This is a genomic window from Eudoraea chungangensis (assembly GCF_029360665.1).
GTDB classification, from domain to species: domain Bacteria; phylum Bacteroidota; class Bacteroidia; order Flavobacteriales; family Flavobacteriaceae; genus Eudoraea; species Eudoraea chungangensis.
Map to the genome: position 1 here is coordinate 403,701 of NZ_JARDUB010000003.1, position 57,671 is coordinate 461,371.

Genomic DNA, 57,671 nt, shown 5'->3' on the forward strand with positions numbered 1-57,671 from the left:
TAATGGAAGTGAACTCGTCTCAAAACGACAAAGACTTTATTGCGGCTGTAAACTGGAAAAAGGTAGAAGAGTATGTAAAAAATGGAGGGGGTACTAAAATGCCTGCTGAATATGCACATAATGTTTACGATGAGCATACCCATATGGCTACCTCAACTATGAAAAAAGAAGTAATCACAGTAGACCCTACCAAAGTTCCAGGCGCAGTTTATTTCTTACCAACTCCTAAATCTCCGCACGGGTGTGATGTAGATCCTTCCGGGCAGTATATCATAGGTAACGGTAAGCTATCAGCAGATCTTACCGTACACTCTTTTGACAATATGATCGCAGCTATAGAAGGAGCGAAATTTGATGGAGAAGCATACGGTATTCCCATATTAAAATTTGAAGACGTTTTAGCAGGAACAGTAAAAAGTGGTGGCTTAGGCCCATTACATACAGAGTTCGACGGTCAGGGTAATGCATACACTACCTTCTTTATTTCTTCAGAGGTCGTAAAATGGAAGTTAGGAACCTGGGAAGTAATAGACAGACAACCTACGTATTATTCTGTTGGTCATTTAATGATTCCAGGCGGTAACTCTAGAAAACCTTTTGGCAAGTATGTGGTTGCCATGAACAAGATTACAAAAGACAGATATTTACCAACTGGTCCAGAAATGGAACATTCTGCACAGATTTATGATATTTCTGGAGACAAAATGGAGTTAATATATGATTTCCCTACGCATGGAGAGCCACATTATGCAGCTGGTTGCCCAGCAGAATTATTGGCGCCAAATTCTAAAAAAATCTATCGCCTATCTGAAAACAAGCATCCATATGCGGTATTAACACCAGATCAGGCAAAAGTGGAAAGAGATGGAAATGAAGTACATATTTATATGTCTACCATTCGTAGTCATTTTACCCCAGATAATATCGAGGGAATTAAAGTTGGAGACAAGGTATATTTCCACATAACTAACCATGAACAAGATTTTGATGTACCCCATGGTTTTGCCATGATCGGTCAGAATACCTCTGAGCTTTTAATCATGCCTGGACAAACCAAAACGTCGCTCTGGGAGCCTAAAAAACCAGGGGTATGGCCATTCTATTGCACAGATTTCTGTTCGGCCTTACACCAGGAGATGCAAGGATATGTTAGAGTTTCCCCAGCTGGATCCGATGTTCCTCTTACTTATTCATTAGGGGAATAGGGATATTTCCAAATCATTTTTTTCAAATCGAAAAGCGGGTTGTGTCTATGACCGTCCCGCTTTTTAAATGATTTTCTGAGGACAATTCCCTGTCTAGATGCAAACCACAACAACACTATTTTATGGATAAGACTAAATAAGAAATTATGAAAAAAGCAGGTTTGTTAATGATTATTGGCCCCTTATTTCTCTTGGGATTGTTTTACTTTCCTCTTTGGAATATCATGTTAGGAGCCCCTCAGTATCCGGAACCTTTAGGCATGAATATTCATATCGATGGTATTCGGGACATGAACGAATTTGATCTGCAGAATATTGATGGTTTAAACCATTATATCGGTATGCGTAAATTACCAAAACCAGAAGAGATGTGGGAATTTAGCACTTTCCCATTAGTAATTGGTGGCATGGTTGCCTTAGGAGTACTTATCGGTATTTTAGGCATTATTGGAAAACTAAACTACCAGTGGTACGCCGGTTGGTTTGTTCTGATGAGTATTTTAGGTATCCTAGGGATGTACGATTTTAATGCCTGGATGGTAGATTATGGGACTAATTTAGATCCTAATGCTATTATGAAGTTGGCCAATCCAGATGGTACCCCAATGAGTTATAAGCCACCTCTTTTTGGGCATGCTAAGATGCTAAATTTTGATGTAACCTCCCTACCCTCTTCAGGTGCCTGGATGATGTTTGTAGGTATGACGACTACCGTAATAGCATTTTTTGTTGGATGGAAGGCCACTAAAAAACCCACTTAATTACTATATCCATTGTTTATGAAAACCACCACTTATATCGTTTTATCTTTCTGTTTAGCCTTAAGTAGTTGCAATACCACTCCGAAGCCTGTAGTCTATGGAGAAGATGGTTGCCATTTTTGTAAAATGACCATCGTCGACAAACAGCATGCAACCCAATTTATAACAAAAAAAGGGAGAACCTACTCCTTTGATGCCATGGAATGTATGCTCAACCATCTAAAGGAAACTGACGTTCAATCCGTAGATAAATTCTTAACGAATGATTACAACGAACCCGGTGTCTTTATCGATGCAACCCAGGCCTCCTATTTAATAAGTGAGAATATCCCGAGTCCCATGGGAGAATTTCTCACCGCTTTTAAGGATGGTAAGGCCACAGCCAAGGCTCAGTCCGAGAATGATGGAGAAGTGCTTACTTGGAAACAATTGCGGGAACGGTTTAAATAAAACACAACAATATCACCTATGTGCGAGATAAATAATATAATAAAAATGCAGCCTTTTGATACCTTACAGATCAAGGAGCTTGCAAAAAACGAAGCCTTTCAAATCCTTAGTATTAGTTTAGAAAAAGGTGCTATTTTTCCAGAACATACCTCTCCTTCAGATGCTTATTTAATTCTGTTGGAAGGAGAAATTAATTTCACCATGAAGGATAGTTCCTTTCATCTAACAGCCCAGCAAAGTTTGCATTTTTCGAAAAAGACGGAGCACAGTGTGAAAGCATTGCAAAATTCCAAATTCTTGATTGTACGCTAAATTGCATGGAGGCTGATATAGCGGTATAGTATACTCCTAATTCTTATTAACTAATAAAAGCTTAGAAGGCCTAAGGGACATTGTGCTCAAAATTGTATTTTTAAATCCATAGCAAAACGGATATGCCAGTAACCTCCTTTTTAGTCAAACAGCTGCTCAACATAGACATCCTATATTTTTTCCAATGAAAAAAAGCGCATACCTTTTTCTTTTCTTCTTTATCTGTATGGCAACCGAGGTATTACTGGCCAAAACCATCACTATTTGTAAGGACTGCCCAATTAAGACCCTTTCCGAGGGAATAGAAACTGCTGCCGAATACGATACCCTAAGGGTTAAAAAAGGAACGTATAAAGAATATAATATTCTAGTAGATAAACCTCTCACCATAATTGGCGAAAACTTCCCTGTTATTGACGGTGAAGACAAAGGAGAAATAATCCGTATTGTTTCGGACCAAGTTACCCTAGACGGCTTGTTTTTAATCAATGTTGGTACAAGTTATACCACGGATTATGCTGCGATTAGAGTGGTAAAAAGTGAATATTTCGATATACGGAATATCGTATTGGAAAAATTATTCTTTGGAATCTATTTAGAAAAATCGAACAACGGAAGAGTATACCACAATAAAATTATTGGAGATGCCGTAGACGAATATAACTCAGGAAATGGTATTCAACTTTGGTATTGTAAGAATGTGGTAGTAGAGAGAAATATTATACAACATGTTCGCGATGGTATCTATCTGGAATTTTCGGACAACATAAGCATAAAGGATAATACAAGTACAGACAACCTGCGTTATGGTTTGCATTTTATGTTTTCTAACGATGACATCTATACCAACAATACCTTTGAGAATAATGGTGCCGGTGTTGCGGTAATGTTCTCTAAACGCATAAAAATGCTTGGCAATACCTTTCGGAAAAATTGGGGTACCGCTGCATTTGGCATGTTATTAAAAGAAATAAATGATGCCGAAATTATCGGAAACACTTTCGAAGAAAACACTATAGGCATTAATATAGAAGGCTCTAATCGCATTATGTATAAGAATAATAGTTTTATACAGAATGGATGGGCAATTAAAATCCTTGGTGCCTGTTACACTAATACTTTTACCTTAAATAATTTTCTATATAACTCCTTTGATATTTCCTATAACAGTAAGTTGAACGACAATGTCTTTAACAAGAATTATTGGAGTAGTTATACAGGGTATGACCTGGATAAAAACGGGATGGGAGATGTGCCCTACAGACCCGTAAAACTCTTTTCTTATATTGTTAACAAGACACCGGAAACAATCGTTCTTTTACGCAGTCTGTTTATGGATGTTATTGATTTCTCGGAAAAAGTATCACCTGTATTCACACCAGACAATCTTCTCGATTCTAGTCCCTTAATGAAACAAATACCATGATCATTGTAGATAATCTTTATAAAAAATTTGGTAAAAATGAGGTCCTCTCCGCCCTTAATCTAAAAATAGAAGAACCTGGAATATTTGCTATTCTTGGACCAAACGGCTCTGGTAAAACCACCCTCATTAAAAGTATTTTGGGGATGGTGGTTCCCAACAACGGTCATATTACCCTAAAAGGAATTCCTATTAAAAATAACTGGAAGTATAGACAGGAAATTGACTACCTACCTCAAATAGCCAACTTTCCCGGAAATCTAAAGGTAAAAGAGCTCATTAGAATGATTAAGGATTTACGCGATATGCCAGCGGACGAAGAACGACTGATTGCTCTTTTTAAATTGGAGCCCTTTCTAAACAAAAAGCTTTCTACCCTTTCCGGGGGTACAAAACAGAAAGTAAATCTGGTTCTAACCTTTATGTTCGACAGTCCTTTATTAATTCTGGATGAACCTACAACAGGCTTGGATCCAGCTTCTCTAATTCATCTAAAGGAGTGGGTTAATCAAGAAAAAGCCAAGGGTAAAACAATCCTTATCACTTCCCATATTATGCAATTTGTATCCGAAATAGCAGACGAAATAGTTTATCTATTAGAAGGAAAAATTTATTTTAAGGGAACCAAAGAGGCCTTAATGACTAGGACAAATCAAAAGAATCTAGAACATGCCATAGCGGCAATAGCAACTACACCAGCAAATGTTTAAAATATTAAAATATAGTTTTTATGATCTTATACGCAGTAGATGGAGCTATGTCTATTTTCTATTCTATCTGGTTTTAGGGTTTGTACTGCTCTTTTTGAATAACGATGTGTCCAAAGCGGTTATCACCTTAATGAATATTATCATTGTTCTTGTCCCTTTAATCGGAACTATTTTTGGTGTTATGTATTATTATAATTCCAAGGAATTTACTGAGCTTTTACTAGCACAACCCGTTAAACGCTCCTCAATCTTTTTAGGACAATATCTCGGGGTGGCTGGCTCCTTAACCTTGAGTCTCGTACTTGGTTTAGGCATTCCATTCGTCTTATACGGTCTCTTGCGAAGCAGTGCAATTTTTGATTTTTCCTTACTACTAGTAACAGGAGCCTTTCTAACGCTTATTTTTACTGCCCTGTCCTTTAACATAGCACTCTCCAACGAAAATAAAATAAAAGGATTCGGCTACGCCGTATTATTATGGTTGTTTCTGGCAGTAGTCTATGATGGCATATTTCTTATGTCTCTGATCCTATTCAAGGAATATCCTTTAGACAATTTTTCATTAATCGTTACTATGTTTAATCCTATTGATCTTTCCCGAACCCTCATTTTATTGAAGTTAGATATCTCTGCTCTATTGGGATATACCGGAGCAGTTTTTAAACAGTTCTTTGGAACAAGTCAGGGATTTATTATTTCGCTTTTAATGCTAATTTTGTGGACAGTAGTGCCGATTTGGCGTATGTTGTATATCTCTAAGAAAAAGGACTTTTGAGTCTAAGGAAGTGGATACAATAAATAGGACGAACTTATTGTTGTTGTAAACTAGTAATTAATATTACTATCTTTTAAAAGTACAATAGTTGTAATAAAAACAGTTGCTGTTGTACGAATACCCCTTAATTTTTAATTTGTACGTATGACTGATTTAGAAATCGCCAAAAAAGTTACCTTAAAACCTATCACAGAAATTTCAAAAAAACTGGGAATTGAGACGGAAGAAATTGAAATGTATGGGAAATATAAGGCCAAAATACCTTTGGAAGCTATTGATAAAGAAAAGATTTCTAAAAGCAAACTTATCCTTGTATCTGCAATTTCCCCTACCCCGGCAGGAGAAGGAAAGACAACCATGTCCATTGGCCTCTCGGAAGGACTAAATCGACTTAAGAAGAAGGCTACTGTGGTATTAAGAGAACCCTCTTTAGGCCCGGTATTTGGAATCAAAGGTGGCGCTACGGGGGGTGGATACTCACAGGTCTTACCCATGGAAGACATTAATCTACATTTTACCGGAGACTTTGCTGCTATAGAAAAAGCCCATAATTTACTCGCTGCCCTAATTGATAATAATATACAGAGCAAGACTGCTAGTTTACGGATAGACCCAAGGACCATAAATTGGAAAAGGGTTATGGATTTAAACGACAGAGCCCTGAGGCGGGTAATTGTTGGCCTTGGTGGCACTACTTCTGGAGTTCCAAGAGAAACGGGATTTGATATTACTGCAGCTTCTGAAATTATGGCAATATTATGTCTGGCTGAAAGTTTTGAGGATTTGAAGACAAGATTAGGAAATATTTTTATTGGCTATACTTTTGAGAAAAAGCCAATTTACGCTAAAGATTTAAAAGCAGAAGGCGCTATGACGGTACTTTTGAGAGATGCCATAAAGCCAAATTTGGTACAGACCATAGAAGGAAACCCTGCAATTATTCATGGCGGACCCTTTGCTAACATAGCCCAGGGAACTAATTCTGTACTTGCCACTAAAATGGGTATGAGTTTTTCTGAATATACTATAACGGAAGCGGGTTTTGGGTTCGATTTAGGCGCGGAAAAGTTCTTCGACATAAAATGCCAAAGTGCCGGATTAAAGCCAAATGCGGTGGTTTTAACCACAACCATACGAGCCCTGAAATACCATGGGGGTGCCGATTTAAAAAAACTTACACTTCCAGATTTGGATGTCCTTAAAAAAGGTTTACCAAACTTGGAGAAGCATCTTGAAAACATCAAAAAGTTTAAAGTACCGGCGGTTATAGCGATCAATAAGTTTACTACAGATTCAGCTGAAGAAATTAGTCTTATAAAGGACTTTGCCAATTCTCAAGGTATTAGAGTTGCACTCGCAGAAGTGTGGAAAAAAGGTGGTGAGGGAGCTTTAGCATTAGCTCAGGAAGTCATCGAAGTAGTGGAAACTAATACCTCCAATTTTGAAGCCCTATATTCTTGGAATAGCTCTGTAAAAGAGAAAATTGAAACTATTGCCCAAGAAATCTACGGGGCAAAACATGTAGATTATAATACCAAAGCAAAATCAGATTTACGTAAAATCTCGGACTTAGGATTGGACAAGTTACCTGTGTGTATTGCCAAAACACAAAAATCTTTGTCCGACAATCCTAAATTATTAGGAAGACCAAAAGACTTTATAATAACCGTAAGAGAAATTGAAATTGCCGCAGGGGCAGGCTTCTTAATTCCTATTACCGGAAATATAATGCGAATGCCTGGTCTCCCTGCACATCCGGCATCGGAAGGCATGAATGTTACGAGGGAAGGGGAGATTATTGGTCTTTTTTAACTTAGTAAACCTAAAAATAATAATATGAAGTATTTTAAACTAGCACTTATAGGCCTTCTAATAATGGCCTGTAAAGAAGAAAATAAAATCAAGAGGTACAAGACCCATTTTAAGAAATAGAGTTCCATGCAGAAGTGGTATCAATAGAAGAAATCCGCTCTGTTTTCCGGTTAGCCCTAAAAGAAAAAACGGGGATCTAAGTAATTATAGCAGTGAAGGAATGGTCGCTATTGGACCCGGAGGAAATGTATGGCAAGAATACATACTTTTGTGAGAAAAATTACTAGAGAAGTTTGCCAACGAAGAGGGCGCTTCGGTGTAAATGGAAAACTCATTTTTGGTTATTCTAAAAAAGGATAAAAAGGACCATGCATGGAAGCTTTTTAAAGAAGTAGACTCCTCCAACCTTCCAGTAATTAATTAAAAAAAGTCCACCCTAAAGTGGACTTCCTATTGGGGGAAACTAATTCTTCAGTACGTCTATTAGAACTATCAGCCTATACTGAAGCTACTCGCCCTGACCTAAAGAGAAACCTCTCCTCCCATCAAACTCATAAAGGTTCTCTGTCTTTATGACATCAAAACCAGTGTTGTTTAACTTAGAGAGTAAGGCAACAACTTGTTCAAAATTGATTGACCCATAAATTGGCATTGGCTTAAAAATATCTGCACTCTCTGAAACAAACCTGCATCTCCAATGATCAGTGCAATAGGTCTCTTTTCTACCCTCGGGAAATACTTTTACTCCCCTATTTGTAATCATTTTTAATTTTAAATTATAACTCTTTACGGCAGACAGAGTCTTACCTATAAGTTCAGGGTCATTACCCTGCCAGTCGATAAAAACGTCTACACCAACTAGTTCTTTCTTAGAAGGTAGGCGCTTATAATCCGCAATCTGAATATTCCCAGATCCCTCTCTCAAATTACTAGCAATAAAGAAGGAAGGAAATTTGCCAAGTCTTTTTATTACTTCTTCCGCAAATTGGGAAGTACCTACTTTTTCTAAACTTATTTCTTTTTGATATATGTCGGCAGTATGGTAACCATCCTCAATAGTAGCTAACCAGGCATTCTTTATTTTATCTGCAATCTCTCTCTGCCCTAGGTGGGCCAACATCATTACTGCCGCATTTAACAAACCAGATGGATTAGCAATATTCTGGCCGGCTATATCCGGAGCAGAGCCGTGAATAGCCTCAAACATTGCCACATTAGTTCCTATATTGGCCGAGCCTGCCATTCCTACAGAACCAGCAATTTCGGCGGCTATATCTGAAATAATATCGCCATAAAGATTTGTAGTAACAATAACATCGTAGTCTTCCGGATGCGCAGCTAATTTGGCTGATCCTATATCTATAATTTGTGAATTACTTTCAATCTCCGGGTATTCTGCCGCAATCTCTTTAAATACCCTATGAAATAAACCGTCTGTCAGTTTCATAATATTATCTTTCACCATGCAGGTCACCTTTCTTCTATTGTACACTCTTGCATATTCAAAGGCATAACGGACAATCTTTTCGCAACCCGGTCTGGTAATCAGCTTTAAACACTGCACTACATCTTCAGTTTGCTGGTGTTCAATACCAGCATATAGATCCTCTTCATTTTCTCTTATAATTACAACATCCATCTCAGGAAAGTGAGTATTTACATAAGGATGTAAGGCGTTAACGGGTCTTACATTAGCAAACAAGCCAAGGGATTTTCTTAGAGTTACGTTTAAACTTTTAAAGCCCTTCCCTTGTGGAGTCGTAATCGGAGCCTTAAAAATTATCTTGTTCTCATTAATTATTTTCCAAGCCTTTTTATCTATCCCAGCGCTATTACCAGATAAATATACCTGCTCTCCCAGACGGATATACTCCGGTTCAATCGGTGCATTGGCGGCTTTCAATATACTCAGAGTGGCCTTCATGATCTCAGGACCAATACCATCTCCCTGGGCAACAGCCACTTTTATAAGCCTATTTTCGGTAATCTGTTTTTTAGAACTAACTAAGACCTTGTTTTTCATATGGAAAGAGTTTTACGTTTAGTGATACAAAGATTTAATAATTATTGCATATAATTTTATTTATATTTTATATTGTATACATAAAATTTATTTATGTATACAAATTTTTGTTTTAAACACTTCCCTCGGGATCTTGCCTCTGAGGTCTTCACAGCACAACCTTCAAATGTTGATAAAAAATAAATCTCAATAATAATTGTAACAATCTTGTAAATAAAAACGTCTTTACAAAGTAAAGATTCTTCTGGAAGGTACCCGATTTAGGACTGTACAGACAACTCTTCTATCTCGAGATTTTAGTAGAAACTGCAGCTGTGATTAAGCAGATCTTTTTTTAACCGTAAATGCAACCATTCTATTTTTTACTTGTCTTTAGATATAGAGGCGCAAAAACAATGGATTAAATAGTAGATCAGCCTTAAATGGGATCCCGAAATTATAATAACGAACATAAAGAATTGTTAGAGCGCAGTATGGCAGGGGACAGTACTGCCCAGTTTAGACTATATGAACTTTATGTAGATGCTATGTATAATGTTGTCTTGAGGTTAGTAGGGCATAAAGAAGAAGCTGAAGATGTATTGCAGGATACATTTGTAGACGCCTTTAAAAATCTACATAGTTTTAAATACAAAAGTTCTTTTGGAGCTTGGATTAAAAGAATTGCAATTAATAAAAGTATAAACCATATAAAAATTAAAAGAATACAACTTGCACCTTTAGAAGATCACGCTTATTACCTAACGGAAGAGAAGGAAGACCCTATAAGTTTTAATATTGAAAAAGTTAAAAATGCCATTTCAAATTTACCGAATGGCTTTAAACAAATCTTCAGTCTATATCTGTTTGAAGGGTACACTCATAAAGAAATAGCAGAAATCCTGGATATTTCAGAGGCAACTTCTAAGTCTCAATACCACAGAGCAAAGAAAAAATTGATTGAAATAATGAAAACCTAATTATGAAAGAATTAGAAAAATTTATTCGAACTAATACATCGGAATTTAATTCGGCTATTCCGGATAAGAAAGGTCTCTGGGACAAAATAAGTGCCGAATTAAAGACAGAGGAAGAAAGAACAATTCCAATTTGGAAAAGAACTTATCGCTGGGTAGCTATATTTTTGGCTATACTTGGCCTGGGTTCCCTTTTGCAAATTGGTTACTTCTCTATGGATACCCAAGACTCTTATTCTAATACCATTACAACTGAATTAAAAGGCATCGATGCCCACTATCAGGGCTTGGTTGCTTCACAGGTAGCATTACTACTTGATCATCCAGGGCTATCCGAAAATTCCAAATCAGAATTCCTTTCGTTTTTAGACGAATTGGACGAGGAATACACGGTATTACGAAAAGAGTTAGACAAAGGTTTGGATAACGAAATAGTACTGGAGGCGATAATATCTAATTACCAAAAAAGAATAGAATTAATACAAAAACTTCTATTGCTCATAGAGGACACTAACATAAAAGAAGATGACAATGCGTATACCTTATAAATCCATACTCTTATTGGTTTGTCTTTGCTCCGTTTGTTTGTCTTTGCGAGGTCAAGAAAGAGTCGTAAAAAGTATAGAGAAAAACTACGCCCTGACCGAGGCAGGAAAACTGCAAATCCAAAATGAATATGGACATCTTGCAGTTAGTAGTTGGGAAAAAGATAGTGTTCAAATAGTTGTAGACATACGAGTATCACACAAAAAAAAGGAAAATTCTCAAAGTCTAATGGACAGAGTTGCCCCAAGTTTTGAGACGGGCAACGATTATATAAATATCAAGACCGAAATAAAAGAAAAGAGTCAGTCGTTTTTCTCCAAATATGTGATTAAGGAGACTCCTTTAGATTTTAGTAAAGGAAATCTGGAAATTAACTACACCATAAAACTACCTAAAAGAGTCTTTTTAGAGATTGATAACAAATTTGGAGATATAGTCATAGAAGGTTGGGAAGGAAACCTCAAAGCTACCATTGAACATGGCGACCTCTTTTTAAGTCAACACGTTGGGCAAGTAGATTTGTTTATGTCATATGGAAAAATTAAAGGAAGAAATATAGACTATGGTTCGGTAGAACTTAAAAATGGATCCTTAAATCTGGAAAATGCTAAAAAACTTAGATTAAATAGTAGAGGTAGTACTATTGTTTTAAATAAGGCTAGCAACTTAGATCTTTACTCCAACAAGGATGAAGTAAGATTAGATAGTATTGATGTGCTTACAGGCGAGCTTAAGTTTGCTTCATTAATACTAAATAACTTAAACGAATCCGTAGATCTCAGCATGAAAATTTCCGATTTTGAGCTAACTAATGTTAGCAATAGTGATGCTATTATCCGTATAAAACAAGAAGACTCTAAGATTAAATTAAACATATCTGGGATATCTTTTAGTTTTGATGCCCTGCTCCAAGAAGGTCTTTTAAGACTCCCGAAAACATTCCAGAATATTGAAAGTCGGGTCGTAGACAAGGTAAATAAAATAAGAGAAGTAGAAGCCTCTTATGGAATTCCTAAGAAAGGGAGAATAAGTATTCGAGGTAGTAAAGGTGTGGTTATTTTAGAAGAAACTCCATAAGCTTTTAAGGCATTGAGAGATTTGATTCTCCAAGTTAATGAAAAATAATCCTCCTAAAATGCAACCTTTCCAAAACTGCTTTGTCTTTAATAGTATCAATCAAAAATCAATAATAATGAAAAAAGTAAAACGTATCTCTGCTGCTCTATTTTTTCTAATTGGAATAATTGGCTGTGCGCAAGAATCTGGGGATTATGTAGAATTTAACGATCGAAATAATGTAGTACATGGCGTATATCTGGGTTTTGCTGGCCACTATGGTAAAATTGCCGGCAAAGACACCTATTTAGGAAGTGTGAAAATTGCGTATGTAGCCAACCAGCAATTTGAGGTAGGTTTTGTAGGAGTAGGTTTATATTCGGAGCAAAATTACGCTAGTAGTTCCTTTTCCGTAGGCGATTTTGTTGGTGGCTATGGAGGATTACATTTAGAACCCATATTTTTTGGCAAATCAAAAGTAAATCTTTCGTTACCCCTTCTGATTGGCGGAGGTGCTGTAGGTTTTCTAGATGGAGATATTAATGATCCCTTTACCGATGTTAATGACTGGGAGGCAGTTTTTGTCTTCGAACCGGGAATAAGTATTCTTTACAATATTTCTAGGTATGTACAATTAGAGACCGGGTTTAAATATAGAATCTCTAGCAACACACAATTTGTCTCTGACAAACCAAAAAATATAAATGGATATTCCGTGGGCTTAGGAATTAAAATTGGAGTGTTTAACATGGGGCGAAATCGATATAAAAAAAATATCTAAGATGAAAACCTTCCCGTCAACTAATCACAGAAATAGCGAAAAAACAATTAATACCCGCTATGTATTTAACATCGATAAGGACGTTTTTTTAACCCTGCAAGATCAAGAAGTGCTAAAAGAAGATATAGTACTTAATCCAATTCCTTTTAAATGGACCGCGCTTTAAAACCTATAAGTATGAAAACAATTACAAAAACTATTATTCCACTTTTTTTTATTCTTCTCCTACTCTCCTGTACCAAAGAAACAATTAGAGTCAGCGATGAAATTACTGAAGTAGAAGTAAATTTAGGCGATTATGAGGGCATAAAGGTTTCCGATGCTTTTACTGTTTACCTCAATCTGACTGAACAAAACAAAGGTATTGTGGTAGAGGCAAATGCTAACCTTCACGAGAAAATCATTTTAGAAAAAGAAGGCCTTTACTTAAGAATAAAAGTAAAGAGAAATACAACTATTAAGGGTGACGCAGTAATGAATATATACATAAATACTCCTGCTATAAATGAAGTTTATGCAACAGGGGCCTCCGAGGTAATTCTGAACAATGTCTGGGTTAACACTAGATCTAAGGTAGAGCTGTCTGGAGCATCTAGATTTACTGGAGAGGTTAATATCCAAGCATTGGAATTGAATCTTAGCGGCGCCTCCCATGTAGATCTATTTGGCAGTCTTACTAGTCTAAAGGCATCACTTCATGGAAGTAGTAATTTAAGAGACTACGACTTAGATACGGCATCTTTAGAATTACAACTTTCTGGTGCCAGTACTTCTTTTCTCAGTGTTTCGGATAGAATCAAAGTACAGGCTAGTGGTGCCAGCATGCTGATGTATAAAGGAGATGCAATTATAGAGGAACAGAAACTTTCAGGCTCTTCTCAGGTCAAAAAAATTAACTCTTAGAAAAGTTTCTATTAGGCAATAAAATAAAAAGGAACCTTTTTCGATCCCTTTTTATTTATTCTTTTTGTAATGGATATGTTTATTTTTAGACATAACTACAAAAAATAATCTATGTTGTTTCGGGGGCAGACAAATGAATTCTTGCAGATTGAAACAATCTGCTCATCCAACAAACCAATATTAAAAGGGTCTGATGAAAGTACATTAACCATACTATGGTTTCAGGATGATGCGTCTAAATTACTTATAGATAATATTGCCTATCACTTTAAAAAGAATCAATTGATTTTCCTCACAGAGTTTCATCAAATTGAAGTGAAGGAAATTGGGAATATAAAAATGGTAAGGTTTAACAGAGCCTTTTACTGTATTTTAGATCACGACAGTGAAGTAAGCTGTAAGGGCATTCTTTTCTTTGGGGCCTCTTCTTTACCAATAATTAATATGAAGAAAGAAGATAGTGAACAATTTTCTAATTTAATTAAAGTATTCGAAGACGAAATGGCCTCTAAAGATGCATTGCAGTTAGAAATGCTACAAATGCTTCTAAAACGCTTCCTTATTCTGTGTACTAGAATTTATAAAGAACAAAACCATCTACTTAATTTACCTTCGGATAATATAGACCTGATTAGAGAATTTAACTTTTTAGTGGAAAAGCATTTTAAGACAACTCACAATGTGAGTGGTTACGCCGAGCTATTGTTTAAATCTCCTAAAACCCTCTCTAATGTTTTTGCCAAACTGGGAAACAAAACCCCTTTACAATATATACAGGACAGAATTATGTTAGAGGCCAGGCGCCTTTTGCGCTATACAGACTCTTCAGTTAAGGAAATTGCTTATGAGCTGGGTTATGAAGACCTACAGACCTTTAGTCGCTTTTTTAAAAAAAATGAAGGAATAGCCCCCTCAGAATTCAAGAAAAAGCCCTTCTAGGAAAAATTGCCAACTCCTCGGGAAATTAGGCCTATCACATGCCTCTAATTCCGCACCATCTTTGTATCAACAAAAATAAAGGATGGTAGTCATGAAAATAATACACCGCATTAAACAGCAAATCACAAGCCTCTTAGAAAAAAACCTTCTGGATGCTAATAAGAATGTTTCCAGGAAAGAAGACAGCTATTGTGAACTCCATGTCATGTCCGATTATTATTGTGAGACAAACGACATGTTTATTTAAATTCTTAATTAATCTATTAACAAGCAAAAAATCAAATGATGAGCAAATTTAACGTACCCACAAAAGAAGAAGTTTCAGAAAACAACCAGGCCATTTTTGGTAATTTAGAAAAAGCCCTTGGCTTTGTACCTAACCTTTATGCCTTTTATGCCAAAAATGAAACTGCCCTAGGAGATTACCTTACTCTTCAAAACAGAAAATCTACACTAAAAGCAAAAGAACGGGAAATAATAAACCTTGTAACCAGTGAGGTTAATGGTTGTCGGTATTGCCAGTCGGCTCATACCGCTTTAGGAAAAATGAATGGCTTTACAGACAAACAAATTCTGGAATTAAGAAGCGGAACTGCATCCTTTGATCCTAAGTTCGATGCCTTAGTAAAATTCACTAAAGAGGTGGTGGAAAATAAAGGAAGGGCATCAGACCGAAGTAGGGATAATTTCTTTGCTGCTGGTTATACCGAGGCCAACTTAATTGATGTAGTCTTTGTAATTGGCGATAAAATCATTAGCAATTATATCCATAATCTTGCACAATTTGCTATAGACTTTCCAATTGCAGAAGAATTGGAAACGGTAACGGTATAGAATAACATTTGTAAAATAGGAAAAAGCCAACTGCAACTATAGCAGTTGGCTTTTCTTTTTCTAGAACAAAACAAGGAGACCTATGGCACTTAATAGGTTCTCACAAATGGTTAGTATTAACGAAAACGATTACCTTTATGCCACGATAAAAAACAAAATAATTTCCCTTAATTCCTAATATTCTATTATTTGGTTGTTCCACTGATTGCGATCATCAGGAAATCAACATCTTGGGAAAAACCTATTTTAGAATGTGAATATGGGCACCTACTATAGTATAAGAAATACTATTAGAGAGTTTCGCTATTCTTAGCTGAGTTTAATAAAAATTCTATTTTTAAGATAGTTTATGGTATTTTGAACGACCCTAGTAATTATTCGATTTTAAATATATCAAAGTGTAAGTTAATTTCATCATAGATTATGGAAATCCTTTTAAAACCATGGCCATGGTATATTTCTGGCCCTTTAATTGCAGTAGTAATGGCTGTTCTGATTTTATTTGGTAAAACGTTTGGGATGTCCTCCAATCTCAGAACGTTTTGTGCAATAGGTGGCGCAGGTAAATATGCCGACTTTTTTAAATTTGATTGGAGGGCATATCGCTGGAATTTATTAGTGGTTTTAGGAGCTGTGATAGGTGGATTTATGGCGGTGACCTTTCTTTCTGACGGAAGTACTATGGCCTTAAACCCGGAAACCGTTAAAGACCTTAGTGCTCTCGGATTTTCTGAGGTAGGTGAGAGTCTTTTACCCAAAGAAATTTACTCTTGGGACGCAGTATTCACAATAAAAGGTCTTGCAATTTTAATTGTAGCTGGTTTTCTTGTTGGTTTTGGTACTCGCTATGCAGGTGGCTGTACTTCCGGCCATGCTATTACTGGTCTAAGTAATCTACAGTGGCCCTCTCTAATTGCCGTAGTTGGGTTTTTTATAGGTGGTCTAATAATGACTCATTTTATACTACCCCTAATTTTTTAACTATGAAAATTTTAAAATTTATTGGAATAGGTATCTTCTTTGGGATCGTCTTAGTTAAATCTGAAGCGGTTTCATGGTACAGAATATTTGAAATGTTTAAATTTCAATCTTTCCATATGTATGGAATTATTGGGTCTGCTGTTTTTCTTGGAGCGGCTACTATTTGGATATTTAAAAAGACAAATCTTAAAGACACAGAAGGAAATAAAATCAACCTACCCCCAAAAGACAAAGGTTTTCCGCGATATATAATCGGGGGCATTATTTTTGGCCTCGGTTGGGCTCTGGCAGGGGCTTGTCCCGGACCCATGTACATTTTATTGGGAACAGGAGTTTTTAGCATGCTAATCGTAATCGCCGCTGCTGTTTTAGGAACATTTGTTTATGGTCTTTTGAGAGACAAACTACCGCACTAGCACCTTTATTCTAGCCCATTATTACATCTATTCGGTGCATTGTATCCTTGCTAAGGATAGGTACAATATTGCCTGAAATGAGTTCCCCATTAACCCTTATTTCCTGAATCCCTTTTGACACGTGATTAGGGTTGGTAATTTCAATGGCATAGCTGGCTCCTCTAAAGGTTCTATTTATGCTAAACCCATCCCAGGATGATGGAATACATGGATCAATAATTATACCCTGATAGTCTGGTCTTATCCCTAGAATATATTGGGTAATGGCATAAAAATTCCATGAGGCCGTACCGGAAAGCCAAGAGTTCTTTGCCTCCCCTGGTTTATTGGCTTCTTTTCCCGCAATCATTTGGCAATATACATAAGGTTCTACCTTGTGTAATTCTGAAAAGTTCTCCAAATAACTTGGCGCTATTTTACTGTAATAATCAAACGCCATATCCCCTCTTCCTAATTGGGTTTCGGCAATCATAATCCATGGATTGTTGTGACAAAAAATTCCTCCATTTTCTTTATACCCGGCAGGATATGTTGAAATTTCACCATACTCCATGTAATACTTCGTAAAGGCAGGATAATTTAATACAATACCATATTCGCAATCTAGGTGCTTTTTTACAGAATCTAAAGACTTCTCGACCATTCCATCTTCTAACCCAATTTCTGCCATGGAACACCAGCCCTGAGACTCAATAAATATTTTACCCTCCTCATTCTCTTTTGAACCTATTTTATTTCCAAAGAAATCATAAGCTCTTAAATACCATTCACCATCCCAGCCGTGCCTTTTAACAGCCTTTACCATATCCGTTACATGGGCTTCTGCGCGCTCTGCCTCCTCTTTATTTCCGATTTCTTCACATAGCTTTATATACTCTTTGCCATAAACAACAAATAATCCGGCAATCATTAGGGATTCTGCGGTAAGCCCTTTTCGATTTTCTGTAGTCTGAAAAGACTCGTTTGGGTCTTCAGAAAAGCAATTGAGGTTAAGGCAATCGTTCCAATCGGCTCTACCAATTAAGGGCAGACCGTGGGGACCTAGGTTATTTATCACATGGTTAAAGGAAGCTCTTAAATGCTCAAAATGTGGTTTGGCTCTGCCCGGGTCATTGTCAAAAGGGACCATTTCCTTTAAAAGACTGAAGTCTCCTGTTTCCTTAATATAAGAAGTAGTTGAAAGAATTAACCAGAGCGGATCATCGTTAAAATTTCCGCCTAGGACAGCGTTTCCCTTCTTAGTCAAGGGCTGGTACTGATGATAGCAAGACCCATCTTCAAATTGAGTAGAAGCTATATCCACAATTCGTTCCCTGGCCCGTTCCGGAATTTGATGAACAAACCCTATCAGGTCCTGATTAGAATCTCGAAAGCCCATTCCTCTTCCAATTCCAGATTCAAAAAATGAAGCAGAACGCGACATATTAAAAGTGACCATACACTGGTATTGATTCCAGATATTGACCATTCTGTCTAATCTGGCATCTCCAGACTTAACAATGATTTTACCTAATAAATTATCCCAATAGGTTCGTAATTCTTCCAGAGCCTTATTCACCTTTTCGGGAGTGTCGTAGGCCGAAATTACATCCTTGGCTGGTTCTTTATTTATAACAGATTTACCTTCCCATTTTTTATCCTTGTCTACTTCTACATAACCCAATTGAAAAATCAACTCTTTTTCCTCAGCTGCATCTAGTTCTATCTCCAAATAATGAGATGCTATTGGAGACCAGCCATGTGCCACAGAGTTTTTGGACTTCCCGTCTGATACAACCTGAGGACTATCTAAGCCATTGTACAAGCCTAGAAAGGATTCTCTATCCGTATCAAAACCATCAATTGGCTGGTTGACCGAAAAATATGCATAATGATTTCTACGTTCTTTGAACTCCGTTTTGTGATATATTACACTGTCTTTTACCTCTACTTCCCCAGTAGAAAAATTTCTTTGAAAGTTGGTCATATCATCTTCTGCATTCCATAAGCACCATTCTATAAATGAAAATATTTTGATTCGTTTTTTCGAGGATGTACTGTTTTGTAGTTTTAATTTTTGAATTTCTACCCAACTATTTAAGGGAATAAACTGCAGCACCTCAGCTCTTATACCATTCTTTTCTCCTTCAAATACAGAATAACTCATCCCATGTCTACATTTATAAGCATCCAGGTCTGTTTTAACAGGTTTCCATCCAGGACTCCAAACAGAATCACCATCCTTGATATAAAAATACTTACCGCCCGTGTCTATGGGTATATTGTTATACCTGTAGCGCGTTAACCTTCTAAATTTTGCATCTTTATAAAAGGTATAACCTCCTGCAGTATTTGAGGTAAGAGAGAAAAAATCCTTATTACCCAAATAATTTATCCATGGATATGGTGTTTTAGGATTTGTAATTACATATTCTCTTTTATCGTCATCAAAATGGCCGTATTTCATTTTGGTATGGTTTTTAACATTATTTAAAAATAGCGCATTAGCTAAGCAAACAACCATTTAAAAGTAAACAAATGTTCCGAAAATTTAAGTGCAAATATTTGCTTTTAAACACTGTATAAGATCTAACAAAAACGAATCTTTACCACCCAATACAAGCTACTTAAACCACCGTGACTTTCTTATCTAAAAAGCTGGTGACTACAACCAGATGTCTAAGTACAGGGGAGGGTTTATAGTTCTCCAACGATTCCTTAAGGCGGGTAAATTTCGTCTCCGAAATTACCCTAAGTGGTAATTTTTAAAAAAAATGGCTCTACAAACAGTTCCTAAGAGTTTTCTGGTAACAGTAATTTGTGGTATGAGGCAATAATGGCACGTAAATCTTCAGGGAAGGCAGCAAGTTTATAGTTTTCGTATTCTCTGGAGATAGTCTTCTCCTTGTAATAATTATATAGGGAGAATCCATTTCGAATACAAAATTCAATATACGCATCGTCCAATATATCCGGAATATTATGCTCCTGATGTGCAAAATTTCTTAGTTTATGCTTTATTGCTTCTACTCCTCCCAAATAGGAAAAATGCCACCCAGCATTATCGACATATTTTAGGGGCATCAATCTGAAATCTCTTATATCATTAGGGCTAAAAAAATTAAGTAAACTAGCTTGAACGCACACTGTTCCGGACCAAAATCCATTGTTTTTTTTATAATTTAAATAGTAATAAAAAAGAGACATTCTAAAAATTATCGGATTCGAATACCCCCTAATCTCACTATAATAAAACAATTTTAGTCTCTTTATATATTTTGCTTTCTTAAACTTTTTCTTCCACACTAATTTAAATGGGTCTAGGAGTATTTCCAGCGACCTTATTGACAGGTCCCTCTTAGCTACTGATTTTTCATCTTTTATGCTTTTTATGACTGATTTGTCAGGAATTTCATCAAGATCACTAATCAATATAAAATCATTAGGATTTAAATTCAGTTTATCCAATCCTATTTGTATACAGTTTCTCTGATAATTCTCTCGTTTCCATGTAACTCCTTCTACTCCATCATATTCTTTCATCTCAATAGGCACATAGATAATCTTTTCCTGAAATGATTTAAACCTATCCATATTATCCCTTAAAAAGTAATCTTTTTTCGCCCCATTATGGGTTCTATCCGCTTCAACAATTACAAAATAATCTACAGTATCAAATAAGTATTTCAACCTAATCTCAAGAAGATCTAGTTCATTGAAAAGAGTAAAGCAATCCACTATTTTCTTAGGTGTTTGGATCATTCTAAATGGTTAACAAAAGTGAGTAAAACTTATCTTTTAAGGTAAACTAATATGCGCCGTACCTCTCCGGTTCTCTCGAAGATCTTAGTACTTGTTTCTTTGTCTAGGCTTAGGGTTTTATGCGTCAAGGAGGTGTTGTTTGCAAAAAACACTTCAATCCCATTGCTTGCGGCCATTTGATAAACTACAGGTACCTGACAGTAGGTGAAGCAAATACACTCTTGGTCTAAAGAAATTATTTGGGTTACAAAATCCACATCCACATAAGTAAAAGTAGCGGGTGCTTTTAGGAATTCTTCTTTGTTAAAAATGCCGGGGCCAAAAGCTATTTGTCCATCGGTGATCTTCACTCCAAGTTCCCCCATTCTACTTAGTATATCCTCTTTTACCTGTCCGGTCATACCAGGTTGTTGTACTCCTTTTCCTGCAGGAGTATGCGAATAAGGATCTGTTGGGAAAGCACCGTATAATTCTGGTGATTTATGTACTCCGATCCCCGCATTTATTTCATAATAATGCTCTATCAGCCTCCCTATAACTTCTTCATTTTCCCCATCTTGTATTGCTTTTAGACAGACCTCCTGTACCGCAAGCAATAATTTGGATACCATGTGCCAATAAATAGATCCTAATCCTTCATAACCAAAGAAGGTGCCAGAACGACCTGTAAACGAACGGTGATCAAAAACCTCTTCAAAAACCCCCAGAAGCATTTCTTCCTCCTTATCGACTAAATCTTTATATCCTTCTGTTCTGAGTTTATCCAAAGCAACTTTAAGGCTTTCCGCATTGTTAAAAGAGCCATTAAAATGATAGACTTCATTTACATCCTTCTCTACGATAGATCTATTTCCATCATTTATTAATTGGGGTAATAATTTAGACTGGTGTAGCTTGTGGGAAGGAATTATATTTTTTTCCATAAAGCGCCCCAAGTCTTTGTCCGGATAAAGTATATAACTATACTGATCCTCTCTAAACAGGCTACTCGCCTTTAAAGCGTCTAAAAGTTCTAGACTTGCTTCAGAAGAAAGATAACCCGCACTTAACACCGCCACTTGTCCTTCTAGCATTTCACTCAAATAAGAAATAGAAATCTCCTTATCATCCGTTAAGGACATTAAATTATAGGAATGATACATATTGTCTTCCCTCTTATTGGCATCTATACTCTGATCCAAATACAACAGGCTTAGTTCTGTAAACTCTAATAGTGCTGTTTTTGACAAGTTTTCCCGATTACCACTAAAACCATCCTTATAAATCTTTACCCTATAGACACTAGCTGCCTCCCCAAGGCCATCTAGAATAGATTTTCTATCGGCATCTGAAACGCTGCCTCCTAGAACACTTTTATTATTCTGTAAGGTTTTATTTAAACTCTTAAAAAACACCAACATCTCCTGAGATACAGGAAGTTCTTTAAAGGAAGCTTTACCTAAACTATTACGGAAAAAGTTTAAGAATCTCCTCATATAGTAAAGCGTCACCATAGACACCCCATTCCCTACAAGGGCATTGTTAGCATCATTCCATTCAGGCCGTTGGGTATTAAGCCAGATACCACCTTCGGGAATAAAGTTAGAACATTTAACCAGAAGGGTTGCCAACAACTTTTCCAAAAAATTTACTTTGTAAATCTCTCCATTTTTTTGCGTTACAAGGGCTCCATCTGCCCCCATAGATACTTTTCTACTTAGGATCTTCTCACTAAGTGCATAATCAAAATCAATAGTATCTTTTGGATTTTTAAGTATACTCTGATAATCCTTTATCGTATAGGGTATATTGGCATAAACGAAAACGTCCTGATCCATATACGCCTCCAATTTTTCGGGATAATAATCTTGGATAATCTCCAAAAACTTCAGAAGATAAATAATTTGATGATCTCCCCAATAGCCTATGTAAGACCATGGATCATCCGGCTCTATTACCTCCCAATCAAAACCATCTTTAGTTACCCGGTAGGGATTATACCCTTCAAAGGTTGTTGCATTTAAAAACTTACAAATCATTCGATCTATAAATTCCGGATAGGAATGGGCAAGGGCTTCCCAGTTCTGGAAGATATCTCTCCAGTTCCCCTGATAGTCCAGAATACTAGACCCGTCTACCTCGCTCTGTGTATTAATGGAAAACTTATTCCAAGGCCTACTTGGGTCTCCATGCCTTCTACTAAATTTTAAAGGCATATACTCCAGGCACAACCTTTTAAAATCTAGATCTGCACTCTCCATAGCAACCGAATTTAGTTCCTTTAAAGAGAAGGTCAGTGGTAATCCTTCCATGACACTAGACTGCTCTTCTGAAACTTTAAGGCTTGCACCTTTTAGATAAGAGCAAAAGTCCTTTTTTTGGATCTCGTAATTTCTATCAAAGATCCCTCCTCTCATTATGTTATAAAGAACATTAGAATAGTGCCTTGCCGTACGGAGTTCATCGCTGGTATGCTGCAAACCATCGGCGGCAGCGGCTAAATCAATTAGATTTTGTGTTCCTAGCTGTATATCCTGATCCAAATGAGAGATTAGAATCTTGGGATTCTTTAATTTATTAGCTAGGGCAACCACTTCAGAGGGACCCTGATTTACATTAGCTACAATACTCCAATTTTTATTGGATTTAGCAGCCAAGGAAACCTCTGTATTGATAAAGTACGCGCCTTTTTCGGCTTTGACTTCCGTCTCCGTTCGCAAAGTCTTACCGCTTCGAAAATCTTTGACTTGAAGAGAAGACACTAAGTATTTTGGCTCGTCAAAACCAACCGACCAAGCCACCGTAGCTTTGAGTGCTTCGCTTGGTTCTGCCTTATCCACAATTATAGCGCTAAGAGCAAAAATTCCCAATCCCGTCTCAGGTTCTACTTCACTCTTTTTATAAGCATCCACTAGATTACTGCGGCCATTTTGTAAGTCTGTATTAACGCCATAAGGAAGAATATTTTGCAATCCATCCAAAAGCGTAAGGTTAATGGTACTTGTGGTATTGTTTATGAGACTTGCTTTTCTAACAAATCCGTAGATATTACTAGAATTCCATTGGTACCTGAAAGTTAGTCCAAGATTCTCGTTAGTCTCTTCGAAGATAATTTTATTCCCATACACATTCTTATATAGATTTCTCGTAATCTTATATAGTCCGTCGTAATGGTCGGAAAAGGGCTCCCATAGATAGGTCTTGTCGTCTTTATTTACACGTAGTATAGTCTTACTCCCTGTTATCTCCGCAGACTCTGTTATCTTGTCATCGGTATAATATGGAAATAGAGAAGACTCACTGTCTTTTCTACCAGCGGTTAAACCTCCATTACTAGAGATAAACATCCAGTGATTAGAATCACTTACAATACTCATGAAAAAAGGACGCAAAGCGTTGCTATTCGAAATTTTATAGTACGCTTCATTTTCATAGCTGATATAAGAACCATTTACTTCCTTGCTCTCAAATTGTAAGCTAGTGCTCCCAATATATTGTTTCTCTTTACTCATATATGCCTAAACTATATAATACAAAAACCTCCTTAAATGTAGATACCTTAAAGAGGTTTCAATTAGCACTTCATTTAATTTATTTTACCATAAAAGGAATATTGGCAGCTGCCGAATGATTATGGCCATCATTAACATAAACAAACAAACGGTAGGCTCCTGCCTCCGGGGCTTTAATTAAAACATCCCCTGCTGCTTGTGAAACTATACTTCCTTCAATGGCCTCTGGCCTTGTCTCTTCATCACCACCATCTTTTAAATCCGTACTTTCCGGTAAAATTTCCCATCTGTAGGTTAGAGGATCTTCTTCAAAATCTTTCATTTCTATTGTGGCACTATATTCCGAACCTACTTTTAAAGTTACATTATCCAGCGCAACTTTGCCATCCAGAGTGTAATTCTCTATTACTGGTGTTCTATTATCTGGCCACTTCCCGTTCCATATGTAATGCATCACATCTACAGATTCTGTTTCTTTGCCATCTTCTAAAAATATACCATACCAGGTAGGTGTTCTCTCCTGCTTGTTTCCCCACAAAAACACATAGGATCCAATGCACTGTGTAGTATCCGAAGCAATTCCCTTAGCATGTCTTTGTAAGTAATTATTTGCCTTTACCGTACTATTTTGTTCAATGGGCGCACCCCAAGAAGTTGTTGGTACTTCCCAATGTCCAGTTGCTCCCCATTCGGTAACCATATAGGGACCATCCCAGCCATATTCCCTGATTAAACGTGGTACTTGCGGTAGATCACCATACATCTGAACCGATAAGATGTCTAAATCGGGACAGCGCTCCTTAATATATTTCACCTCTTGTTCTCCTATACCAGCCAAACTAGTAGTGGTTAGATGGTTCGGGTCTACCTCATGAATCATCATAGATATTTCATTTACCGCGTCCCAAACTTTAGGGTTTTCATAATGCAGGTTCAACTCGTTACCAATACCCCAAATAAGTAAAGCGGGGTGATCTTTTAGTGCTAATACCTGTTGCTTTATATCCATTAATTGTTTGCTAACGGCCTCCTCATCGTCATAATCAAAACCATGCCTTTCCCTACCTACTTCAATACCCATTGTAACCATTAATCCGTTGGCATGTGCTTCATCTAACACTTCCTTCCCAGATCTTTGCCCATTATCTGTCCTCCATGTTCTGAAAGAATTAGCATTATGACTGGCCAGGGCCGATATGTTTCCAAACTCTAAGCCTGCTCCATGGATATAAAAAGGTTCCTTATTAACCCTAAGAACATACTTTCCAGACTCCTTATTCACCTCCACCTTCGCTGGCAAGTCTCTTGTCACGACTGCAGTATCTGTCGTTACCTTTTCTGCTTTACCCTTACATCCGATAAACAGAATAACACATATTACATATACAATTCTTCTCATTTTTGTCTAATTTCTAATTAATAATTCCTGCACTTCCTCCAAAGTTTTACCCTTTGTTTCCACTACATATTTATAAACAAAGAAAACAGCACATAAAGATAGGAGGGCATAAATTGCAAAGGTCACGGTTGGACCCAAATTGGATAATTCCCAAGGGAATACCTGTGTAACCGAAAAGCTTACCAAGGAATTGAAAAAACCTACTACTGAGATGGCGATTCCCTTAACTTTTGTTGGAAATATTTCTGAAATAAGCGTCCACATAACCGGTCCTAAAGAGATTGCGAATGCCGCTACATACAACAAGATGGCTATTAAAACAAGTGTAGCATTGACTTGGATAAAGTTGGTTATTTCATTTCGTTTAAATTCTAAAAATAGCTCTTGACTCATCAATGGCTCCACGGCCTCAAACAACACCGCTTGTCCGTCGAAGGATTTTCCATTCAAATCTGTCAAAGCCGTTCTTATTTCATTATCCCCAATTTTGGCTATACTATCGTCATTAAAATCATAGGTTGCATTGTTAAAAGCAAAAGCCGCCATAAGCAGCGCGATGGTCATAAAGGACGTCCCAATTAACAAGAGAGGTTTTCTTCCAAGTTTATCTATCAACCAAATAGCCACCAGCGTGAAAACCAGATTGGTAAGACCTACTACAATGGCTTGTAAGAAAGAAGAGTCTGTACTGCCCCCTGCCTGCTCAAAAATAGTTGGCGCATAGTAGAATACGGCGTTTATTCCTGTAATTTGCTGAAAAAATGCGATCCCCAAGGCTATAATCATAATGGTGCGGTTTCTATTATTAAACAGATCCGAAAGTTTACCTTTTTCTTCCTGCTTATCTACACCCCGTTGTATCTCAGCTATTGTAATTTCAGCATATTCTTCTCCCCCAATTTTTGTTAAGATCTTTCTTGCCAGCTTTATTTTGTTCAATTTAGTAATAAGCCACCTTGGGCTTCTTGGTACCGTAAAAAGAGTGAGAAAATAAATTGCTGCCGGTATGGCCTCCACCCCAAGCATCCATCGCCAACTTTCTTCACCCATATTTACCAAAAAATAATTAGAGAAATAGGCCACTGAAATACCAATAACAATATTCAATTGATTAAAAGATACCAGACTGCCTCTTAATTTGGGCGGTGCAATTTCGGCAATATAGATAGGCGCGATAAGAATGGCACCCCCTATTCCAACACCGCCTATAATTCTGGCAATAATAAATTCTGTATATCCTGTTGCAAGGGCAGACCATGAGGCCGAAATCGTAAATAGTGCAGCCACAAATATCAGGACTTTCTTCCTTCCAAATCTATCGCTCAGAGGTCCTGCCATTAAGTTACCCGCCATGGCTCCAAATACCACACATCCAACAGAAAATCCAAGCATCCACTCGGTCATTTCAAAATAAACAGTAATACCTTTTACAGCTCCAGAAATCACAGCGCTATCGAATCCTAATAAGAAACCACCAAGGGCAACAATTAAACTTATAAGAATGGTATAGGATTTATTCATTTTTATCACTTCCTCTTTTTTTTTCATGGTAGTTTTAAGTTTGTTAGTTTGGTTTGTTAATTTGCTTTTACTTAAAAAAAAAAACACAATTACAATGTAAGGAAAAAATAGAGAAGCTTTGTACTTTAATGAAGCAATGCAAAAAAGTGCAACAGATTTATTTCTATGGAAATTCTGCGATTTCTTATTGAAAAGAAAAGGTGAGAGCACCGCGATCTCCCTTATGTTGACAAATTTAAAAACAGGAAAAGAAGCTATTCAGAGAGAAACTATAGAGAAAAGAGCTTTTTACCAAAAAGACATTGTTAAATTAGAATTTACACTATTTCAGCACTTAATCCTGCCTCCAATAATCCGCTACATTGAGGTTTTAGTTCTTTATACTCCCCCGTCTTAACTGTACATTTTCCATTATAATGTACAATTAAAGAACATTGTTCGGCTTGCACGGCGGTATGCTTGCATACATTAATAAGGGTTTGAATTACGTGGTCAAAAGTATTAACCTCGTCATTAAACAGAATAATTTCATTATTCTTTACTGTCTCTTCTTCAATCAGTAGTTCTTCTGAGACTTTTTCTTTAGTGCTCATACAGATAGATTTTATTCACCCTAAAATACGTATTTTGCGGCAACCCAATTATTCTTTTCAAGATTTTGTTGAAAATTTAATCCATATTTTTCACATTCGTCAGTAATTTGGTTTAAATCCTTTAGATAAAAACCACTTAAAAACAAAGTCCCTTCTGGTTTTAAATGCCCTGCATAAATCCTGATGTCTTCTAATAATATGTTCCTATTAATGTTTGCTACAATAACATCAAAGTGTTTTTTTAATAGGCTTACATCGCCTTCCTTGACCTGAATTCGGGTGCATTTATTTTCCTTTATATTCTCTAAAGTATTTTGATAACTCCAACTATCAATATCAATAGCTTCAATAGTTCTGGCACCTTTTTTTTCTGCCAAAATACCCAATACTCCGGTACCACATCCCATATCCAAAACACTTTTCTCCCTTAATTCAGCATCCAGGAGGAAGCTGAGCATCATATAGGTTGTTTCGTGATGTCCAGTGCCGAAGCTCATTTTTGGCGTTATAACCAGGTCGTACTTCGTACTGGGAATTTCATGAAAGGGTGCCCTTACAGTACACAAATCTCCTATATGGATCGGGTTAAAACTATTTTCCCAATCGGCATTCCAATTTTGCTGCAAAATGTCGGAGGTAGTAAAACTAACCTCATATTCTTTTTGCTGAAAAATAGCCAGGGAATTAACCTTTTGGATATCGTCAAAATCTTTCAACACATAGGCCTTCAGGCCCTCCTTAGTTTCTATAAAACTTTCAAAGCCCAAGTCGGCCAATTCTGCGAGAAGGATGTCAGATGCAGGTTGAAGAGGCCTAGTCTTGAACACATATTCTACATAGGTTTTATCCATTAAACTAGATTGCCTTTACTATAGCCAAAAAATCAGCCGCTACTAAGGAAGCTCCACCAATTAATCCACCATCAACATCTGGCTTTGAAAAAATTTCGGAAGCATTGGCAGGTTTTACACTACCACCATATAAAATGCTTATCTCTTGCGCAACACTTTCTGAATATGTTTGTGATAAGGTTTTACGAATAAAGGCATGCATTTCCTGAGCTTGTTCTGGCGACGCCGTTTCTCCAGTCCCAATAGCCCAAACTGGCTCATAGGCCAATACTATACTCTGAAAAGCTTCTTCTGGTAAAGAAAAGAGGGCATTTTTCAGTTGGTTACCCACCACTTCAAAATGACTACCAGATTTACGATCTTCCAATTCTTCCCCAAAACAAAAAATGATACGCATCTTCATTGAAAGTGCAGTTTCTACTTTTTTTGCCAAAAAATCATCCGTCTCACCAAAATATGCTCTTCTTTCAGAATGCCCAATAATTACTGTATCTACACCGATACTCAACAACATATCTGCAGATATTTCACCTGTAAAAGCCCCGTTAGAAGCAAAATGCATATTCTGGGCAGAAACCTGTATACTACTTTCTTCTAAAGCTTCCGAAGCTTGGGCGAGATTAACAAATGCAGGAGCCACTATAACCTCTGCTTCCGTTGCAGGAAGCCCTTTTTTTAAGTCCGATAATAGATTTTGCGTTTCTCCTTTATTGTTATTCATTTTCCAATTACCTGCAACAATTTTACTTCTCATTATTTCTTATTTAAGTTTAACGGTTATATGCATTTTGTTTTTGTCCTATTCAAAATTTAAGTCTTCTAAGTCATTGTAATGTACTTTTTGCTTTATGGTGCCTCGATTTAACAGAAGTATTCCAGGATTGGAACGTATTATTGTCTTAAGAGTAGTTTCATCGGTAAAGTAAAAAGGGAAATTTAACTGAAATTCACTTTTAATCTTATCCGTCCACTCTGTATTAGAAGCCGACATACCAATCACCTTATAACCTTTCTTAACAGCCAAAGATGCCATCGCTGCTACCTCGGTAAATGCAGGATAGGTACTTTTTGCTAGGTCATAGGCAATCACCATCATCAGCTTCTCTTCTTGCATTATTGTTGAAGTATAATCTACTCCATCCTGTTCAATAGTAAAATCGTGTATAGGCGGCTCATAGCCTTTTTGAATCTCCTTGGTTTCCACCCCCAGAAACTCCCCTTCCACATCCGGATAGTCTCCCTGTGTAACAAAGACTTCTTCACTTCCATTCACCATAAACTTCCAACTATATTCAAAAATGGCTTTAGGAGCATTTTCTGGGTAGGACATTCCTTCTATAATATTGGCTCCAATTTTATAAGGTCTAAAGTCTATTTGTGGTAAATGATTCAGTACAAAATAGCCATATAGAATGCAAAAAACTAAGGAAAACAAAGCCGTAGCTCGCATGATACGTGGATAAAAAAGTGGTCTAATATACTCCTTTCCAATGACGAGAATAACTATTAAAACCAAAAGAACAGTATCTTTTGTAAACGATTCCCATGGCGTAAGTTTAACAGCATCGCCAAAACATCCACAATCCGTCACCTTATTAAAGTAAGCCGAGTAGAAGGTAAGGAAAGTAAAAAAAACAATCATCAGAAGAAGGGCCCATAAGGTAAATTTCTTTTGAAACCCCAAGAGAAGTAAAACACCCAACAACACTTCAAAGATTACAACAAACAAAGATATAGCTAAGGCATAGGGCATTAAAAATGGTAGATCAAGCACCCCTTGACTAAAGTATTCTTCTAGCTTAAATGAAAATCCTAAAGGGTCGTTTAGTTTGATAAAACCACTAATTATGAATAGCACCCCAACAAAGACTCTTGAAAAACCAACAATTAATCTCATGCCTTATTTTATTTCAGAAGTTTCGTTTAACAAAATCATAGCAAAAATGGCATAATTAATCATGTCCTGATAATTTGCAGCTATACCCTCACTTACTAAGGTCTTTCCTTTGTTATCCTCAATTTGTTTAACCCTTAGAAGTTTTTGAATTATTAAATCGGTAAGGGAATTCACCCGCATATCTCTCCAAGCTTCTCCATAGTCATGGTTTTTATTTTCCATTAAGGTCTTGGTATCCAATGCATGTTTTTCATATAGCTGTAGGGCTTCTTTTAGATTAAGATCGGGTTCTTTGGCTATTCCTTTTTGCATTTGAATTAATGCCATTATAGAATAATTAATAATCCCTATAAACTCTGCCTGCTCATCTTCCTGTATTTTTCTAACCTCATTTTCTTGTAGGCTGCGAATGCGCTGTGCTTTAATATAAATTTGATCGGTAAGAGACGGAAGTCTTAAGATTCGCCAAGCACTGCCATAATCAGCCATTTTTTTTTCAAAGAGGTCCTTGCACTTTTTGACTATGGCGTCATATTGTTCCGAAGTTTGCTGCATGAAAATAATTCTTAATTGCGTAAATTTCGCTCAAAGATATGAAAGCATCAAAGTTCGTGCATTAAAATTGCTCCTCAAAATTAATCTGCACCTATAAGATTCGAAACAATATGACTCTAAACTGCAAAGGGAAATTAATAGATCTCAGTTCTCCAAAAGTAATGGGGATATTAAATATTACTCCAGATTCTTTTTACGATGGCGGAAAATACAATTCCGATAAAAGTATTTTAGCCCGAGCTGAAAAGATGTTAATTGAAGGAGCAACCTTTTTAGACTTGGGAGCCTATAGCTCAAGACCAGGAGCAAAAGATATAAGCGAAGATGAAGAACTTGGCCGCATAAAGCCAATCCTAAAACTAATTTTAGCTGAGTTTCCTGAGGCAATTATTTCAATTGATACTTTTAGAAGTAAGATAGCTGAATACTGTCTAGATCATGGAGCAGCCATAATTAATGATATATCCGGCGGTTCCTTAGATTCTAAAATGATGAATACTGTTGCCAAATATGGAGCCCCTTACATCCTGATGCATATGAAGGGTAATCCTCAGAATATGACGTCCAAAACGGATTATACTAATATCCTGGAGGAAATGCTGTTCTATTTTTCCGAAAAACTAAGCGAGGGAGTAAAGCTTGGACTTAAGGATATAATCATAGATCCGGGATTTGGTTTTGCCAAAAATAAGGAGCAAAACTTTTATTTATTAGATTCACTTGATCTTTTTAAGGCCTTAGACCTTCCTGTACTAGTAGGTATTAGCAGAAAATCTATGGTTTATAAAACCCTGGATATAGAACCAGAAGATGCTTTAAACGGCTCAACCGCTCTCCATATGATTGCCTTGGCCAAAGGAGCCAATATTTTAAGGGTTCACGACGTTAAAGAAGCAGTACAGTGTGTAAAACTACACGTGGAACTCAAATAGAATATTGATAATTTTTTGTATGTCTATTTTTTCTAATTTTACAAAAACACCAGGGATTGGATTTTATAAGTTTTCTTGACTTCAAAGTAACAGATATAATAGATATCCTTCTTGTTGCTATTTTACTGTATTATATCTACAAACTTGTTCGTGGTACTGTAGCAATTAATATTTTTATTGGTATTGTAATTGTCTGGGGCTTTTGGAAGTTAACCCAATTGCTGGGTATGAAAATGATCAGCAGCGTGGTGGGCGGTTTTATGTCGGTTGGTTTAATCGCACTTATTATCGTATTCCAGCAAGAAATTAGAAAATTTCTTCTCATGATTGGTTCTACCAATTTTGCGAACAAACGAAATTTTGTAAAGCGGTTTAAATTTCTAAGACCACAAGATGATTCCCATTTAAATCTCGAGGCAGTATTGTTGGCCTGTGAGAAGATGGCCAAAAGTAAGACGGGAGCAATCTTGGTTTTTAAAAGGAGTAATTCGTTAGATTTTGTAAAAACTACTGGGGACAACATGAATGTTGAAATAAACCAACCCATTATTGAGAGTATTTTTTATAAAAACAGTCCCTTACACGATGGGGCCGCCGTTATTGAAAACAATCATATTACGGCTACCAGGGTGATACTTCCCGTCTCTAACGAACGTAGTATACCCCTTAGATTTGGATTAAGGCATAGAGCGGCGGTTGGTATTACAGAAAGGACAGATGCAATAGCCTTAGTAGTTAGTGAAGAAACCGGATCTGTCTCGTATATTAAAAATGGTGAATTTGTGCTATTTAAAGATTACTCTGAATTATCACAGCTTATAAAAGACGATCTTATTTAATTAAGAAATGTTAAGGTCTTAGACAACTTCTTCGGCCATAAATTGTGCCTCATAAAGTTTATTGTAATAGCCACCTTTTTTAAGCAAGTCTTTATGTGTGCCACTTTCAACAATTCTTCCGGCTTCCATTACCAAAATCTTATCAGCCTTTTTTACTGTTGCAAGTCTATGTGCAATTATGATCGAAGTTCGTCCTTTGGTAATTTTATCTGTGGCTTCCTGTATTAATTGTTCTGAATAGGTGTCTACGGAAGAGGTGGCCTCATCTAAAACTAATATACTGGGATTGCTTACATATGCTCTTAAAAAAGCTATTAATTGTCGCTGTCCACTTGATAGCATGGTCCCTCTTTCCTTAACATTATACTGATACCCTCCTGGGAGGCTACTGATAAATTCATGCACGCCAATTTGTTTGGCCGCTTCTTCAATTTCATCAATACTAATGTTTGGGTCTCCAAGAGAAATATTATTGGCAATAGTGTCTGCAAACAAGAATACATCTTGTAATACTACCGCTATATGCCTCCTTAAAGAAGTTAATTTATATGCCGCAATATTAACGTCGTCTATTTCTATTGCTCCTGAACTAATTTCATAGAATCGGTTAAGAAGATTGATGATAGTGGATTTCCCCGCTCCTGTTGCTCCAACTATGGCCATGGTCTCTCCAGCCTTTACATCAAAAGAAATTCCATGCAAGACTTCTTCATCCTCTAGGTATCCAAAATGGACATTCTTAAAAGAAATACTTCCCTCAACACTTTCCTTCCTTAACTCCCCTTTGTCTTCAATATGACTTTCGGTATCTAAGATTTTAAACACTCTGTTGGCAGCTACCATCCCCATTTGAAGTGTATTAAACTTATCTGCAATTTGACGTAATGGTCTAAAAAGCATTTCTATATAAAGAATAAAGGCGAAAATTGTTCCTGCAACATCAACCTCAATATTCATTATATTCTGTAATCCTCCATACCAGACTACCAAACCAATGGCTATAGAAGTTACTATTTCAGCTATGGGAAAGAAAAAAGAATTATACCATACGGTTTTTAACCAGGCATTCTGATGTTTCTCATTAATTTCTCGGAATTTTTCACTTTCAATTTTCTCTCGGGTAAAAAGCTGAACAATCTTCATCCCTGTAATGCGCTCCTGTACAAAAGAATTTAGACTAGAGACCTGAGCCCTGACTTCAATAAATGCAATTTTCATAGCCTGTTGAAACAGTCTTGTGGCGTATAGGATTACTGGTAATACTGCAAAAACAATTAGCGATAGCTTCCAATTCATGTAGATCATCATAGAAGCAGCTGCAAGCATCTTTAAAAGATCGGCAACTATTACAAAAAAACCTTGGCTAAAAATTTCCCCGATACGCTGCATGTCTGCCACTGCTCTGGTAACCAGAACTCCAATAGAAGAATTGTCAAAATACTGCATTTTAAACCCCAGCATTCTTCGAAATAAATTTATTCTGATATCCCTAATTACAGATTCTCCCAACCAATTGGCATAGTAATTAAACAAAAGCTGGCATATTACCTGGCCAAGTAAAACCAGTAGCATCGTCAGAGATAGTTGTAATAACATCTCGGCATTGCTATCTTTTAAAGCTACATCGATTATGTCTCTTAAAATATAGGGAGTTAGAACGGCGAAAGTGGTTAAGAGCACGGCGGTTAACGCCACCAAAAAAAATGTAAGTCGGTAAGGCCCTGTATGTGCCATTACACGCTTAAACAATCTAAAATCAAAGGCTTTACCGGTGTCTTTATCCATGGAAGTTGAGAATCGTTTCCGGGTATTTTATTTTTGTCAAATATAATCCTTTTGCAGGCACTGATGGCCCAGCTTCTCTTCTATCTTTACTTTTTATAATAGTCTTAACATCTTCGGGACTTAATTTACCTCGTCCAACCTCTAATAGGGTTCCTACAATTGCTCTGACCATGTTTCTCAAAAAACGATCGGCCGTAATAGTGAAAATAAGCAGGTGTTCTTTTTGGGTCCAAAAGGCAGAATCTATTTTACAATTGAAAGTTTTTACATCTGTATTAGATTTTGAAAAACTCTGAAAATTTGTAAAATCTAATAAAAAGGAGGCAGCAGTGTTCATCGCTTTTATGTCCAAAGTCTTATTTATATAAAAGCTATGTTCCTTTAGAAAGGGATCTTTATCTCGGACTACCCAATACTCATAGGTTCGGCTTTTGGCGTCAAATCGTGCATGTGCCTTAGATGTAACCTTAAAAATAGACTGCACGGCTATATCCTCTGGAAGAAAGGCGTTAAGTCTAAATTCTAATTCTGACAGGGATACAATTTGATCAAATTCAAAATGTGCATACATTTCTTTTGCATGGACCCCGGCATCTGTTCTACCTGCGCCTACCAATTCAATTTTATCACCCAATAAGGTACTAAGGGATTTTTCCAAGACTTCCTGCACGGTAATGGCATTTGGCTGTCGTTGCCACCCGTGATAGCCTTTGCCGAAGTATGAAAAAGTCATAAAATATCTCACCTTATTACCCTATTTTTGTGTGCATCAAATATAGGCAAGTTAGCTCGCACGCAAAATCTTCAGATATAAGTCCCAAATTAGTACGCAAAACCAGACTTAGGAAATAATTGTTAAAGGTTATTTGCCTATAAAATGTATAGTTTAATGACAAAAATCTTATTGCTATCAGACACCCATGGACACTTAGACAATACCATAATTAAATATGCGAAAAAAGCCGATGAAATATGGCATGCCGGAGATATTGGGACAATAGGAGTCGCTGATAAATTGGCAGCTATTAACCCTTTTAGAGCTGTCTTTGGAAATATAGATGATCATGTAATTCGCAAGGACTATCCTTTAGATCAAAAATTTCATTGTGAAAACGTATCCGTATGGATGACACATATTGGTGGCTATCCAAATAGGTATAGTCCGAGAGTTAAATCTCTTATAAACAATGATACCCCAAAATTATTCATTTCAGGGCATTCACATATTCTAAAAGTGATGTGGGATAAAAAACTAAACCTATTGCACATGAATCCAGGAGCCTGTGGTAAAAAAGGATTTCATCAAATGCGAACTATGCTTCAGTTCCATATAGACGGGGAAGAAATTAAAAATCTAGAAGTCATAGAATTAGGAAAAAGATAGTAGTCTAACAAAACCTTATTACATTAATATGAAAACGCAAAAAACCCGGGGAACAACCCCCGGGTTTAACGCACTAATACTACTAAGATGTTAGGTTTAACGTAAGCGATCAACAGATTTTACAAGATCTTCATCCTTCTTTATAGCCCTATTGGCAAGGACTAAAAAAACGATAGAAAATACAGGAATCAACATCCCAATACCCTTCTCAGAAATGACTATTTCTCCGGATAAATTTAGTGACCGGTAAACGAAAAATCCCAGTAAAAAAAGATTCAATAGAATATTAAGTCTGTTTACTACAAACTGATTTTTTCGATTTTTATATAAAAAAATACTTAGGATTGCTAAGCAAGAGGAAAGTAAAAATGCTCCTAAAAACATCAGATCACCCTGAGCATAAAAAACTATACCCTCCTCTGATTTCCAAAGACTAAAAACAAAAGGTAGCACCCCTGATATCAGGGCAACTACTAGTAAATATAAAGTTTGTATTCTCTGGATCATCGCTCAAATTTCATAAGCAAGGCAAAAGTACATGCCTTTTGGATAAAATCCATAAGAATTTGAATTAAAATTTATGTACAAAACTCTAGGATATACGGAAAAAAATGTAGAAAATACTCGGTTTGAGTAGGTTATGAGAATACAGAGTTTGGCTCATGGCTAAATAAAACTTTAATATATCTCAATATGTTTAAAATAATTTGTATTATTGTCTCGTTATATGTTATAGCACTTACCCTATGGGATTTCATTCCCAAGTAATACCCAAGATAACAATACACTTCATTTTCATACACTATTAATTTATTATATACTCAATGTTTGAGATTTCAGATTTAAAAGCCAAAAAGCTGCCTGAACTTCAGGATATTGCTAAGGACTTAAATGTACCTAAGTTTAAATCCTTAAAAAAATTAGATTTAGTATACCAAATACTTGATCTACAGGCAAGTAACCCTAAGGCTGTACAAGAAAAAACAGCTGCATTTTCGGCGCCAAAAACAGCTAAACCGGAGAGACCGGTTCGTAAACCAATCATAAAAGAGGAGGCAAAAACAGCTTCCCAAAAAGACACTTCTAAAGAGTCTATCAACAGACCTGAGGTGAAAAAAGCCAATCCGCGTCATCCTAAAACTTCCCAGCAAGTTAAAAAAGATAATGCACAGAATACAAACCAACAAAATAGAAATAATAACCAAAATTCTAATAATAATCACAATAAAGGGCAGTCCAATAAGAAGCCTCACCACAAAGGGGGGCAGGACAAAAAGAATAGTAACTTTGATAAAGACCTTAGAAACAAATACAAACAACCAGAATATGAGTTTGATAGTATAATTGAAAGCGAAGGTGTTTTAGACATCATGTCTGATGGTTATGGCTTCTTACGCTCTTCAGATTATAACTATTTGTCGTCTCCTGATGATATTTATGTATCACAATCGCAGATTAGACTTTTTGGACTTAAAACTGGGGATACGGTTTTGGGTAATGTTAGACCTCCTAAAGAAGGAGAAAAATACTTCCCTTTAATTAAAGTAAATAAAATTAATGGTTTGGATCCTCAAGTTGTTCGTGACAGAGTTTCTTTTGAGCATTTAACACCACTATTTCCCCAGGAGAAATTTAAGTTGGCAGAACGTCAAAGCAATTTGTCTACCAGGATAATTGATTTATTTTCTCCGATTGGGAAGGGTCAAAGAGGAATGATTGTTTCTCAACCCAAAACAGGGAAAACAATGTTATTAAAAGACATTGCAAATGCTATTGCTGCTAATCATCCTGAAGTATATCAAATAATACTACTAATAGATGAACGTCCAGAGGAGGTGACGGATATGCAAAGAAATGTTAGTGGAGAAGTTGTAGCTTCTACTTTCGACAAAGAAGCTACCGAGCATGTTAGGGTAGCCAATATTGTTTTAGAAAAAGCCAAAAGGCTTGTAGAATGCGGACATGACGTTGTAATACTCTTAGACTCTATAACTAGACTTGCCCGTGCATATAATACGGTTCAACCGGCTTCTGGAAAAGTATTAAGTGGTGGGGTAGATGCTAATGCCTTGCACAAACCAAAAAGATTTTTTGGGGCAGCTAGAAACATCGAAAACGGTGGTTCCTTATCTATAATCGCTACAGCGCTTACTGAAACTGGTTCTAAGATGGATGAAGTTATCTTTGAAGAATTCAAAGGAACTGGAAATATGGAACTTCAATTGGATAGACGAATTAGTAATAGAAGGATTTTCCCTGCAATAGATCTAATTTCTTCGTCTACTCGACGCGACGATCTTCTTTTAGATGAAAACACCATTCAACGTATGTGGATAATGCGCAAATATTTGGCAGACATGAATCCTGTTGAAGCCATGGAATTCATGGAACAGCGCATAAAACAAACCAAAAATAACGCAGAATTCTTAATGACCATGAGTCAATAAGTCTTCTTATTTTCAAAAAAAAACCCAATGAAGTTCTCATTGGGTTTTTTGGTTTTAGATGGTTTTATATCGAATTCTTAGGTGAATTTTTACATATAAAAGGAATAAATACTACATTTAAGTTAAAACAAAGCTTCCCCAAATTTTATTAAACCTATTCTTAAAACCTTAAGCCATGCAAAAAACAATTAAAAAATCAAATTTCTTCATTAGTCTATGCATTATAGCCTTATTCTTTGTAGTTATAAGCTGTAAACAGGAAAGCACTAGTCCCAACACTACTGAAAAGGCCATTGAAAGAGCAAGCGCACCAGAACAAATTGTAAGTCTGGAACAAGCACAAAGTATGTATGGCAACTATACGGAAAGAAGAGTACCCATTATTCAACAATACGAGGATAAGTATTTAGAGGAAAAAATAATTGCCAACCAAGTAGAATCTCAACAAGACTCCTTTGTTGTTGCCAGATATATCTATTATGACTATCAAACCATTAAGAATTATATAGCATATATTGAACAGGAAGCAGCGGACGCCAAAGTAGAAATCTCTTCTTTGCGTTTTTATCTTACGAATTATCCGGACAAAGAAAAATTCGACAATGGAAAGCCAATTATACATCCAAAACAAAACTCTATTCTAATTCTACCCGCCGTTAAAGCCGGTAAATCTGATTATGGGCTTTCTATTAACGTATTAGACAATGGCGAAAAAGTACCAATGTATTTGTCGGACGACTTAACACCTATTGATGCCAAAGAAATAGGAAGCCTGGACGAGGATAGCAAAAATTACGCAAGCATGGCTCCGAGTATAAATAAAATTAGTTCTAAACCTTCTCTTTTTTCAGGGAGAAATAGTTTGTTTTTAAACGAGGGCGGATCTTCACCGCCAAAGAATAACTAGTAGAGATAAATACAAAAATAAAGAGTCTGGAATTAGTTAAAATATTACAAGAAAATTACTTTTTACCGCTATATGGTCTAGTTCTTTTGCTTACCATATGGCGGTATCCCCTGTATTATGATACACCCTTACGTTATCTGCCTATCCTCTTGATGTACACTTTTCTTACAGAGCTCTTGGGCGTTTTAATTAGCGTAAATGTAGAAATAAGTCTTTTCTACAAGGAGGTTTACTTCAATAATAACTGGTTCATATACAATTTGTATAATCTACTTTTTTTTCTTTATTTCTATTACGTATTTTGGTCTTATATCTCTTCGAAGAAAAGTAAAAACATAATCAAAACTGGAGCCATTCTTTTTTTGATTACCAGTATTATAAATCCTTTGGCACAGTCTTTCAAAACAATGCCTCAACTAACTTCTTACATTATAGGGGCAATAGTTTTGTTATGGAGTATTTACTTATACACAATAGATCTGAAAAAGGACTATGGCGTCTATTTTCTTAAGAAAGATTTACTGTCTTGGCTAAGTTTGGGTATGGGAATATTTTATGCGGGATATTTGCCAATAAAAATCCTTCGCTATTATATGACTATTTACGATTTTAAAATCCTATGGGTTAGCAAAGTACATCTTTATTTAATCCTTATTATGTATTTATGCTTTGCTATTGGACTAGTTATTATGCGCAGACGTAAACTTCCAAGTTTAGAGACAGAGATTGAATAATAAAAATAGCGATACACCATTAATATTGGCTGCCTAGTATTTAAAACAAAAAAGCCCGAGTTCCTAAAAAAGAACCGGGCTTCAAATAATTTATTAAGCTGCTATAGAGAAGCTACCTGCTTTGCTAGCTTACTTTTTAAGTTAGCTGCCTTATTAGAATGTATAATATTCCTTTTAGCAAGTTTGTCTATCATACTTACTACAGATGGCAAAAGAGATTCAGCTGCTTTCTTATCTGTTTCTCCACGCAATTTTTTTATTGCATTTCTTGTAGTTTTGTGCTGGTATCTATTTCGCAGTCTAACTACTTCATTCCTTCTTATTCTCTTTAATGCCGACTTATGATTTGCCATTTCTTATTTTTATTTTGTTTAAACGGACTCTCAGTTCCTTTTGTAGCCCGTAGGGGAATCGAACCCCTGTTACCAGGATGAAAACCTGGCGTCCTAACCCCTAGACGAACGGGCCAATATTTTCAAATGCCTAAAAAACAAGCGTTTACAGCCTATTTTTAAATTTTAATTCAATTCCTTCGTAGCCCGTAGGGGAATCGAACCCCTGTTACCAGGATGAAAACCTGGCGTCCTAACCCCTAGACGAACGGGCCAATAGATCGCATAATTGCGGATGCAAAAATACAATTATTTTTAACTATACCAACACCTACATATATTTTTTTATATACCTCTAATAAGCTTTAGCAAAGAGCACTCTTTGCGCAGATGGTTTCCCAGTTACCATACAGCTACCTTCTTCTGGGTTTCCTCCTAAAGGAATACATCTAATTGTGGCTTTCGTCTGCTCCTTAATTTGATCCTCTGTTTCCGAACTACCATCCCAATGTGCAGATATAAAGCCCCCTTTTTCGTCAAGAACTTTCTTAAATTCCGTGTAAGTTTCTACTTCGGTAATATGTGATTCTCTAAAGCTTTTTGCCTTTTGGTAAATGTTGTCCTGTATCTCTACCAACAAGCCTGAAATTTTCTCCACAATATCTGATGCTGGAATGATACTTTTTTCCAGGGTATCTCGTCTTGCTACTTCATAGGTCCCATTTTCTAAATCTCTCTGACCTACAGCGATTCTTATCGGAACTCCTTTTAATTCGTATTCATTAAATTTAAATCCTGGCTTGTGGGTATCTCTTTTATCATACTTAACTGAGACATCTCTTTTTCGCAGTTCTTTTACTAAAGGCTCTATATTTTCTGAAATAGCATCTAGTTGCTCTAAGCCTTTGTAAATAGGAACAATAACCACCTGAATTGGTGCAAGTTTAGGTGGAAGTACCAATCCATTATCATCACTGTGCGTCATAATTAAGGCACCCATTAATCTCGTGGAAACACCCCAGGAAGTAGCCCAAACATATTCTTGCTTGCCTTCTTTAGTTGCGTATTTTACATCAAAAGCTTTGGCAAAGTTTTGTCCTAAGAAATGTGAGGTGCCGGCCTGTAATGCCTTACCATCTTGCATAAGCGCTTCTATGCAATAGGTATCCAAAGCACCTGCAAAACGCTCACTTTCTGTCTTTGTTCCCTTAATAACCGGAACACCCATTTGATTTTCGGCAAAATCTGCATAGATGTCCAAAATCAATTCAGCTTCTTTAATAGCTTCTTCCTCTGTTGAATGCGCTGTATGTCCTTCTTGCCATAAAAACTCCGCAGTCCGAAGAAATAAGCGAGTTCTCATTTCCCATCTTACCACATTGGCCCATTGGTTAATAAGCAATGGCAGGTCTCTATAAGACTGTATCCACCTTCTGTAGGTATCCCAGATAATAGTTTCTGAAGTGGGTCTAACGATAAGCTCCTCCTCTAATTTTGCATCTTCATCTACAATAATACCACTACCGTCTTCCGCATTTTTTAAGCGATAATGCGTTACCACGGCACATTCCTTGGCAAAGCCCTCCACATGACTTGCCTCTTTACTTAAATAAGATTTTGGAATAAATAATGGAAAATAAGCATTCTGATGTCCCGTTTCTTTGAACATTTTATCCAGACCACTTTGCATTTTTTCCCAAATAGCAAAACCGTATGGTTTAATAACCATACAACCCCTTACCCCTGAATTCTCAGCCAAATCGGCCTTAATTACGAGTTCGTTATACCATTTGGAGTAATCCTCGCTCCTCTTCGTTAATTTTTTTCCCATGAATAATACTTTGGCACAACTCTTGTGACTTAGTTAGCGTAATAGTTCGGTAAAACTAACTATTTTAAATATGTCCAACAATATAATTTTTTAGTGATGATACAAACTTTACTTTCTTACAGAGCTGCAAAGATGTTAACGGTCATTGCCACAGTTGGACTTTTAACCTCTTGTGGTTCTTACCAGCAGTCTTCTTATTATGATAATGACGGGATATATGCTGATGAAAGTGAGGAGACCTATGTTGCACCGGCCCGAAGTACTCAGAAAAAGAAAGTTGAAGACAATGACCTTTACGGTACTTATTTTGACCAGAAAGCTGAGGACCTTGGAAGCTACATGGATAGTGAAGTCTTCACAAATGTAGATGATTATTACGGAGGGGATATTGAAAATGATAGTCTTCCTAACGCTCAAGAAGAAACGTATTTCGACTATAATAATGAATATCTCGGTGACGCTGGATGGGGTGATAATCCATCTAATGTAACGATCAACAACTACAATGGTGCTGGCTGGGGTGCTGGCTGGGGCTGGGGTGGTTATTGGGGTCCTGCCTGGGGCTGGAGCGCTGGCTGGGGCTGGGGCTGGGGCGGAGGCTACTGGGGCATCGGCTGGGGCTGGGGCGGAGGCTACTGGGGTCCTGGTTGGGGCTGGGGAGGATATTATCCCGGTTGGGGCTGGGGAGGCTGCTGCTACTATGGCGGTGGATATTACGCCTATGGAAAATACGGTTATAACAGAGGACGTAGAGGTTATTACAATAACTACAATAACGCCTTAACTTCCAATTCACTAAGGGGAAGGTCTAATCTAACTTCAGGTAGAGGTAGAAGTTCTGCAAACACTACCGCGAGAAGCACAAGAACGGTGAATAGAAATACTACTGGAAGAAGCAGTAGCACACGAAGTAGTTCGGCAAGAACGGCTTCTGCACGTACAAGTTCAGCCAATAGAACCTCAAGATATAATAGCGCAAATAGTGGGAGAAGAAGCGTAAGCGCAGATGCTATTGATCGCAATAGAACCTACAGGTCTAGTAGAAGTACGCGATCTGTTCCAGGCTACAGTAGTCGGAAAAGTCAAAACTATAGATCCTATAATCCGAATGCAAGTCGTACTACCTCTAGAAGATCTTATTCTAGCAATGGAGCATATAGAAGTAGTCCCAACAGTTCCGGATATAGAAGTTCTGCAAGGAGCAGTATGCCTAGGACCTCTAGGTCTAGTACCAGTAGAAATTCAGGATATAGAGGTTCTAATAGGTCTTACAGCCCAAGTAGTTCTGGCTATAGAAGCTCTGGCAGCTCAAGAAGCTCCAGTGGATATAGAAGTTCGGGAGGTTCAAGAAGTTCCAGTGGATATAGAAGCTCTGGTGGCGGAAGTTACAGAAGTTCTGGTGGCGGAAGAAGTTCTGGAGGCATGCGTTCTGGTGGAGGAAGATCATCCGGAAGAGGTGGAGCTCGTCAATAATCCTTTAAATAGCAATTAAACTTAAATTAAAAAAAATGAAAAATCCCTTTTTTTTCATCCTAGCCTTTGCATGTATTAGCATACAGGCCCAGAACATTGAAGATGTATTGCGATATAGTTTAGACAATACTCAAGGTACGGCAAGATATCAAGGACTAAGTGGCGCTTTTACAGCTTTAGGAGGAGATCTGTCCGCTTTAAATGCTAACCCGGCAAGTTCCGCAGTTTTCAATAATAGTCAGTTCACCTTTACAGGAACAAATTATAATAGAAATAATGACGCAACTTATTTTGGGACCTTTAGAAATGGGGGGCTAAATTCTTTTAAAATTAATCAGATAGGCGGTGTTTTCGTTTTTAAAGATCGTAGCAGAGCTTCAGAATGGAAAAAATTTACCTTGGCCCTGAACTATGATCTCAGCTCTAATTTTAGAAATAGATATTATGTAGCGGGTTCTAGTACACAAGGGATTGACAACTATTTCTTGGCATTCGCTCAGGGCGTGCCACTTAATCAGTTGCAGGTTGGAGAGGATGAATTTATAGAAGACGTATATCTCGATATAGGATCACAATTGGGATTTGGACCTCAACAGGCATTTCTAGGATTTCAATCGGGAGTAATTGATCCTGTAGATTTTGATGACCCAAATAACACCAACTACTTTGGCAATGCGCTTTACGAAAGGGTAAATCAAGACTATTTTCAAGAAACTTATGGCTACAACAGTAAGTTTACCATGAACTTTGCTACCCAATATTTAGATGTGCTGTATATTGGAGGGTCCATGAATTTTCACAGTATCTATTACGAACAATATACCCAATTTAGCGAGAGAGGATACAATACCGATTCCCCAATTCAGTTTACCAACTTCGATAATTTATTAGTAACTAGAGGCAATGGGTTTTCTTTTAGTTTAGGAATGATTGCCAAAGTTAATCAGGCAGTAAGACTGGGTGCTAGTTATCAGTCCCCGACATGGTACGACTTAACTGATGATTTAGCCCAACGAATTAATACAGATTTTCCGGATAAAAATCCAGATATCGGATTTATTGATTTTAATATTGTAAATCTTTTCCCAGGTTACTCAATTCAGACTCCTGGAAAGTTTAACGGAGGTCTTGCCCTAGTCTTTGGTGGCAATGGGCTTTTGAGTTTTGATTATAGCTATCAGGACATGTCGAAATCAAAATTAAAGCCTACAGCAGACCCGAGCTTTGGCTCGGTAAATTCGGAAATTGCAAGTACATTAAGAGCTGTCTCCACTTTTCGAATTGGAGGTGAATACAGGATTAAAAGACTAAGTTTGAGAGGTGGATACCGCTTTGAACAAAGTCCTTATGCGAATGGCTTCACTATAGGGGATCTCAATGGCTTTTCGGCTGGTCTGGGGTATAATTTTGGCGCTAGTAGATTTGATATAACCTACAGTAGAGTTGAACGTTCTGCGGAACAAGAATTATTCGATGTTGGAGTTACAACTCCGGCCAGAATAGATGCAGTGCTTAACAACGTTAGCTTTGGCTATACTTTAAACTTTTAGAAACAAGCCTTTAATCTTCTTAACGAACCAGGGAAAAATGATTCCGTAAAGTATTGGCTACTAGAACGCCATTCTCGTCACGAGAGTATTCTAAACGAAACCAGTAATCGGAAGAAGGTAATGGTCTGCCGTTAAACGTTCCGTCCCAACCTATGGTTGAAGCATCTAATTGCTTAAGCAATTTACCGTATCGATCAAAAATAAAGACCACAGGGTCGGTAAGGGTTTCAATACCCAAAATATTCCAAGCATCGTGGATACCATCACCATTTGGCGTAAAGAATTTTGGATATCCAACTATTAAAAATGGAATTGGTTCAGTAGTTCCACATCCATTTTTATCATTTATTACAAGGGTATTTACGCCCGGAGGGATATCCATAAAAATGGATTCATCCTGAAACTCCCCACCATTAATGGCATATTCATAAGACCCATCTCCATCTACAAAAAACTCTACATTATTACTATCCGATAAATCGTCTAAAACAACTATCCCATTTGGTTCTGGCAAAAGCGTCGGAACACCATAAAAAGTAATTAAAATATCATCGGTAATGGTCGTCGCCAAGGTTGTTTGTATTTCTACAAAGTAGCGGCCACTGGTTGGACTGCTTACAACTAGCTCGGCTCCTAAGGGCCCGGAACCAGTTAAAGTAGCATCTATTACACCATCATCTTCATAATCTACAGTCCAAGTTACACTTGAAATATCAGGCCCTGCTGGAGAATTTAATGCTGTTAAGGTGATATCCGGATCTCCTTCACATGCAATTATATCTAAGCCTAAAAACTCATCTCGCAAAGTACAATCCAAAGCAGTATCCTGGTCCTCTTCTACCGATCTTCCAGTAAATGTAAGTATATAAGGCTCTGCATTCCCATCAAAATTGGTGTTAAAATTATTGATAAGTAAATAATAGATTTCCCCTTCTAAAACATCTAAATACTCGTCGTAGGTATTTTGATTTGCGGTAAGAGGTGGTGCACCTTCCTGCCCATTCTCTGGGTTAACACCCATACCGGTATACCTTGTACTATTTACTTCATAATTACATCTTATAGGCTGGGCAGTGCCATTACTTATACTGGCGCAATCTGTATCGGGCCCATATAAAGCAAAATCCCATTCTGCTGTAATCGCAGAACCTGCAGAGGGTAAGGCCTCGAGATCAAATCCAATCTGCCCATCCGTACCTGCCCTAAATACATACCATGAAGTATTGTTCTCAATATTAGCAGAACTAACACTCCCCTTCTCTAGACAACCAGACTGTCTAATTTCGTCGGGGTTAAAATCTTCTATATCACCTAATCCATCCGCTAGGTTAGAAATGGGCATATCTGCACAAACGGGAATTGCACTTCTACAATCCGGTGAATTCTGTGCTACTACTCTACTACTTATAAAGAGCACAAAACATAGGAAACATAAGAGGGTTCGCATAAATTATGGGGCTATAATTATACAAATAATCATAACTATAACTCTATGCACTGTTTTTTAGTATGTCTTATCGAAGATTTTAATCACTTTATCGATAAACGTCTTTGTACAATTAGATTGGTTATTTATCGCTTAAGGGCAAAATGATTTTGAATATACTTCGCTTCTACCCTTTCCCCCTGAAAATCCAAATAAGTAAGTTTAAACCAATAATCACTCGAGGGCAAAGGAATACCATTAAAATCCCCGTTCCAACCTAAACTACTCTCTGACAAAACTTTTAAAAGCTTCCCGTATCTATCGTAAATTTCCACTATGGGTTGTTCCAAACTTTGAAGACCTTCTAAGTACCAATTATCGTTTATTCCGTCACCATTAGGCGTAAAAAAGCTAAGGTAGCCCACTACGGTTATCGTTTCAGTAATACTACCACATCCATTTCGGTCTACAATCCTTATCACATGTATTCCTGGAAGAACCTCCGTAAAGATAGCCGCGTCCTGAAAGGGACCGTTATCCATTTGAAACTCAAAATTACCTATGTTATTTGTTACTAATTCAATAGTATTATTGCCTCGTAAGTCGTTCACCACAACCTCCAATAATCTGGGAGTTTCAGATACTAAAACATCGATCGCTGTTTCTGTTGAACAACTTACCCCAGAAGATTCTGAAGTTACAATAAGGTTATAAGTACCGGCCTCCATAACACTTATTTGAGGTGTGGTCTCCCCGGTACTCCATAGATAAGTGTAAAATGGTGACACTTCTGCAGGACCAATAGTAATTTGCGCACTGTTTTCGCAGATTTGTACTTCTGTTGGAAAATCTAGGGTAGGAGCCTCTAAAACATTTAAAGTGAACTGTCCGGATGCATCAAAACAATGAGGATTAGCTAAAGAACTTGCTCTTACAAAGATTGTAGTAGTTCCCATAGCCGGGACAAAGGTATCGTTCAAGGAGTTTAGTCCTAAGATTGCATCATCCATGGTAAGATGATAACTAATTATATTTTCAGAAGGGTCTTGTCCTGCCAATGCTTCGTCATCTTTACTTCTAAGGTCATAAAAACCTCCGTTGAAACAAAAAGTTTCATCCGATAAAGAACTCAGATAAGGGGTGTCGTAATACACCACTTGTACATCACTTATTATGTTTGAAGTAGGTCCGGTATTCACATCCACTCGATACATACCGGAGACAGCTACCTGAAAGGTGGCCGTTGTTTCGGATAATATTTCGTTAAAGCCATTACCTACGTCAAGGTACCATCGATAGCCTAAGGCTCCGGGAAAACTTGCATCCAAAACAACTTCTTCTGTATCGCAGGCAGCGATAGGAGGGCCCAAAAGATTACTAATTATAGAACAATCCAAAGCATCATATGGATTAGTGTTAAAAATATCTCCCGAAAACTGAATAGAGAAACCAGAATTAGTATTGCTAAAATTATTAATCATTAGGTAGTATTCCTCGCCTGGAGCAACTTCTAGCCATTCTTCATACAAGACCGTATTGGATGTTCCACTTGGGCTCTCCCCAATGCCCATAAAGCTCTCGCCATCGCTATTATCAAAGAAATTACATCGAACGGGTTCTCCGAGATTATTACAATTATCTGTCTTATACAAGGCAAAATCCCAATCCTCTGCGGTACCGAAACCTATATTAATTCCAAGCTGTCCGGATGCCGCGGTCTTGAACCGATACCATGCCGAATTAGACTCTATACTTCCCGAGAGAGTTCTCTCCAAGCATCCACTACTAGCGAGACCAGGATAATCATCCACTCCATATCCCAAAGTACCCCCATTTATTGGTGTATTGTTACATATGGGTATAGCAGTTGCGCAGTCTGCGGATACCTGAGCATAGGCTAGTTCCACAGTGCCCACTATACTAACAAGAAGAAGAAGGTATATACCCCGCATAAAACACACCTCTATTAACCAATAAATAAAATTAAGAGCCCACTTGTCTTAACACTAATTTATGTTGTGTAAGTCTACTAACTGGGGATAAAGTGGCATATTATGTATATCTTTGCCTTTCCTAAAAAAGGTATTTAAATGAAATTAGACGGTGCTTGGGAAGAAAAGTTTGATGCTATAGAAAACGACCACGTTTCCTCAAACCAAGAAACCCCAATGAGAAATGACGCATTTGTTTTAGATGATGATCAAAAAATTGAGCAAATCAAAAGGAATGTCCAGGAAATTATGCAAACCCTAGGATTAGACCTAACCGATGACAGTCTAAAAGGAACACCCTTGCGTGTTGCTAAAATGTATGTCAAAGAAATATTTGGAGGTTTACATCCTGACCGTAAACCTAAGTCATCCACATTCGACAATAAGTACAAATATGGCGAGATGTTGGTAGAGAAAAACATTACTGTCTATTCTACCTGTGAACATCATCTTTTGCCCATAGTGGGCAAGGCCCATATTGCGTATATTTCTAAAGGTACGGTAGTAGGGCTTTCCAAAATGAACAGGATAGTGGATTATTACGCCAAACGTCCGCAAGTACAGGAAAGGCTTAATATTCAAATTGTAAAAGAGCTTCAAAAAGTTCTAGGAACCGAAGATGTTGCCTGCGTTATTGATGCGAAACATTTATGTGTAAATTCCCGAGGGATCCGAGATGTAGACAGCAGTACCGTAACTGCAGAATACGGAGGTAAATTTAAAGAAGAATTTACAAGAAGAGAATTTCTAGACTATATCAACCTTGACACCAACTACTAATCCGTTTACCCAATAATGCATCTGAATAAAAACCAGCAATTAAGAGTTTACAACTCCCTTAGCGGCACTAAAGAATTATTTGTTCCCATAAATGAAGGTCATGTTGGCATGTATGTCTGTGGACCAACAGTTTATAGCAATGTGCACTTAGGTAATTGTAGAACATTTATGTCTTTTGATATGATTTTTAGATATCTAAGACATTTGGGTTACAAAGTTCGCTACGTCAGGAATATTACAGATGCCGGGCATTTGGAAGATGATGCAGACCATGGAGAGGACAAGATTTCCAAGAAAGCGCGACTGGAAAAAATTGAACCCATGGAGGTAGTTCAAAGGTATACGGTAGATTTTCATACCATTTTGCAAAAGTTTAATTTTTTACCTCCCAGCATTGAGCCTACCGCTACTGGTCATATCATTGAACAAATGGAAATTATTAAGGAAATTCTTGCTAAAGGATATGCTTATGAAATAAATGGCTCTGTTTATTTTGACGTTAAAAAATTTAATACCGACTTTGACTACGGGAAATTAAGCGGAAGAAAATTGGAAGATATGATTTCCAATACTCGTGAATTAACCGCGCAAGACGAAAAAAGAAATCCTCAAGACTTTGCCCTCTGGAAAAAGGCAGAACCACAACATATAATGCGATGGCCATCTCCTTGGGGGGATGGATTTCCTGGTTGGCATCTTGAATGTACCGCTATGAGCACCAAATATCTTGGGGAAGAATTTGATATTCACGGAGGAGGAATGGATTTAAAATTTCCACATCATGAATGTGAAATAGCGCAGGCAGAAGCCAGTAACGGACATTCCCCTGTTAAATACTGGCTGCATGCTAACATGCTTACCCTAAACGGTAAGAAAATGGCAAAGTCTACGGGCAACAATATTCTTCCCGGAGAAATATTTAGTGGAGAAAACACCATTTTAAGTAAGGCTTTTACGCCTTCAGTGGTCCGTTTCTTTATGATGCAAGCGCACTATACCAGTATTCTTGACTTAAGTAATGAGGCCTTATTAGCATCGGAAAAGGGCTACCACAGACTTATGGAGGCTATTGAAAAAATAGAACTGCTCCCAACGGCAGAGACCTCTGATTTCAATGTTGTTTCGTGGAAACAAAAGTGTTACGATGCCATGAACGATGACTTTAATACGCCAATTCTTATTGCTCAATTATTTGAGGCCGTAAAGCATATTAATCTTATTCATGCGGATAAAGAGAAGATTACAGGAGAAGATCTCGCCCTTCTAAAGGTTTCTATAAACGAATTTGTTTTCGACGTCTTGGGCATTGAAGCTAAATCTGGCAACGAGGGAGAAGCCGATAAACTTGATGGCGTTGTAGAATTACTGATAGAACTTCGAAACGACGCCAGAGCAAATAAAGACTTTGCAACTTCCGATAAAATTAGAGACCAATTGGCGAGTATGGGAATACAGTTGAAAGATGGCAAAGAAGGCACCACCTTTAGCCTTTGATTCTTGTTAATTGTAGCAGATGGCTTTGTCGATCAAAAAAATTCTAATTTCTCCTTTTATTTTTCTAGTAAGGGTATATCAAAATCTTATTTCACCCTATCTGCCAGCTAGTTGCAGATACTCCCCTACCTGCTCACAGTACACCATTGAAGCTTTGAAAAAACACGGACTGTTTAAAGGCGGGCTACTTGCAATTAAGAGAATTGCCAGTTGTAACCCATGGGGTGGTAAAGGCTATGATCCGGTGCCCTGAGAATAATATAAATCGCAGTACATAAAATCTCATATCTTTTCTGATTATAGATTTATTCACAAAACTTTAGAATAAACTTAGGGTATCATTTAAGCTTTGGCTCCACTCTATTTTCTTATATTAGCCTCTTAAAATCCTTCTTATGTATTTTTTAGGTTTTACCTGGAATCCCGACGACACCCTATTTACATTGGGTATCCTTCAAATAAAATATTATAACCTCTTATGGATTGCAGCCTTCGCCATAGGTTGGTTTATAATGAAAAAGATCTTCTTAAACGAAAAGAAATCTTTGGAGCAGTTAGATTCTCTTTTTATATATACCGTCGTAGCTACAATGTTGGGCGCTCGTTTGGGACATGTATTCTTTTATGATTGGGCTTATTATCAGAATCATATTGCAGAAATACTGCTTCCCATCAGAGAAAGAAGCGGAAGTACTTTATTCGGGATTATCAACGGTTATGAGTTTACAGGTTTTACAGGTTTGGCAAGTCATGGTGCCGCCATTGGAATAATTATTGGTATGTATCTATTTACTAAAAAACATACAGACATGACTATGTTATGGGTATTAGATAGGATAGTAATCCCCGTGTCTATAGGAGCCTTTTGTGTGCGTCTTGGGAACTTCTTTAATTCGGAAATAAATGGAAAGGTTACCGATGAAAATTTCATTTTAGCCACCAAATTCGTTAGAGATTCCGATGATATGCCAGCCTCAGCGGTCTTGCAGCTAACCCAGGAGAAAACGATTAATGCGGCTTATGCAGCCTTAGAAAGTAATCCAAAATTTGCATCCTATTTGCAGGCAATACCCTATAGACATCCAGCGCAACTTTATGAAGGAATAGCATATATCTTTGTATTTGGAATATTGTACTATTTGTACTGGAAAACCGATAAAAAGAATCAAGCTGGCTTTCTGTTCGGGTTGTTTTTAGTACTGCTATGGACGGTTAGATTTTTTGTTGAGTTTGTAAAGAAAAGTCAGGGTGGTTTTGAAGAATCTCTGGGTATCTTATCTACTGGCCAATGGTTGAGCATACCTTTTATTCTGGTAGGCTTTTATTTTATGTTTAAAAATAAAAAGTCTTCCCTAACTAATTAGTGTTCGATTGAAGTTATGAGAACATTTTGGCATAGATATATTTTTCTTTTATTTGGTCTTATCGTACTAAATGGTTGCGCAGAAGACACAAAAAGAAAGGTTGAGACGGCGGCTATTTCTTTTACTAAGGAAGGAGAATTGTCTTTGTATAAAGCTAATTCCGACTCTCTAATTAGCCAATACAATATTGAAATCGCCGAGTCGGATTATGAAACACAGACCGGTCTTATGTATAGGGATTCTATGAAAGAGAATGAAGCTATGCTATTTGTCTTTTCGGATCTTGCTTACCACTCTTTTTATATGAAGAATACCAAGATTCCTTTAGATATTCTCTTTATTGATGAGAATTTAAAGATTGTAAGTCTAAAAGAAAATGCACAGCCGTTTGATGAAACAGGTATTTCATCAGAATTCCCTGTGCAATATGTTTTAGAAATAAATGCAGGACAGTGTAAACTTCATAATATCTCGGTTGGGGATAGAATAATTTATACGCAACTATAAGATGCCCACCTCTCTTCTGCTCGAGAATCAAGAAAGTAAACGTCTCATTTACAGAAGAGTAAAACCCACTGATTTTAATTCTTGGTTACCATTCCACGAGGAACCTTTGAGCATGCAATACTTCGTTGGTAATATTCCAGAACCACAGGAAGCCTGTAAGGCTTGGTTCGACAAAGTATTTTACCGTTATACGAATAATTTAGGAGGACATAATGCCCTAATTTCAAAAAAGACGGGCAAGTTTATTGGCATGTGTGGGTTACTCGTACAAACCGTAGATAATATCCAAGAATTAGAAATTGGCTATTCTATTTTACCGGAATATTGGCAAAAAGGATATGCCACAGAGGCAGCAAAGCAGTGTCGCTCATATGCACAAAAAAACAAATTATCGACCTCCTTGATTTCCATTATCCATAAAGACAATATAGGTTCTCAGAAGGTAGCAATTGCCAATAATATGTATTTAGATAAACACACCAATTACAAAGGTATTCCCGTACATATATACAGAGTTAAGCTTAAATAATACTTTCCAAAGGGAGGAGATGAAATCCCTAATTAAACATAAAGTCTAAAAGAAAAACGAGGCCCATAATCAAACAAAGGCAAATAGTACAAGCCTGTATAATTTTAATAGTCCGCTTACTCATTGCTTAAATAAAATTTGTGGGGGAATTTATAAAGCTTTCGAAATTAAGGAATTAAAATAATATATCTCTTTTGTTTTTAAGCAAAAATGAAACATTTAAGAGCTTGTTCTATATTTGTTAAAACTCTATTTAAATGTCTATCTCTCCGAAAGGTCATAAGGCAATATTTTATACTAATCAATCTCAATATAACGACCTGGTAGAAGACCTACTAAAAGGAAAAAATCTTGCCAAAGAATTCAACTATTTACAGGGTCTTCAGGGGGCTCTATTCTCTAAAAGAATTCTTGACTACTTCATAGAAGAAGAAACCATTCACGATAAAAAGTGGCCTAGCCTCAACAAAGATCAGAGCTTGCTATCTATGAGTAGCGGGGAGCGAAAAAAAGCACTTCTGAATCATTTACTACAGACAAAACCCGAATACCTTATACTGATTAACCCTCTAGACAATTTAGACCACGCTTCACAAAAAGATCTAATAACCCATTTGAAACTTCTATCCAAAACCAAATATATCTTACTCTTTATAAGTAGAAAAGCCGATCTACTTCCTTTTATTAACAGTTACTACCTTTTAAAAAGCAATACTTTTATTCCACTAGATGATTTATCCAAGATTAGTTTCAAAAAAACTCCTAGCTGGACGAATTCTATTCCGGAGGCACTGGATACAATTTCCTACAACCACACTAATCTTGTAAAACTAAATAAGGTAAGTGTAAGCTATGGGAGTTCTTCAATTTTGAACAATATAAACTGGAGGATTCGTCCAGGTGAATTTTGGAAACTATCCGGCCCAAATGGAAGTGGAAAAACCACACTCCTATCTATGATTAACGGAGACAGTCCTAAGGCCTATGGACAAGACATTTATCTTTTGGGTTTTCAAAAAGGACAGGGGGAAAGTGTCTGGGATCTAAAGAAGTCTATGGGGTATTTTACTCCAGCGATGATTGATCGCTTTAAGGGTTACCACACCTTGGAGAATATGATTATTTCCGGACTTTTCGATTCCATAGGTCTGTATATAAAACCTAGTAACGTGCATAGAAGGTTAGCATTAAAATGGTTACGACTGCTTGATATGGAGGATAAAAGAGATACTTACTTTCATAAACTAAGTCAAGGAGATAAACATCTTATTATGTGTATACGAGCCATGATAAAACATCCTCCACTGCTTATTCTGGACGAGCCAACCTCGGGTCTCGATGATTCAAGTGCAAGGGCGGTAGTTGCGCTAACTAATAGAATGTCCGAAGAAAGTAATACGGCGATAATTTTTGTGTCTCATAGAGAGGAGCCACTGCTGAAGGCGAAATTAGAGTACGTCTTAGTCCCAACTAATAATGGATCCGAAGGAATAGTAAAGACTATTACTGAAAACTAATTAAAAAATAGAATCCCTAAGACATAAGCCTATGCCTTTTCAAATTAAACACTACCTTTAAGAGATTTACCAGCCAAACCAACTTCCATTAATGAAAAGCTATAAAGATAATAAATGGTACGTCCTTTTTATCTTGACCTTGGTATATACCTTCAGTTTTATTGACAGACAAATACTAGTAATTCTCTCAGAACCTATTAAGAGTGAACTGGGCCTGTCCGATACGCAACTAGGCTTACTGACGGGCCTAGCCTTTGCCGCGCTCTACGTTATCCTTGGCTTACCCATAGCCCGAATTGCGGACAAAGGAAACAGAAAAAATATTATTGTAATCAGTATTAGTTTATGGTCTTTTATGACCGCTATTTCAGGAGCTGTGAGTAGTTTTACCCAGCTACTATTGGCTAGAATTGGAGTTGGTATTGGAGAAGCGGGAGGTAGCCCTCCATCCCACTCTATTATATCGGACTATTTTCCACCTAAAAAAAGGGCTACCGCCTTTGCTATATACTCGCTAGGAATATATATTGGAATTTTAATTGGATTTGTAATTGGAGGGTTTATAGCCAAACATTATGGTTGGCGGATAACCTTTTATACCATTGGAATTCCTGGATTGTTATTAGCTATTGTACTGTATTTTACGGTAAAAGAGCCTACAAAAGGGCAATTAGATTCCTTGAAATCGCATATTGAATTACCAACACTTAAACAAGTATACAAAATATTATTTGGTTATAAATCCTTTGTTTATGCTGCTCTGGGCACCGGTTTTATTGCTTTTGGGCAGTACGGCATAACTAATTTTCTACCTTCATTTCTTCAAAGAATTCACGGAATGGATCTGGCAGTAGCCGGCTATGTACTGGGATTAGTATTAGGAGTTGGTGGAGGTCTGGGAGTATTTCTTGGTGGTTATTTAAGCGATCGTCTTGGCCTTAAGGATCTTCGCTGGTATTTATGGGGTCCAATGATCAGTGGATTCCTGTCGCTAATTTTTGTCTTACTTCTTATTTTTAGTGATCAAATCATATGGGTAATAGCTGGGCTTTTCTTAACCGTTTTCTTCGCCAGTTTTTATTTGGCTCCCGTAATTGGAATAACACATAGTTTGGTAAATGCAAAAATGCGGGCCATTGCCTCATCCATACTTTTCTTTATTTTAAACTTTATTGGATTAGGCTTTGGACCATTAACTATTGGCTTCCTCAGTGATAGCCTACAACCAGAATTTGGAGATCTTAGTTTGCGGTGGGCGTTTTGTATTGTCTTAGTAAGTGGATCTCTGGCCTCTGTATTTTTTGGTATGGCGGCTAAGCATTACCGCGCAGACCTCAAATCGTCTGGAGCTCTGCAATAGGTTTTAATAGTCTTTATAAAAGGCAAATTACATGACCTAAACTTTTGGAAAACAGATCACAATATTATTTTAAAAAAAAGATTTTTTTTATATTCCCTTTATTTTGAGCAAATTAGTTTACCTTTGCGGCTAATTTAAATATATATCATGAGTAACGGTACCGTAAAGTTTTTTAACAATACCAAAGGTTTTGGATTTATTACCCCAGAAGATGGTGATAAAGATGTGTTTGTACACGTAAGTGGGTTAACCCAAGATATCGCTGAAGGAGACAAAGTAAGCTATGATCTTGAAGAAAGTCCAAAAGGATTGAACGCTGTAAATGTAGAAGTTATTTAATTTATAAAATTATAACTATTCAAGAGCAAAGGTCTGTCGAAATCGACAGACCTTTTTTTTTACAAAAGACATGAATAAAAAAGCGGCCAATTGATTTTTCAATTGGCCGCTTTTATTTTAACACTAGGACTTTCTATTTTTTAGGAGATATTTTCTTTTTCAAAGTATCGAACATCACAGGCGTTGCAATAAACAAGGAAGAATAGGTACCCACTATAACCCCAATTATCATCGCAAACATAAATCCTCTAAGAGATTCCCCGCCAAAAATAAAGATGGCCAATAACACTACTAAGGTAGTTAAGGAAGTATTAAGCGTTCTACTTAAGGTACTATTCAAGGCCAGGTTAATATTAGCTCCGCCCTTCCAGCCATGTTCCTCTACAATTTCTCGGATACGGTCAAATACTACCACTGTATCGTTTAATGAATAACCAATTACTGTAAGTATTGCCGCAATAAACGCTTGGTCTACCTCCATACTAAAGGGCATAATCTTAGAAGTTAAAGAAAATATCCCCAATACAATAAGTACATCATGGAAGACAGCAGCTACTGCACCCAAAGAGTACTGCCATTTTCGGAAGCGCAAAAGAATATAAAGAAAGACCACCGCCAGAGAACCAATTATGGCCCATAAAGCATTTTTCTTTATATCATCCGCAATCGTAGGGCCCACTTTTCTGTATTTTAAAACGCCAACATCTCCATTACTTCCGCCTGGAATAAACTCTTCATAGGTTGTACCATCGGGAAGGTACTTTTGCAGCGTTGTGTATAGGATGTCCAGAATTTCCTCATCCACCTCGGTTCCTTGCACATCTACCTTGTATTTCGTAGTTACCATTATCTGATTAGCGTCGCCAAACACTTTAGCACTAGCACTACCTAAAGGAGCAGATAATTCTGATGTAATCTCACTTGGATTAACCGGGTTTACAAACCTTATTTGATAGTTTCTACCCCCAACAAAATCAACACCCTGATCTAAGCCTTGGGTAACCAAGGAAAAGATCCCTACTACTACTAGGATAGAAGAAAGTACATAAGCAATTTTACGCTTCCCAAGGAAGTCAATATTCAAATTCTTAAACAAATTCTTGGTTATTGAAGTAGAAAAATCCAAGCTTCTACCTTTACCAGAAATGTACCAGTCTACCAATAAACGGGTAACGAAAATTGCGGTAAAGAGAGAGGTTAGAATACCAATTATCAAGGT

55 protein-coding genes and 2 tRNA genes (2 of these 57 cut by a window edge) are annotated in these 57,671 nt (G+C 37.1%); 36 read left to right on the forward strand and 21 right to left on the reverse strand.

Features of this window, described 5'->3' with window-relative positions; all coding sequences use genetic code 11:
- From nosZ to PXG98_RS08645, 8 genes are all read left to right on the forward strand, one after another.
- Nucleotides 1-1,205: the 3' portion of a Sec-dependent nitrous-oxide reductase gene (gene nosZ / locus PXG98_RS08610; protein WP_276390320.1), read on the forward strand. Its footprint begins 754 nt before the window's first position; the window shows 1,205 of its 1,959 coding nt (coding positions 755-1,959); its start codon lies off the left edge, out of view; its stop codon occupies nt 1,203-1,205.
- A 146-nt stretch (nt 1,206-1,351) separates the two neighbouring features.
- On the forward strand, nt 1,352-1,966 hold the full coding sequence (locus PXG98_RS08615; RefSeq protein WP_276390321.1) for a hypothetical protein: 615 nt from the start codon (nt 1,352-1,354) through the stop codon (nt 1,964-1,966).
- A gap of 18 nt (nt 1,967-1,984) precedes the next feature.
- On the forward strand, nt 1,985-2,416 hold the full coding sequence (locus tag PXG98_RS08620) for a nitrous oxide reductase accessory protein NosL (protein ID WP_276390322.1): 432 nt from the start codon (nt 1,985-1,987) through the stop codon (nt 2,414-2,416).
- 18 nt (nt 2,417-2,434) lie between these two features.
- Entirely contained in the window at nt 2,435-2,728 is a 294-nt protein-coding gene (locus PXG98_RS08625) for a cupin domain-containing protein (protein ID WP_276390323.1), read from the forward strand.
- 184 nt (nt 2,729-2,912) lie between these two features.
- Nucleotides 2,913-4,154 (forward strand): nitrous oxide reductase family maturation protein NosD, encoded by a 1,242-nt coding sequence (locus PXG98_RS08630; protein ID WP_420909561.1) that lies wholly within the window; start codon nt 2,913-2,915, stop codon nt 4,152-4,154.
- Nucleotides 4,151-4,861: an ABC transporter ATP-binding protein gene (locus PXG98_RS08635; protein ID WP_276390324.1), complete on the forward strand. Its 711-nt coding sequence runs from the start codon at nt 4,151-4,153 to the stop codon at nt 4,859-4,861. The genes PXG98_RS08630 and PXG98_RS08635 overlap by 4 nt, the downstream gene beginning before the upstream one ends.
- Nucleotides 4,854-5,636 carry an ABC transporter permease gene (locus PXG98_RS08640; RefSeq protein ID WP_276390325.1) on the forward strand — a complete coding sequence of 261 codons (783 nt, stop codon included), beginning with the start codon at nt 4,854-4,856 and terminating at the stop codon, nt 5,634-5,636. Before PXG98_RS08635 ends, PXG98_RS08640 begins: the two co-directional genes overlap by 8 nt.
- A gap of 144 nt (nt 5,637-5,780) precedes the next feature.
- Entirely contained in the window at nt 5,781-7,448 is a 1,668-nt protein-coding gene (locus tag PXG98_RS08645) for a formate--tetrahydrofolate ligase (protein ID WP_276390326.1), read from the forward strand.
- Nucleotides 7,449-7,956: 508 nt separating this feature from the next.
- Here the strand turns inward: PXG98_RS08645 and PXG98_RS08650 are convergent.
- Complete coding sequence (locus tag PXG98_RS08650) at nt 7,957-9,471, reverse strand: NADP-dependent isocitrate dehydrogenase (protein WP_276390327.1); 1,515 nt, start codon at nt 9,469-9,471, stop codon at nt 7,957-7,959.
- 422 nt (nt 9,472-9,893) lie between these two features.
- Between PXG98_RS08650 and PXG98_RS08655 the strand changes: the two genes are divergently transcribed.
- The 11 genes from PXG98_RS08655 (at nt 9,894) to PXG98_RS08705 (ending at nt 16,883) form a co-directional block, all read left to right on the forward strand.
- Nucleotides 9,894-10,430: an RNA polymerase sigma factor gene (locus tag PXG98_RS08655; RefSeq protein WP_276390328.1), complete on the forward strand. Its 537-nt coding sequence runs from the start codon at nt 9,894-9,896 to the stop codon at nt 10,428-10,430.
- Between the two features lie 2 nt (nt 10,431-10,432).
- The gene (locus PXG98_RS08660) at nt 10,433-10,975 is read left to right on the forward strand and encodes a hypothetical protein (RefSeq protein WP_276390329.1); all 543 of its coding nucleotides are present in this window, start codon (nt 10,433-10,435) and stop codon (nt 10,973-10,975) included.
- Nucleotides 10,953-12,050, forward strand: coding sequence for a hypothetical protein (locus tag PXG98_RS08665; protein ID WP_276390330.1), 1,098 nt, complete (start codon nt 10,953-10,955; stop codon nt 12,048-12,050). Before PXG98_RS08660 ends, PXG98_RS08665 begins: the two co-directional genes overlap by 23 nt.
- 115 nt (nt 12,051-12,165) lie before the next feature.
- On the forward strand, nt 12,166-12,810 hold the full coding sequence (locus PXG98_RS08670; RefSeq protein ID WP_276390331.1) for a hypothetical protein: 645 nt from the start codon (nt 12,166-12,168) through the stop codon (nt 12,808-12,810).
- 1 nt (nt 12,811) lies between these two features.
- Nucleotides 12,812-12,976 (forward strand): hypothetical protein, encoded by a 165-nt coding sequence (locus PXG98_RS08675; protein WP_276390332.1) that lies wholly within the window; start codon nt 12,812-12,814, stop codon nt 12,974-12,976.
- A gap of 11 nt (nt 12,977-12,987) precedes the next feature.
- Nucleotides 12,988-13,713 (forward strand): GIN domain-containing protein, encoded by a 726-nt coding sequence (locus tag PXG98_RS08680; RefSeq protein WP_276390333.1) that lies wholly within the window; start codon nt 12,988-12,990, stop codon nt 13,711-13,713.
- A gap of 111 nt (nt 13,714-13,824) precedes the next feature.
- Nucleotides 13,825-14,652, forward strand: coding sequence for a helix-turn-helix domain-containing protein (locus PXG98_RS08685; protein WP_276390334.1), 828 nt, complete (start codon nt 13,825-13,827; stop codon nt 14,650-14,652).
- Between the two features lie 91 nt (nt 14,653-14,743).
- Nucleotides 14,744-14,899 (forward strand): hypothetical protein, encoded by a 156-nt coding sequence (locus tag PXG98_RS08690; RefSeq protein WP_276390335.1) that lies wholly within the window; start codon nt 14,744-14,746, stop codon nt 14,897-14,899.
- Between the two features lie 38 nt (nt 14,900-14,937).
- Nucleotides 14,938-15,486, forward strand: coding sequence for a carboxymuconolactone decarboxylase family protein (locus PXG98_RS08695; RefSeq protein ID WP_276390783.1), 549 nt, complete (start codon nt 14,938-14,940; stop codon nt 15,484-15,486).
- Between the two features lie 423 nt (nt 15,487-15,909).
- A complete protein-coding gene (locus tag PXG98_RS08700) occupies nt 15,910-16,467 on the forward strand; it encodes a YeeE/YedE family protein (RefSeq protein ID WP_276390336.1) in 558 nt (185 codons plus the stop codon).
- 2 nt (nt 16,468-16,469) lie between these two features.
- Entirely contained in the window at nt 16,470-16,883 is a 414-nt protein-coding gene (locus tag PXG98_RS08705) for a DUF6691 family protein (RefSeq protein ID WP_276390337.1), read from the forward strand.
- Nucleotides 16,884-16,893: 10 nt separating this feature from the next.
- On the opposite strand, the gene PXG98_RS08710 is transcribed toward PXG98_RS08705, so the two are convergent.
- From PXG98_RS08710 to PXG98_RS08755, 10 genes are all read right to left on the reverse strand, one after another.
- Nucleotides 16,894-19,329, reverse strand: a complete 2,436-nt coding sequence (locus PXG98_RS08710; protein WP_276390339.1) for a glycoside hydrolase family 94 protein — start codon at nt 19,327-19,329, stop codon at nt 16,894-16,896.
- 326 nt (nt 19,330-19,655) lie between these two features.
- Nucleotides 19,656-20,624, reverse strand: coding sequence for a glycosyltransferase family 17 protein (locus PXG98_RS08715; RefSeq protein WP_276390340.1), 969 nt, complete (start codon nt 20,622-20,624; stop codon nt 19,656-19,658).
- A 29-nt stretch (nt 20,625-20,653) separates the two neighbouring features.
- Nucleotides 20,654-24,115, reverse strand: coding sequence for a hypothetical protein (locus PXG98_RS08720; protein ID WP_276390341.1), 3,462 nt, complete (start codon nt 24,113-24,115; stop codon nt 20,654-20,656).
- A 79-nt stretch (nt 24,116-24,194) separates the two neighbouring features.
- Nucleotides 24,195-25,514: a glycoside hydrolase family 2 TIM barrel-domain containing protein gene (locus tag PXG98_RS08725; protein ID WP_276390343.1), complete on the reverse strand. Its 1,320-nt coding sequence runs from the start codon at nt 25,512-25,514 to the stop codon at nt 24,195-24,197.
- Between the two features lie 6 nt (nt 25,515-25,520).
- Nucleotides 25,521-27,062, reverse strand: a complete 1,542-nt coding sequence (locus PXG98_RS08730) for a sugar porter family MFS transporter (RefSeq protein ID WP_276390345.1) — start codon at nt 27,060-27,062, stop codon at nt 25,521-25,523.
- 290 nt (nt 27,063-27,352) lie between these two features.
- Nucleotides 27,353-27,628, reverse strand: coding sequence for an ATP-dependent Clp protease adaptor ClpS (locus PXG98_RS08735; protein ID WP_276390347.1), 276 nt, complete (start codon nt 27,626-27,628; stop codon nt 27,353-27,355).
- Between the two features lie 20 nt (nt 27,629-27,648).
- A complete protein-coding gene (gene prmA / locus PXG98_RS08740; protein WP_276390348.1) occupies nt 27,649-28,479 on the reverse strand; it encodes a 50S ribosomal protein L11 methyltransferase in 831 nt (276 codons plus the stop codon).
- Nucleotides 28,480-28,483: 4 nt separating this feature from the next.
- Complete coding sequence (gene tpiA, locus PXG98_RS08745; RefSeq protein WP_276390350.1) at nt 28,484-29,233, reverse strand: triose-phosphate isomerase; 750 nt, start codon at nt 29,231-29,233, stop codon at nt 28,484-28,486.
- Nucleotides 29,234-29,278: 45 nt separating this feature from the next.
- On the reverse strand, nt 29,279-30,376 hold the full coding sequence (locus PXG98_RS08750) for a BT_3928 family protein (protein ID WP_276390352.1): 1,098 nt from the start codon (nt 30,374-30,376) through the stop codon (nt 29,279-29,281).
- A gap of 3 nt (nt 30,377-30,379) precedes the next feature.
- Entirely contained in the window at nt 30,380-30,931 is a 552-nt protein-coding gene (locus PXG98_RS08755; protein ID WP_276390353.1) for a DUF1599 domain-containing protein, read from the reverse strand.
- Nucleotides 30,932-31,041: 110 nt separating this feature from the next.
- On the opposite strand from PXG98_RS08755, the gene folP reads away from it, so the two are divergent.
- Nucleotides 31,042-31,863, forward strand: coding sequence for a dihydropteroate synthase (gene folP, locus PXG98_RS08760; protein ID WP_276390355.1), 822 nt, complete (start codon nt 31,042-31,044; stop codon nt 31,861-31,863).
- Nucleotides 31,864-31,919: 56 nt separating this feature from the next.
- The gene (locus PXG98_RS08765) at nt 31,920-32,702 is read left to right on the forward strand and encodes a diadenylate cyclase (RefSeq protein WP_276390357.1); all 783 of its coding nucleotides are present in this window, start codon (nt 31,920-31,922) and stop codon (nt 32,700-32,702) included.
- Nucleotides 32,703-32,720: 18 nt separating this feature from the next.
- Here the strand turns inward: PXG98_RS08765 and PXG98_RS08770 are convergent, their stop codons facing one another.
- Entirely contained in the window at nt 32,721-34,487 is a 1,767-nt protein-coding gene (locus PXG98_RS08770; protein WP_276390359.1) for an ABC transporter ATP-binding protein, read from the reverse strand.
- Nucleotides 34,480-35,220 carry a tRNA pseudouridine(38-40) synthase TruA gene (gene truA / locus PXG98_RS08775; protein ID WP_276390360.1) on the reverse strand — a complete coding sequence of 247 codons (741 nt, stop codon included), beginning with the start codon at nt 35,218-35,220 and terminating at the stop codon, nt 34,480-34,482. Before truA ends, PXG98_RS08770 begins: the two co-directional genes overlap by 8 nt.
- A 156-nt stretch (nt 35,221-35,376) precedes the next feature.
- Between truA and PXG98_RS08780 the strand changes: the two genes are divergently transcribed.
- The gene (locus PXG98_RS08780) at nt 35,377-35,871 is read left to right on the forward strand and encodes a metallophosphoesterase family protein (protein ID WP_276390361.1); all 495 of its coding nucleotides are present in this window, start codon (nt 35,377-35,379) and stop codon (nt 35,869-35,871) included.
- 96 nt (nt 35,872-35,967) lie between these two features.
- Here PXG98_RS08780 and PXG98_RS08785 read toward each other — a convergent pair whose 3' ends face one another.
- Nucleotides 35,968-36,378, reverse strand: a complete 411-nt coding sequence (locus PXG98_RS08785; RefSeq protein WP_276390362.1) for a DUF4293 domain-containing protein — start codon at nt 36,376-36,378, stop codon at nt 35,968-35,970.
- Between the two features lie 317 nt (nt 36,379-36,695).
- Here PXG98_RS08785 and rho point away from each other — a divergent pair, with 317 nt between their 5' ends.
- The 3 genes from rho (at nt 36,696) to PXG98_RS08800 (ending at nt 39,959) form a co-directional block, all read left to right on the forward strand.
- On the forward strand, nt 36,696-38,318 hold the full coding sequence (gene rho, locus PXG98_RS08790) for a transcription termination factor Rho (protein WP_276390364.1): 1,623 nt from the start codon (nt 36,696-36,698) through the stop codon (nt 38,316-38,318).
- Nucleotides 38,319-38,493: 175 nt separating this feature from the next.
- Complete coding sequence (locus PXG98_RS08795) at nt 38,494-39,225, forward strand: hypothetical protein (RefSeq protein ID WP_276390365.1); 732 nt, start codon at nt 38,494-38,496, stop codon at nt 39,223-39,225.
- A gap of 407 nt (nt 39,226-39,632) precedes the next feature.
- Nucleotides 39,633-39,959 (forward strand): hypothetical protein, encoded by a 327-nt coding sequence (locus PXG98_RS08800; protein WP_276390367.1) that lies wholly within the window; start codon nt 39,633-39,635, stop codon nt 39,957-39,959.
- Between the two features lie 101 nt (nt 39,960-40,060).
- Here the strand turns inward: PXG98_RS08800 and rpsT are convergent, their stop codons facing one another.
- The 4 genes from rpsT to proS form a co-directional block, all read right to left on the reverse strand.
- A complete protein-coding gene (gene rpsT / locus PXG98_RS08805; protein ID WP_276390369.1) occupies nt 40,061-40,312 on the reverse strand; it encodes a 30S ribosomal protein S20 in 252 nt (83 codons plus the stop codon).
- 43 nt (nt 40,313-40,355) lie between these two features.
- Nucleotides 40,356-40,427, reverse strand: a tRNA-Glu gene (locus tag PXG98_RS08810).
- 67 nt (nt 40,428-40,494) lie between these two features.
- Nucleotides 40,495-40,566, reverse strand: a tRNA-Glu gene (locus PXG98_RS08815).
- 80 nt (nt 40,567-40,646) lie between these two features.
- Nucleotides 40,647-42,122 (reverse strand): proline--tRNA ligase, encoded by a 1,476-nt coding sequence (proS, locus tag PXG98_RS08820; protein ID WP_276390370.1) that lies wholly within the window; start codon nt 42,120-42,122, stop codon nt 40,647-40,649.
- A 96-nt stretch (nt 42,123-42,218) separates the two neighbouring features.
- Between proS and PXG98_RS08825 the strand changes: the two genes are divergently transcribed.
- Together PXG98_RS08825 and PXG98_RS08830 are read left to right on the forward strand one after the other, a co-directional pair.
- Nucleotides 42,219-43,595 (forward strand): hypothetical protein, encoded by a 1,377-nt coding sequence (locus PXG98_RS08825; RefSeq protein ID WP_276390371.1) that lies wholly within the window; start codon nt 42,219-42,221, stop codon nt 43,593-43,595.
- Between the two features lie 35 nt (nt 43,596-43,630).
- A complete protein-coding gene (locus PXG98_RS08830; protein ID WP_276390372.1) occupies nt 43,631-45,145 on the forward strand; it encodes an OmpP1/FadL family transporter in 1,515 nt (504 codons plus the stop codon).
- Between the two features lie 19 nt (nt 45,146-45,164).
- Here the strand turns inward: PXG98_RS08830 and PXG98_RS08835 are convergent, their stop codons facing one another.
- Together PXG98_RS08835 and PXG98_RS08840 are read right to left on the reverse strand one after the other, a co-directional pair.
- A complete protein-coding gene (locus PXG98_RS08835) occupies nt 45,165-46,592 on the reverse strand; it encodes a T9SS type B sorting domain-containing protein (protein WP_276390374.1) in 1,428 nt (475 codons plus the stop codon).
- 125 nt (nt 46,593-46,717) lie between these two features.
- Entirely contained in the window at nt 46,718-48,523 is a 1,806-nt protein-coding gene (locus tag PXG98_RS08840) for a T9SS type B sorting domain-containing protein (protein ID WP_276390376.1), read from the reverse strand.
- Nucleotides 48,524-48,661: 138 nt separating this feature from the next.
- On the opposite strand from PXG98_RS08840, the gene folE reads away from it, so the two are divergent.
- From folE to PXG98_RS08885, 9 genes are all read left to right on the forward strand, one after another.
- Nucleotides 48,662-49,342 carry a GTP cyclohydrolase I FolE gene (folE, locus tag PXG98_RS08845; RefSeq protein ID WP_276390378.1) on the forward strand — a complete coding sequence of 227 codons (681 nt, stop codon included), beginning with the start codon at nt 48,662-48,664 and terminating at the stop codon, nt 49,340-49,342.
- A gap of 15 nt (nt 49,343-49,357) precedes the next feature.
- Nucleotides 49,358-50,836, forward strand: coding sequence for a cysteine--tRNA ligase (gene cysS / locus PXG98_RS08850; RefSeq protein ID WP_276390380.1), 1,479 nt, complete (start codon nt 49,358-49,360; stop codon nt 50,834-50,836).
- A 19-nt stretch (nt 50,837-50,855) separates the two neighbouring features.
- A complete protein-coding gene (gene yidD, locus PXG98_RS08855) occupies nt 50,856-51,089 on the forward strand; it encodes a membrane protein insertion efficiency factor YidD (RefSeq protein WP_276390381.1) in 234 nt (77 codons plus the stop codon).
- Nucleotides 51,090-51,231: 142 nt separating this feature from the next.
- On the forward strand, nt 51,232-52,200 hold the full coding sequence (gene lgt, locus PXG98_RS08860) for a prolipoprotein diacylglyceryl transferase (RefSeq protein ID WP_276390382.1): 969 nt from the start codon (nt 51,232-51,234) through the stop codon (nt 52,198-52,200).
- 15 nt (nt 52,201-52,215) lie between these two features.
- Nucleotides 52,216-52,707, forward strand: a complete 492-nt coding sequence (locus PXG98_RS08865; RefSeq protein WP_276390383.1) for a DUF192 domain-containing protein — start codon at nt 52,216-52,218, stop codon at nt 52,705-52,707.
- 1 nt (nt 52,708) lies between these two features.
- Entirely contained in the window at nt 52,709-53,236 is a 528-nt protein-coding gene (locus PXG98_RS08870) for a GNAT family N-acetyltransferase (protein WP_276390385.1), read from the forward strand.
- A gap of 257 nt (nt 53,237-53,493) precedes the next feature.
- Nucleotides 53,494-54,753 carry an ATP-binding cassette domain-containing protein gene (locus tag PXG98_RS08875; RefSeq protein WP_276390387.1) on the forward strand — a complete coding sequence of 420 codons (1,260 nt, stop codon included), beginning with the start codon at nt 53,494-53,496 and terminating at the stop codon, nt 54,751-54,753.
- Nucleotides 54,754-54,844: 91 nt separating this feature from the next.
- A complete protein-coding gene (locus tag PXG98_RS08880; protein WP_276390389.1) occupies nt 54,845-56,113 on the forward strand; it encodes a spinster family MFS transporter in 1,269 nt (422 codons plus the stop codon).
- Nucleotides 56,114-56,260: 147 nt separating this feature from the next.
- Nucleotides 56,261-56,452 carry a cold-shock protein gene (locus tag PXG98_RS08885; RefSeq protein WP_276390390.1) on the forward strand — a complete coding sequence of 64 codons (192 nt, stop codon included), beginning with the start codon at nt 56,261-56,263 and terminating at the stop codon, nt 56,450-56,452.
- 133 nt (nt 56,453-56,585) lie between these two features.
- On the opposite strand, the gene secDF is transcribed toward PXG98_RS08885, so the two are convergent.
- Nucleotides 56,586-57,671, reverse strand: the end of a protein-coding gene (secDF, locus tag PXG98_RS08890; protein ID WP_276390391.1) for a protein translocase subunit SecDF. Its footprint extends 1,869 nt past the window's final position; the window shows 1,086 of its 2,955 coding nt (coding positions 1,870-2,955); the start codon falls outside the window, past its right edge — the gene reads right to left on this strand; it ends in the stop codon at nt 56,586-56,588.

Excerpts from the sequence above, each read along its gene's own strand:
- PXG98_RS08615 (WP_276390321.1), top strand. The coding sequence starts at position 1,352 with ATGAAAAAAGCAGGTTTGTTAATGATTATTGGCCCCTTATTTCTCTTG.
- PXG98_RS08620 (WP_276390322.1), top strand. The coding sequence starts at position 1,985 with ATGAAAACCACCACTTATATCGTTTTATCTTTCTGTTTAGCCTTAAGT.
- PXG98_RS08625 (WP_276390323.1), top strand. The coding sequence starts at position 2,435 with ATGTGCGAGATAAATAATATAATAAAAATGCAGCCTTTTGATACCTTA.
- PXG98_RS08630 (WP_420909561.1), top strand. The coding sequence starts at position 2,913 with ATGAAAAAAAGCGCATACCTTTTTCTTTTCTTCTTTATCTGTATGGCA.
- PXG98_RS08635 (WP_276390324.1), top strand. The coding sequence starts at position 4,151 with ATGATCATTGTAGATAATCTTTATAAAAAATTTGGTAAAAATGAGGTC.
- PXG98_RS08640 (WP_276390325.1), top strand. The coding sequence starts at position 4,854 with ATGTTTAAAATATTAAAATATAGTTTTTATGATCTTATACGCAGTAGA.
- PXG98_RS08645 (WP_276390326.1), top strand. The coding sequence starts at position 5,781 with ATGACTGATTTAGAAATCGCCAAAAAAGTTACCTTAAAACCTATCACA.
- PXG98_RS08650 (WP_276390327.1), bottom strand. The coding sequence starts at position 9,471 with ATGAAAAACAAGGTCTTAGTTAGTTCTAAAAAACAGATTACCGAAAAT.
- PXG98_RS08655 (WP_276390328.1), top strand. The coding sequence starts at position 9,894 with ATGGGATCCCGAAATTATAATAACGAACATAAAGAATTGTTAGAGCGC.
- PXG98_RS08660 (WP_276390329.1), top strand. The coding sequence starts at position 10,433 with ATGAAAGAATTAGAAAAATTTATTCGAACTAATACATCGGAATTTAAT.
- PXG98_RS08665 (WP_276390330.1), top strand. The coding sequence starts at position 10,953 with ATGACAATGCGTATACCTTATAAATCCATACTCTTATTGGTTTGTCTT.
- PXG98_RS08670 (WP_276390331.1), top strand. The coding sequence starts at position 12,166 with ATGAAAAAAGTAAAACGTATCTCTGCTGCTCTATTTTTTCTAATTGGA.
- PXG98_RS08675 (WP_276390332.1), top strand. The coding sequence starts at position 12,812 with ATGAAAACCTTCCCGTCAACTAATCACAGAAATAGCGAAAAAACAATT.
- PXG98_RS08680 (WP_276390333.1), top strand. The coding sequence starts at position 12,988 with ATGAAAACAATTACAAAAACTATTATTCCACTTTTTTTTATTCTTCTC.
- PXG98_RS08685 (WP_276390334.1), top strand. The coding sequence starts at position 13,825 with ATGTTGTTTCGGGGGCAGACAAATGAATTCTTGCAGATTGAAACAATC.
- PXG98_RS08690 (WP_276390335.1), top strand. The coding sequence starts at position 14,744 with ATGAAAATAATACACCGCATTAAACAGCAAATCACAAGCCTCTTAGAA.
- PXG98_RS08695 (WP_276390783.1), top strand. The coding sequence starts at position 14,938 with ATGAGCAAATTTAACGTACCCACAAAAGAAGAAGTTTCAGAAAACAAC.
- PXG98_RS08700 (WP_276390336.1), top strand. The coding sequence starts at position 15,910 with ATGGAAATCCTTTTAAAACCATGGCCATGGTATATTTCTGGCCCTTTA.
- PXG98_RS08705 (WP_276390337.1), top strand. The coding sequence starts at position 16,470 with ATGAAAATTTTAAAATTTATTGGAATAGGTATCTTCTTTGGGATCGTC.
- PXG98_RS08710 (WP_276390339.1), bottom strand. The coding sequence starts at position 19,329 with ATGAAATACGGCCATTTTGATGACGATAAAAGAGAATATGTAATTACA.
- PXG98_RS08715 (WP_276390340.1), bottom strand. The coding sequence starts at position 20,624 with ATGATCCAAACACCTAAGAAAATAGTGGATTGCTTTACTCTTTTCAAT.
- PXG98_RS08720 (WP_276390341.1), bottom strand. The coding sequence starts at position 24,115 with ATGAGTAAAGAGAAACAATATATTGGGAGCACTAGCTTACAATTTGAG.
- PXG98_RS08725 (WP_276390343.1), bottom strand. The coding sequence starts at position 25,514 with ATGAGAAGAATTGTATATGTAATATGTGTTATTCTGTTTATCGGATGT.
- PXG98_RS08730 (WP_276390345.1), bottom strand. The coding sequence starts at position 27,062 with ATGAAAAAAAAAGAGGAAGTGATAAAAATGAATAAATCCTATACCATT.
- PXG98_RS08735 (WP_276390347.1), bottom strand. The coding sequence starts at position 27,628 with ATGAGCACTAAAGAAAAAGTCTCAGAAGAACTACTGATTGAAGAAGAG.
- prmA (WP_276390348.1), bottom strand. The coding sequence starts at position 28,479 with ATGGATAAAACCTATGTAGAATATGTGTTCAAGACTAGGCCTCTTCAA.
- tpiA (WP_276390350.1), bottom strand. The coding sequence starts at position 29,233 with ATGAGAAGTAAAATTGTTGCAGGTAATTGGAAAATGAATAACAATAAA.
- PXG98_RS08750 (WP_276390352.1), bottom strand. The coding sequence starts at position 30,376 with ATGAGATTAATTGTTGGTTTTTCAAGAGTCTTTGTTGGGGTGCTATTC.
- PXG98_RS08755 (WP_276390353.1), bottom strand. The coding sequence starts at position 30,931 with ATGCAGCAAACTTCGGAACAATATGACGCCATAGTCAAAAAGTGCAAG.
- folP (WP_276390355.1), top strand. The coding sequence starts at position 31,042 with ATGACTCTAAACTGCAAAGGGAAATTAATAGATCTCAGTTCTCCAAAA.
- PXG98_RS08770 (WP_276390359.1), bottom strand. The coding sequence starts at position 34,487 with ATGGATAAAGACACCGGTAAAGCCTTTGATTTTAGATTGTTTAAGCGT.
- truA (WP_276390360.1), bottom strand. The coding sequence starts at position 35,220 with ATGACTTTTTCATACTTCGGCAAAGGCTATCACGGGTGGCAACGACAG.
- PXG98_RS08780 (WP_276390361.1), top strand. The coding sequence starts at position 35,377 with ATGACAAAAATCTTATTGCTATCAGACACCCATGGACACTTAGACAAT.
- PXG98_RS08785 (WP_276390362.1), bottom strand. The coding sequence starts at position 36,378 with ATGATCCAGAGAATACAAACTTTATATTTACTAGTAGTTGCCCTGATA.
- rho (WP_276390364.1), top strand. The coding sequence starts at position 36,696 with ATGTTTGAGATTTCAGATTTAAAAGCCAAAAAGCTGCCTGAACTTCAG.
- PXG98_RS08795 (WP_276390365.1), top strand. The coding sequence starts at position 38,494 with ATGCAAAAAACAATTAAAAAATCAAATTTCTTCATTAGTCTATGCATT.
- PXG98_RS08800 (WP_276390367.1), top strand. The coding sequence starts at position 39,633 with ATGCCTCAACTAACTTCTTACATTATAGGGGCAATAGTTTTGTTATGG.
- rpsT (WP_276390369.1), bottom strand. The coding sequence starts at position 40,312 with ATGGCAAATCATAAGTCGGCATTAAAGAGAATAAGAAGGAATGAAGTA.
- proS (WP_276390370.1), bottom strand. The coding sequence starts at position 42,122 with ATGGGAAAAAAATTAACGAAGAGGAGCGAGGATTACTCCAAATGGTAT.
- PXG98_RS08825 (WP_276390371.1), top strand. The coding sequence starts at position 42,219 with ATGATACAAACTTTACTTTCTTACAGAGCTGCAAAGATGTTAACGGTC.
- PXG98_RS08830 (WP_276390372.1), top strand. The coding sequence starts at position 43,631 with ATGAAAAATCCCTTTTTTTTCATCCTAGCCTTTGCATGTATTAGCATA.
- PXG98_RS08835 (WP_276390374.1), bottom strand. The coding sequence starts at position 46,592 with ATGCGAACCCTCTTATGTTTCCTATGTTTTGTGCTCTTTATAAGTAGT.
- PXG98_RS08840 (WP_276390376.1), bottom strand. The coding sequence starts at position 48,523 with ATGCGGGGTATATACCTTCTTCTTCTTGTTAGTATAGTGGGCACTGTG.
- folE (WP_276390378.1), top strand. The coding sequence starts at position 48,662 with ATGAAATTAGACGGTGCTTGGGAAGAAAAGTTTGATGCTATAGAAAAC.
- cysS (WP_276390380.1), top strand. The coding sequence starts at position 49,358 with ATGCATCTGAATAAAAACCAGCAATTAAGAGTTTACAACTCCCTTAGC.
- yidD (WP_276390381.1), top strand. The coding sequence starts at position 50,856 with ATGGCTTTGTCGATCAAAAAAATTCTAATTTCTCCTTTTATTTTTCTA.
- lgt (WP_276390382.1), top strand. The coding sequence starts at position 51,232 with ATGTATTTTTTAGGTTTTACCTGGAATCCCGACGACACCCTATTTACA.
- PXG98_RS08865 (WP_276390383.1), top strand. The coding sequence starts at position 52,216 with ATGAGAACATTTTGGCATAGATATATTTTTCTTTTATTTGGTCTTATC.
- PXG98_RS08870 (WP_276390385.1), top strand. The coding sequence starts at position 52,709 with ATGCCCACCTCTCTTCTGCTCGAGAATCAAGAAAGTAAACGTCTCATT.
- PXG98_RS08875 (WP_276390387.1), top strand. The coding sequence starts at position 53,494 with ATGTCTATCTCTCCGAAAGGTCATAAGGCAATATTTTATACTAATCAA.
- PXG98_RS08880 (WP_276390389.1), top strand. The coding sequence starts at position 54,845 with ATGAAAAGCTATAAAGATAATAAATGGTACGTCCTTTTTATCTTGACC.
- PXG98_RS08885 (WP_276390390.1), top strand. The coding sequence starts at position 56,261 with ATGAGTAACGGTACCGTAAAGTTTTTTAACAATACCAAAGGTTTTGGA.